Below are 53,705 nucleotides of genomic sequence, written 5' to 3'. Positions count from 1 at the left end.
CGGGGAGTCCTGCACGGCGCGATGCTAACAACATTGACGACGCGCGGGTGCCGGTCAGTTGATTCCTCTGGGCCTGATTCCTCTGTGCCTGATTCCTCTGGGCCGAAACACCCCGGCCCTATGCTGATGACCGAAACGCAGCTGTACCCGGCGGCGTCGCACCCACATCTTCGACCGGACGGGGTGGCCATGCCCGCAGACCGACCCGCCACGCACGGCAAGCGGGCCTTGTCGAGGTGCCTTGCCATCGCCACGGTCGTACTCGCGCTGACCGCGGCCTCGGCGTGCGGCGGTGCGGTCGACGAACCGCCGGCGGAGTCCGAGGTGCGGGCGACGCCGCAGCCGTCGACCGCAACCCAGACGCCCACGGTTCCGGCGCCGGGCCTGCCGGCGGTTGACGAGTTGATCAACGCCGCGATCGCCGCACACGAATTGCCCGGCGCGGTGGTCGCGGTCGGACACCGTGGCAAGCTCGTCGTTCACCATGCGTACGGCTCGCGCAAACTGGCGGGTGAACCCGGCCCCGACGGGACCCCGGCACCTGCCGAGCCGATGACCGAGGACACGATCTTCGACCTCGCGTCGTTGACCAAGAGCCTCGCCACGGCGACCGCCGTCATGCAGCTTTACGAACAGGACAAGGTCGGACTCGACGAACCACTGCAGAACTATCTGCCTGCCTTCAACAGTGCGCGCGATCCGCAGCGGTCACAGGTGACGCTGCGCATGTTGCTCACCCACACTTCCGGTATCGCGGGCGATATCGACCTGCGGGACCCGTGGGGTCTGGCAACCCCCGACAGCGAGGAAGGGATCCGTCGCGCGCTTGCCACGCCGCTGCAATTCGAGCCGGGCCAAGTGTTTCGTTACTCCGACATCAACTTCATTTTGCTGGGAGCGCTGATCGAAGAGATCACCGGCAAGCCCGAGGACGTCTACGTCGAGCAGAACGTGTTCACGCCCCTGGGCATGGCGGACACCCGCTACCTGCCCGCGGCCAAGGCATGCGGCCGGCACACGATCAGAGGAGCCGCGATCGCCTGGGCGTCCACGTGGGAGCCACACGCGCCGGCCACCTGTCCCGAAGATGGCTGGAACACAGACATTTTGCCCCGAGTCGCCCCGACAGCCCTCGACGAGGAAGGCAGAGCCCAGCCGGGCAGCAATCCTGACCTCGACTTCCCGCTGCGAGGCACGGTCCATGATCCGACAGCACGCCGCATGGGCGGCGTGGCCGGGCACGCCGGGGTGTTCTCGACCGCGCGTGACATCAGCATCTTCGCCCAAGCCCTGCTGGACCGACTGGCCGGCCGCCCCAGCACATTCCCGTTGGCGCAGGAGACCCTGCGGCTGATGACCACGCCCCAGCAGCCGGGGCACTCACCAGGTCAGGTCCAGGCGGCCAACGATGCCGTCCGAGAGGCCATCGCCGTGACGCCGAACTCGAATCCGCTGCTGGCCCCGAACTATCCGGTGATCGATGGTCAAAACCTGCGCGGGTTCGGTTGGGACATCGACACCGGCCACTCCAGGCCGCGCGGACTGCTCTTTCCCGTCGGCAGCTTCGGGCACACCGGTTTCACCGGGACCTCGATGTGGATAGATCCGGCTTCTGAGACGTATGTGATCCTGCTGACGAACGTCATACACATTCGCGGCAGCAGACCACTGTCGAACCTACAAGGAGAACTCGCCACGGTGACCGCCCGAACACTGGACCTCTACACCGACATGCAGCCGGCCCCGAAACCTCGCTGAACGAGCACGAGATGACCGAGTTGTACTACGCACAAAGACAATTCGAGGCGTACGGGCCGTCGCACTTGGTGGTGCTGGCCATCTTCGCGGTCGGGGCGGCACTGCTGATCTGGTGGGGGCGCCGGCAGACCGAGGCCCAGGCCCGGGTGTTCTCGCGCGTGTTCGCATTGCTGATCGTCGCCGCGTTCGTGGTGGCACTGGTCTACAAGGTGATCCGGCCCGACATTCAGACGTCCGTGCCGATCCAGCTGTGTGACATCGCCGAGCTCACGGCTGCCTATGCGTTGTGGTCGCAACGGCATTGGGCGTTCGCGCTGACGTACTACTGGTGTCTGCTCCTGAGCTCGCAGGCGCTGCTGACGCCCGATGTGGGAACACCTCGAGACGGTGCGCCGGACTTTCCGCATCATCTGTTTCTCACGTTCTTCGTGCTTCACGTTTTCGCGGTCTGGGCGGCCATCTATCTCACCTGGGGACGCGGGATGCGTCCGCGGTGGCGCAGTTACCGCTTCACCGTCGTCATAACCCTGATATGGGCGGCGGCGACCTACACCTTCAACGCGATCGTCGGCACGAACTACGGCTATCTGAACAGGAAGCCACCGACCGCGTCGTTGTTGGACGTGTTCGGACCGTGGCCGATGTATGTGGCCGTCGAAGTCGCGATCATCGTTGCCGCCTGGGCCCTCATGACGTGGCCATGGGAGCGGAAACGGCGAAACGTCAGGGTTGTTTGACTCGAACCGCCGGTGCTGCCCGGTCTAGCGTCCTATCGAGAGCCGGCGGCGGCGGGGCGGTCGCGAAGCAAGGCCAAGCCGGGCCAACGACTGGATCCCTCCGCGTCGCAGGACCACTCGGGTTCGGGCGGCAGCGCTGTGCCGCCCGACGACCGTCGCGCCGGCCAGGAATCCACAGAAGGCGCCGAGCACAAAGATGCGCCGCGTATGTCGCTTGTTCCGTCGCATGGCGGTCGATGCGACGAATCCGCCCATCGCGCTCAGGATCGCGACCACCACCAGCAGACCCACCCAATACGGCATGAGCGAACCCATAGGCACCCTTCCGGCCCGTCATCCGCGAGCGCCGGGATCCATGGAATCACCGTGACGGCGGCGCCGTCGGTCCCGTACGCGTTTCGTGACCGAAGCGAACGCGAAGCGTTGCAGGACGCCTACGTGATCGTCACGCCGCCATCGACCACGATGGTCTGACCGGTGACATAACCTCCCGCTTCGGACGCGAGCCAGACGACCGCGGCCGACAACTCGTGCGGCTCACCCAAGCGGTTGAACACGACGCGGCCGGCCAGGGTGCGGTCCAGATACCCGGGCTTGTACTCGTCGGTCATCTCGGACTTGAAGAATCCCGGCGCCAGGGCGTTGACGCGGATCCCCTTGCGCCCGCCCCACTGTTGGGCGAGGTCGCGGGTGAGGCCGACGATCGCGGCCTTGCTGGCGCTGTAGGCGGCCTGGGGCAGCGCCGCGGTGGTCAAACCCAACACGCTGGAGATGTTGATGATCGAACTGCCCGGCTGCATCACCCGACCACACGCTTGGGCGGTCCAGTACGAGCCGTTGAGGTTGACGTCGACGACCTTGCGGAACTCCTCGGGTGTTTCCCGAGTGGCGGGCACGGCGGTGCCGACTCCCGCGTTGTTCACCAGCACGTCGACGCGGCCGAACTCCTGCATCGCCGCGTCGACGAGCGCCGTGCACTGATCGGGGTCTGCGACGTCGGTTCGGACGTTGAGGGCACGCCTGCCGGCGGTCCTGACGAGTTCTGCTGTGGCCTCCAGCTTTTCGACACGTCGGGCAGCCAGCACCACGTCCGCACCGGCTTGCGCGACCGCCTCGGCGAACGACACTCCAAGCCCGGACGATGCGCCGGTGATGACGACGACCTTGTCGTCGAGTCTGAAGCGGTCCAGAATCGTCATCTCCGACGTTCTCCTGTCTATCGTGGTAGCTGTGCTCGACCAACCGTAATGCGTGGGGTTCGGGGCATCGGCCGGGCGGGGTGCCGACCCGGTCGAGGGTTCGAACCGGCCATTGCGGGCACCATTAGGGGGCAGTCGGTTCCGGTGAGGGATAGCGAGTAACGCATGGTGGTTCCCGGATGGGTGTGGGCGCTGACGGTCGTGGCCATCGTCGGGCTCCTGGCTTTCGACTTCTTCTTCCACGTACGGAAGGCCCACGTCCCGACCCTCAAAGAGGCGGCGATCTGGTCGGCGGCCTACGTGGGGATCGCGGTGCTGTTCGGGGTCGGCGTCCTGGTCTTCGGGGGCGTTGACCCTGGTGGCGAGTATTTCGCGGGGTATATCACCGAGAAGGCGCTGTCGGTCGACAACCTTTTCGTCTTCTTGATCATCATCAGCAGCTTCCGCGTACCTCGCGAGGACCAGCAGAAGGTGCTGCTGTTCGGCATCGTGTTCTCGTTGATCGCGCGTACCGGCTTCATCTTCCTCGGCGCAGCGCTGATCAACACGTTCGCCTGGGTCTTCTACGTGTTCGGATTGATCCTTCTGCTCACCGCGGGAAACATGCTGACACCCGACAGCAGCGACTCTGAAACCGCCGACAACTTCGTCATCCGGCTGGCGAGGAAGGTCTTTCACACCACCGACCACTACGACGGCGACAAGCTGTTCACGAAAGTGGACGGTAAGCGCGCCATGACGCCGATGCTGCTGGTGATGGTCGCCATCGGCGGCACCGACATCCTGTTCGCCCTGGACTCGATCCCGGCGATCTTCGGTCTGACCCAGAACGTCTACATCGTCTTCACCGCGACAGCGTTCTCGCTACTGGGCCTTCGGCAGCTGTACTTCCTGATCGACGGCCTGCTCGACCGGCTGATCTACCTTTCGTACGGTCTGGCGGTGATCCTGGCGTTCATCGGTGTGAAGCTGATTCTGCATGCGCTGCACGAGAACAACGTGCCGTTCATCAACGACGGAGAACCCGTCAACGTCGTGGAGGTCGGCACCGGCGTGTCGCTCTCGGTCATCATCGGAGTCCTCGTCGTCACCGTCGTCGCATCGCTGTTCAGCAAGAAGGGGTCGGCCCAGACCGCGATCGCCAACGCTCGCCGGCACGCTCGGGCCTATCTCGACTCCGAGTACACCAAGAGCGCCGAGGAACGCGAACGGATCTTCAAGTCGCTTCTTCGTGAACGCGATCAAATCCTCGCGCTCGGACCCAAGTACCGGCAGTTGGTTCGCGACGAAGATGCCCTCATCGAACTGCTCGATCGCGCAGCTGCCAAGCACGACGAGGCAGTCGAGCGGGGCGAGGCCGAACCGTTCACCCGGAAGGGGCTCACCGCGCGATAAGCGCGCGTGCACCGTCGCAAACGCGTGCCAGTTCAGCCCACGACGAGGATCGCCGACAGCAAGACAAAGATCGACATCCCGGTCGCGATGCCCACCCAAATCGCCGAGCTGATTCGGTCCGTAGACGCATACGGGTCATGGCTCATGGCACATCGGTGCCCAACGGGAGCCGGTGCAAACGTCGCCTTCGAGGATCGGAAAATATGCAGCCTCGGAAAAGCTCAGGAGGTGACCGCGCCGACGGGAGGATCCTGCTCACCGTTACGCTGCCCGTCGACGTTGGGTGAAACGAGAAAACGGGCGACGGCAGGGGATGGTCGAGATGGGCGTGTACGTGGTCACCGGGGCCGCCTCCGGCATGGGGCAGCAAGCCGCCACCAAGCTGAGGGCACAAGGGCACACCGTCATCGCCGTCGACGTCAAAGAAGGCGACATCGTGGCCGACCTGTCGACCGCCGAAGGACGACAGGCCGCCGCTGATCAGGTGCTGGCCCGGTCGGACCGACTCGACGGTGCCGTGTTGGCCGCTGGAATCGGGCCGACGCCCGGCAAGGACAGCGCCCGGCGGATATTCGAGGTCAACTATCGCGGCGTGGTCGACCTGCTGCCGGCATGGCGCCCTGCGTTGGCAGCCACTGACCGAGCCAAAGTTGTGGTGATCGGCAGCAATTCGACGACCACCACCCCGGCGGTGCCGCGACGCACAGTCCGCGCGCTCCTGGCCGGCGACACCGACAAGGCGGTGCGCTCCCTGAAGCTGTTCGGGCCCGCCGCGCCGTCGCTGGGGTATGCGGCCTCCAAAATCGCGGTCTCCCATTGGGTCCGGCGTACCGCAGTGAGCAGGCAGTGGGCCGGCGAGGGCATCCGGCTCAACGCCCTGGCGCCCGGTGCCATCATGACGCCGCTGCTGGAGAAGCAGCTCGCCACACCGCGCGAGGCCAAGGCGGTCAACGCTTTCCCGGTGCCCATCGGCGGTTTCGGAGACCCCGCTCAGCTGGCCGACTGGATGCTCTTCATGCTGTCGGACTCCGCCGATTTCCTCTGCGGCAGCATCATTTTCGTTGACGGTGGATCCGACGCCTACTTCCGCGCGCGAGACTGGCCGAAGTCTGTGCCGGCCCGGCGGTTGCCGTCCTATCTGTGGCGGTTCGGAAGGTTCGGTGCCACCAGGTAGTTCCCGCGTAGATCAGAACTTGGCTACGGCGCCGGCATCGACGGGCAACGCCGCTCCGGTGATGTACTGCGATTCGTCGGAGGCGAGGAACAACACGGCGTTGCTCACGGCGCGGGCCTCGATCACGGGTTTCGGCAGCAGATGGAAGTGTCCGATGACCTGCATGGCGTCCTCCATCGTCGGATCGGCGAGGTCGGGCCGGACCGTGCGACGGAAGTGATCGTTGTCGATCATCGGGGTCAGGATGTTGCCGGGGTGGATCGAGTTGACCCTGATCCATTGTGGCGCAAGTTCATTGGCCAGGGAGTTCATCAACCCGACGACAGCGTGCTTGGCTGAGGCGTAGTGGGCCATGTAGCCGCCACCACGAAGTCCCAACATCGAGCTGACCAGGACGATCGAACCGCCGCCGTTGGTCAGGTGCGGCAGTGCGGCTTTCACGGTGTGCCAGACGCCGGTCACGTTGATGTCGAGCATCGTCTGCCAGGCGGCTTCCCGGATCATCGCGGCCGGCGCCGGTTCGGCGCTGATGCCGGCGTTGGCGACGACGATGTCGAGCGGCCCCAGTTCAGCGACCCCACGCTCGAGAGCGGTCCGAAGGCTCGCGAGGTCCCGCACATCAGCCTTGGCGGTCACGATACGGCGGCCCGACTTCTCGACCAGGGTCGCCGTGTCGGCGAGGTCCGCCTCCGTGGGACCCGGGTATCCGGCGGCGTCGATGTCATCGCACACGTCGACGGCGACGATGTCGGCCCCCTCCTCGGCGAGTCGAACCGCGTGTTCGCGTCCCTGACCGCGTGCAGCGCCCGTGATGAACGCGACCTTGCCGGCAACCCGGCCTACCCTGTTCTCTGGCATTGCGGCCTTTCGCGTACGGAAGTGTGGCGGTCAGGGGGTAACCGCGGGAATCAGACCCGGGTGGTGGGGCGCTCGATCCGTTCGAGCTCGGCACGCGCCTTCCGCTCGACGAACAGCGGGATGAAGTCGCGGATCGGGCGGCCCTCGAAGCGGGCGTGGTGTTCGCGGACTAGGCCCGTCACCGCATCCGCCGGGACGCTTGGGTAGGAGACCGAAAGGCGGTCGGCGATCTGATCCAGGACCTGCTGTTCACTCAACTCGATCACCCGCGAAGCTTGCTCTTAGAAGGGCTAACCGGTCAAGGTGCGACCGGATGAAATCTCGACCCTAACTGTGCCGAATGACGAATTTCGCCACGGCCTCGGCGAAGGCGTCGTTGCGATCTCCGGCCACCATGTGTCCGGCGCCGCCGACATCGACGAATTCGACGTCGGGGAACCGGCCGAGGAAGTCGCGGGCGCATTCTTCGGTCACGAGGTCACTCATCTGCCCCCGCACCAGCAGCATCGGGATACCGTTGCGCAGAATCGTGTCGACCGCTGCGTGCATCCGGTCCACCTCGGTCACTTCGATCGGCGGCAGCGCGGCGGTGCCGTCGATGAACTTCGGGTCCCAGTGCCAGTACCAGCGACCGTCGCGCTGGCGCAGGTTCGTCTTTAAGCCGTTGAGGTCGGCCGGCCTCGACCGGTGGGGGTTGTACTGCTGGATCATGTCGGCGACCTCGTCGAGCGATGCGAAGCCCGACGTCATCTTCTCGGCCATGAAATCGTGAATACGCGACGCGCCGGACGGGTTCATGTCCGGCACGATGTCGACGAGCACGATCGCGCGCACCGCGCCGGGCGCGAGTTCCCCGGCAAGGAGCATCGCGGTGATACCACCAAGAGAGGCGCCGACGATGACGGGCTTGTCGGGAAGTTCCCGGAGCACTTCGAGCACGTCCGCGGCGAACGTGGTGACTCGGTAGTCGCCGTCGGCCGACCAGTCGGACTCGCCGTGACCGCGGAAGTCGACGGTGACGGCCTGCCATCCGCGTTCGGCAACCGCGGCCGCGGCCCCGCCCCATGACCGACGGGTCTGGCCGCCCCCGTGCAAGAACACCACCGCCGGTGCGGTCGGATCGCCGATCCGGTCTGCGACGATCGTCACGCCGCCGTCGCCGGACACGCGAAACACTTTGGGAGACATTGTCATCGGCATGCCCCGGCGATGACGGTCCGGGTGATCGCCTCGGCGCGGCTCCGGCGAAACGAGCGTCCTTCGGTGAGGATCGCGTAGACGATTCCGCCGACGATGGCGTCGGCCGCCGCTTGCGACATGGCGTCGTCTATTCCGTCGGCCGACAACCGCGCTCTCACGCCCTCGTGCAGTGGGGCGCTGAAGCCGGCCTGCATGCGCGCCTTGACGTCCTCATGCTCGATTCCCGCAACGGTGAGGATGCGCAACATCGCGTTGCCGCGCTCGCCCGTGAGCGTCGCCGCGAGGCTGGCCGACCATCGGCTCAAGTCCGCCAGGAGGTCATCGGTGTGCCCGACGGGCCGCAGGATCTTGTCGGCATCTTCGAGCAGCACATCGGCGACGAGGGCCGGGCGGCTCGGCCACCACCGGTAGATCGTCTGCTTGCCGACACCGGCGCGCGCCGCGACCGCTTCGATGCTCAGCCCGTCGAACCCGCGCTGCAGCAGCAGTTCCTTGGTGGCCGACATGATCGCCGTTCGGGACCGCTCGCTGCGGCGGCGGGGCGCTCTGGCCTCGGTGACCATCGGTTGACTCCGCATCTGACGGGGGTCGGCTTTACAGATGGTGACAGCACTGCATAATCTTTGGCAAGACGAGACGTTGCGTCTCGTCAGAGTGGAGAGGGACGCGATTGGCCGGCCACCGGTGACGCCCAAGCAACTCGTCATCGGCGCCAGCGGCTTCCTGGGTTCGCATGTCACCAAGCAGTTGGCCGCCCGCGGCGATGACGTGCGGGTGCTGATTCGCCCCACCAGTTCCACCCGCGGCATCGACGGTCTGCCCGTCGACATCCGGCGCGGCGACATCTTCGACGCCGACGGCGTGCGCTCCGCGATGCGGGGGTGCGATGTCGTGTACTACTGCGTCGTCGACGCCCGTCCGTGGCTGCTCGACCCCGCGCCGATGTGGCGCACCAACGTCGAGGGGCTGCGGGCCGTGCTCGACGTCGCCGTCGACGCGGGACTGCACCGCTTCGTGTTCACCAGTTCGGTCGCCACCATCGGCCGCTCCAGCGACGGCCCCGCCGACGAGACCACCGCCCACAACTGGCTCGACATCGGCGGCGACTACGTCCGCAGTCGGGTCCAGGCCGAGCAGATGGTGCTGCGCTACAGCGCCGAGAAGGGCCTTCCCGCCGTCGCGATGTGCGTCTCGAACACCTACGGGCCGGGGGATTGGCTGCCGACCCCGCACGGGGGGCTGCTGTCGGCGGCCGTACGGGGCAAGCTGCCGTTCTACATCGACGGTTTCGAGAGCGAGACCGTCGGCATCGAGGACGCCGCGCGAGCCATGGTCCTTGCGGGTGAGCGCGGCCGGGTCGGCGAGCGCTACATCGTCTCCGAGCGGTGGATGAGCGCGCGGGAGATCTTCGAAGTCGGTTGTGCGGCAGTAGGAGTCGCTCCGCCACGGCGCGGCGTCCCGATTGCGTTGATGGCCGCCGCCAGCTATCCGAGCAGCTGGATCGCCCGGATCCGCGGTCGTGACACCAAGTTGACACCGCTGAACATCCGGCTGATGAACATCATGTCTGAAATGGACCACTCGAAGGCGGTACGCGAGCTGGGCTGGGAGCCCTCGCCGACACCGGACGCGATCGCAGCGGCCGCGCAGTTCTTCCGAGCCTCACGGCGGTCCAGCAGGGAGTCCGCATGAGCCTGGCGCTGAGCCCTGAGCAACGCGAACTCAGCGAAGCGGTGGCACAGTTCGTCGCGCGGCGCGCCCCGGTGTCGAACACCCGCGAGTCCTTCGACCTGCTTGCGCAGGGCCATCTGCCGTCATGGTGGGAGGAGTTCGTCGCCAACGGCTTTCACGCCGTGCACCTGCCCGAGCGATACGGCGGCCAGGGTGGCGGCCTGCTCGACGCAGCCTGTGTGCTCGAGGCGGCGGGCAGGACATCGCTTCCCGGGCCGCTGCTGCCGACCGTGGCCACCGGCGCGGTCGCGCTGCTGGCCGAACCGACCCCGGCGGCCGAAGCGGTCCTGACCCGCCTCGCCGAGGGTGCGGCGGCCGCGGTGGCGTTGCCCGGCGACTCGGCGTTCACTGCTCGCGACGACGGGCAGTGGTGGGTGATCGACGGCGATTCGGATCTGCTCGCGGGAATCTGCACGGCGACAACCGCTTTGGTCTGCGCCGTCACTGAGGGCGGGGATCGGATCTGGTTTGTCGTCGATACGACTCACCACTCTGCGGCAGTCGAATCCGTGCGTGGCACCGACCTGCTGACCGACCTCGGCAGGTTGCGTCTGGCCGACTATCCGGTCGAGAAGACCGACGTTCTCGACGGTATCGACGCCGAACGGGCCGAGTACCTCACCACCGCGCTGACGGCGAGCATGGCCGCCGGTATCACGCAGTGGTGTGTGGAAGCCGCCACCGCCCATCTTCGCACACGCGAACAGTTCGGCAAGCTCATCGGCACGTTCCAAGCGTTACAGCACAGCGCCGCAATGCTTCTGGTCAACAGCGAGTTGGCAGGAGCGGCGACCTGGGATGCGGTGCGCGCGGCTTCCGAACCGATCGACCAACACGCGATGGCCGCGGCCGGTGCCGCGCTGATGGCCGTCGCGCCGTGCCCGGAGCTCGCCCTGGACACGCTGACGATGTTCGGCGCCATCGGCTTCACCTGGGAGCACGACCTGCACCTCTACTGGCGGCGGGCCACCAGCCTGTCCGCGGCGATCGGCGACACGAATCGCTGGGCCAAACGGCTGGGGGGACTGACCGCCGCTGGCGAACGCGACTTCTCGGTCGACCTCGGTGACGCGGAAGCCGGGTTCCGGGCCCGGATCGCCGAGACCCTCGACAAGGCCGCGGCGCTGCGCAACGACGGCCAGGGTCGTCAGGGCGACTACGAACACTTCGCCACGGGTGCCCAGCGAAGCGCCATCGCCGATGCGGGGTTGATCGCACCACATTGGCCGCCGCCCTGGGGGATCGACGCCAGCCCGCTGCAACAACTGATCATCGACGAGGAGTTCGGCAAGCGACCCGCCGTGGTACGGCCGTCGCTGGGGATCGCCGAATGGATACTGCCCTCGCTGATCAAAGCCGGCTCGGAAGAGCTGCAGCACAAACTCATCCCGTCCACCCAGCGTGGTGAGCTGGCATGGTGCCAGTTGTTCAGCGAGCCGGGCGCGGGCTCCGATCTCGCCGCGTTGGCCACGCGCGCGACCAAGGTCGACGGCGGATGGCGCATCCACGGACACAAGATCTGGACCTCGTCGGCGCACCGGGCCGACTATGGGGCGCTACTGGCCCGGACCGATCCGGCCGCCCCCAAACACCGTGGGATCGGTTACTTCATCATCGACATGCGCTCACCCGGAATCGAGATTCAGCCGATCAAGCAGGCCAGCGGGGAAGAGGAGTTCAACGAGGTCTTCCTCGACGACGTCTTCGTGCCCGACGAGATGCTGCTCGGTGAACCGACCGGAGGATGGGCCCTGGCGATCGCCACGATGGCGGAGGAGCGTTCGGCCATCAGCGGTTACGTGCAGTACGACAGGGCCGCGCCATTGCGTCGAATCGCCGCGGCGCCCGAGGGCGCATGCGATGACGCGCTGCGCGAACTCGGCGAACTCGATGCCTACGCCAACGCGATCAAGGCGCTCGGCGTGCGCGAGACCATCCGGTTGCTCGACGGGCAGGCCTCGGGCGCGGCCTCCAGCATCGCCAAGGTGGCGATGAACGTGCTTCTGCGACGCACATTCCCGGCGACGCTCGGCTCGGCGGGTCGATCGGCGATGGCCGCTGATTCCGACGTCGTCGTGCCGTATCTGCGAGTGCCCGCCGAGCTGATCGGTGGCGGCACCAAGGAGATTCAGCTCAACATCATCGCCCAGATGATCCTCGGGCTTCCGCGCAAGTAATCAACCGGGAAGGACACCCATGGGACTACGTGGTGAAGCCGCGATCGTCGGCTATGTCGAACTCCCGCCGGAGCGGATGAACAAGGCCACCCCGGCGCCGTTCACCCTCGAGCAGTGGGCGGAGTTGGCATCGGCTGCGCTGCAGGATGCCGGGCTGTCGGCGGAGCTCGTCAACGGCATCGTCACCTCGCACCTGGCCGAGTCGGAGATCTTCGTGCCGTCCACGATCGCCGAATACCTGGGCGTGCGAGCGAACTTCGCCGAACTCGTCGACCTCGGCGGGGCGAGCGCAGCGGCGATGGTGTGGCGGGCGGCCGCGGCGGTCGAGCTGGGCTTGTGCGACGTGGTGCTGTGCGCGTTGCCCGCGCGCTACATCACGCCGATGTCGGAGAAGAAGCCGAAGTCCTTGGTGGACGCCGTGTTCTTCGGTTCGTCGAGCAATCAGTACGGCTCGCCACAGGCGGAATTCGAGATCCCCTACGGCAACCTGGGGCAGAACGGGCCGTACGGTCAGGTGGCCACCCGTTACGGGGCGGTCTACGGCTACGACGAGCGGGCGATGGCCAAGATCGTCGTCGATCAGCGCGTCAACGCCAACCACACCGACGGCGCGATCTGGAAGGACAAACCACTCACCATCGACGACGTGCTGGACAGCCCGGTCATCGCCGACCCGCTGCACATGCTCGAGATCGTGATGCCGTGTGTGGGCGGCGCCGCGGTGGTCGTCGCGAACGCGGACCTCGCCAAGCGGGCGCGCAACAGGCCGGTGTGGATCAAAGGTTTCGGCGAGCACGTCCCGTTCAAGACGCCCACGTACGCGGCCGATCTCCTGCACACCCCGATGGCGGAGGCCGCCGCAACCGCGTTCGGCATGACCGATCTGACCCGCGCCGATATGGACATGGTCTCGATCTACGACTGCTACACGATCACCGTGCTGCTCTCGCTGGAGGACGCGGGGTTCTGTGAGAAGGGCAAGGGCATGCAGTTCGTCGCCGACCACGACCTCACGTTCAGCGGTGACTTCCCGCTCAACACCGCCGGGGGTCAACTCGGATTCGGCCAGGCCGGTCTCGCCGGCGGGATGCATCACGTCTGCGATGCGACCCGCCAGATCATGGGCAGGGCCGAGTCCGCACAGGTGCCCGACTGCAACCGTGCGTTTGTTTCCGGTAACGGCGGAATCCTGTCCGAGCAGACCGCCCTGATTCTCCAAGGAGACTGATCCGTGACCACCTTCGAGCGGCCCATGCCGGTGAAAACCCCGACCACCGCACCCTTTTGGGATGCACTGGCCCAGCACCGCATCATGATCCAGTACTCGCCGTCATCGAATGCGTACGTGTTCTATCCGAGGGTGCGGGCCCCGCGGACTCTCGCCGATGACCTCGAGTGGCGTGAGATCTCCGGGATGGGCACGCTGTACTCCTACACCGTGGCACGCCGACCCGTCGGGCCGCACTTCGCCGATGCGGTGCCGCAACTGCTGGCGATCGTCGAATGGGATGAGGGACCGCGGTTTTCCACCGAGCTGGTTGACGTCGAACCCGACGAGCTGAAAGTCGGGATGCGGGTCAAACCGGTCTTCTTCGATTATCCCGAGCACGACGTGACGATGCTGCGCTACACACCGGCCACCAAGTGACCACTGCCCTATCGTCGCGCCACGCAGTCGGCTAGTGGTGTCTTGGGCGGCTCCTACGGTCGAGATTGCACCCAGGGTCGTGGGTGGTCATCACAGCCCTGAGTGCAATCTCGTCCATGGCGGCGCAGCGGGGTCAGCAGCGCGTCAAGCCCGTAGGCGAACACCGCGTCGTAGTCGGTAGGTGACTGCAGCGCTTCGACGAGGGCACGGTCGGGCCAGTCGTCGGTCCACAGCGACGGGTCCTCCTCGTCGTGCTTCTCACCGCGCACGGCCGAAAACTGCATCACCGCAGACGAAATGACATGCACCTCCACCGCGCGCAGCACTAGGGCCGCATCCTGGCCCGTCACCCCGAGCTCTGCGAGTTGGGCCGCCAGCGCCTGTTGAACCGGCAGAAACAACCGGGGTGTCTGGTCGCGTTCGTGGGCGATCGCGAGCAGATGTTGTCTGTTGATGAGTGCGCGGCGTTGAGCATGCGCGAGTGACGCGATGCGGTCGACCGCGTTGTTGCCATCGGTGGGCAGATGTGCCATCTCGTCGAGCAGCCGGTCCACGAGGCTGTCGAACAGCTTGTCGCGGCCGCCGACGTGCCAGTAGATCGACGTCACCGCCACACCGAGCTGATCCGCCAGCCCGCGCATGGTGAAGCCGTCCACCCCGTGCAGTTCGATCATCCTGGCGGCGGCGTCGAGGATGACCTCTGCGCTGATGGCCTCCTGTGCCCTAGCGGCCCGCCGTGATGTCACCGGGCTCACCTCCGGTCATCCGTTGCGACTCGGGCAGGTCCAGGTAGCGCTCGAGGTTGCGGTGCATGTTGATCACGCGGCGCTCCTCGTTGGACAGCGTCAGGTGCGTCAAGCCCGGCTGATGCAGGCCCCGCTGCAACCCTGCCAACACCGAGATGTCCTGGGTGAGAACCAGTCCCGGGTGCGCCTCCTCGGCCTTCATGCGCACGTCGACGGGCGTGGCGCGTGGCGCGCCGGGCGTCATCCGTGTCCACAGCAGCATCACCAGTTCGCCGTGGTCTGGATCCGATCCCGGATGTGACGTCATCACCGTCAGATGGTCGGCGTTCATCAGCAGCGTCATGTTCGGGAAAACGTTGTACTGGTGCAGCTGCATGATCTGCTCGGTGTCGGCCCATTGCAGGTCGACGCCGCGGGAGGCGGCGAACGCGCGCGTGCGGGCGGCGATGACGTCGGCCACCGATGCGCCCGGTTCGCGGTCGTCGGGCAGCGGGGTGCCCTCGTCCACGCCCATCAACGCACCCTGCGTGCACACGTACGCATCCCACACCTCGTCGTCGCTGAGGGGCTGCTTCAGATGCGGACTCGGAATCCCGTACAGCTGTTCGGATTTACCCGTGTGACCCCAGATCTTCTGTGGGGCGTAGACATCGTCCATACACCGGTGCAGCTCGGGATGCAGGGTCTGGATGTGGTAGGTCTCGCTGTATCCGTCGGCGATCGTCTTCCAGTTGGCGTCGACGTCGATCGTCATCGTGGCATAGCACCGGAAGTCGGCGAGCCTGCACCACTTCACGTCGGCGGGCATCTCCTCGAGGTAGTCGAGCAGCGGCATCGCGTCGACATCCAGGTTGACGAAGACCAGCCGCTCCCAGGTGTCGACGGCGACCGGGAGAAGCGGGAGCTCGGACATCTGCAACGCGCCGAACCCTTTGCGGTTCGGCACCCGCCGCAGTGACCCGCCGAGGTCCCAGGTCCAGCCGTGATACCCGCACCGCAGTTCGCGCAGACCCGAGCCCGCGCCGGAGCACAGTGAGTTGCCGCGATGCCGGCAGACGTTCTGAAACGCCCGCAGAACACCGTCGTCCCCGCAGACGATCAGCACAGAGTATGGGCCGCACCGGTATTCGAAGTAGTCGCCGGATTCGGCGACGTGGTCGAGCGTGCAGGCCAGCTGCCACACCCTGGGCCACATGCGTTCGGTCTCGAGCGCAGCGAATCCAGCGGAGTAGTACCGCTCGGCGGGCACCAGCGTGGGCCGCGCGGGTGGGGCTCCGATCGCATCTTCGCGTCGGACTTGTCGCGCTGTGTGCGTCACGAACGGTCCTTTCCGAAGTCGCCGCGAAGCCTCTGTAACGGTGTTACAGTGCCCGACACTAGCGGCTGAAATCCGGATGCGGAGGGCTTATCGTGTTCGACCTGAAAATCACCGGCGGAACCGTCGTCGACGGCACGGGAGCGGACCGGTTCAGCGCGGACATCGGAATCAGGGACGGCAAGATCGTCGAAGTCCGTCGTCGCGGACCTGGCGACACCCCGCTCGAGGGCGAGGCCGCCGAGACGATCGACGCGACCGGGAAAGTCGTCGCGCCCGGCTTCGTCGACATCCACACGCACTACGACGGGCAGGTCAGCTGGGACAGCTTGCTCGAGCCCTCCAGCGGCCACGGGGTGACCACAGTGGTGACCGGCAACTGCGGGGTCGGGTTCGCACCGGTGCGGCCGGGCCACGAGGAATGGTTGATCGGGCTGATGGAGGGCGTCGAGGACATTCCGGGCACCGCGCTCACCGAGGGCATCTCGTGGGGGTGGGAGAGCTACCCCGAATACCTCGATGTCATCGAAAAGCAGGACTTCGCCATCGATGTGGGCAGCCAGATCGCCCACGGTGCGGTCCGCGCATATGCGATGGGGGAGCGCGGAGCCCGCAACGAGCCCGCGTCGCCGGAGGACATCGCGGCGATGGCCTGCCTCGTGCAGCAAGGCATCGAGGCCGGCGCGCTGGGTTTCTCGACATCGCGCACACTGGGGCACCGGGCCATCGACGGTGAACCGGTTCCGGGCACTTTCGCCGCCGAGGACGAACTGTTCGGCCTCGGCCGCGCGATGGCCGCGGGTGGGCGGGCGGTGTTCGAGCTGGCGCCGCAGGGGGTTGCCGGCGAGGACATCATCGCGCCCAAGAAGGAACTCGAATGGATGAAGCGTCTCGCCGCCGAGATCGACCGTCCGATCTCGTTCGGGATGATTCAGGTCGATGCGGCTCCGGACCTGTGGCGCGAACAGCTCGACATCTCGGCGCAGGCGCATGCGGCAGGTAGTGAGCTCTATCCGCAGATCGCCGCGCGTCCATTCGGGATGCTGTTCGGCTTTCCGGGCCACCACGCCTTCACACACCGGCCGACCTTCCGCAAACTCAAGGCCGAAAGCAGCCGCGAAGAGCTGGCCGCGCGCCTGGCGGATCCTGCGGTCAAGGCCGCGATCCTGGCCGAGGAAGACTTACCGCCGGACCCGAATGTGTTGTTCGACAACATGTTTGCCCTTGTGCAGTATTCGCTCGGCCGCATCTATTCGCTGGGCGATCCACCCGATTACGAACCGACCGTCGAACGCACCGTGGAGAAGATCGCCAGCGAACGTGGGGAGGATCCGCTGGCCACGTTGTACGACCTGATGCTGGAGGACGACGCAACGGCGATGCTGATGCTGCCGTTCTACAACTACTTCTACGGTAACCACGACGCGATTCGGGAGATGCTGCTGCATCCGGCGGGTGTGGTCGGACTGTCCGACGGCGGCGCGCATTGCGGAATGATCTGCGACGCGTCGTATCCCACCTTCTTGCTCACGCACTGGGCGCGCGACCGCCACCGCGGTGACAAACTTCCGCTGGAGTACGTGGTGCGCAAGCAATCCCACGACACCGCGCAGCTGTTCGGGCTGAGCGATCGCGGCGTCATCGAGGTGGGAAAGAAGGCCGACGTCAATGTCATCGACATGGACGCGCTGACTTTGCATCCCGCGCGGATGGCCTACGACCTGCCTGCCGGGGGTCAGCGGCTGGTGCAGGGCGCCTCCGGTTACACCGCGACGGTCGTCAGCGGCGTGGTGACGCGGCGCGACGGTACCGACACCGGCGCCCGGCCGGGCCGGCTTGTGCGAGGCGCTCGCTGACCTCGCAATCACCGCAGACGAGAGACGGCCCCCTCGTTGCCGAGGGGGCCGTCACCGTCGTACTTACTTAGTTGCTGCTGCCGGAGCCGGAACCGGTGCTGCCGGAAGCGGAGCCGGTGCTGCCGGAGCCGGAGCCGGTGCTGCCGGAGGCGGAACCGGTGCTGCTGCTCGAGTCGGCGCCACTGGTCGAGCCAGTGCTGACGGTCGTGCCGGTGCTGCTGCCCGTGTTGGAGCCGGTGCTGCTGCCCGTGCCGGAGCCACCGGTCGAACCGGTGCTGCCGGTCGTGCCGGAGCCGGTGCTGCCGGTGCTGCCGGTCGTGCCGGTGTTGCCGGTGTTGCCGGTCGAACCGGTGCTGCCGCCCGTGCCCTCACCCCGGCTGGTGCTGATGCCCGAGGTGTTGCTGCCGGTGTTGGTGCTGCCGCCCGTGCCGGTGCCTTCGCTCGGTGTCGCGTCGGTGCCTTCGCCCGACTCTTCGCCCGAAGTCTCACCCGACTCCTCGCCGGTGCCTTCGCCCGACTCTTCGCCAGCGCCTGCGTTGACGTCCTCGCCGACGCCTTCGCCCGACTCTTCGCCGGCGCCTGCGGTGACGTCCTCGCCGGTGCCTTCAGCGGCGCCTTCGCCGACACCTTCGCCAGCGGCCGAACCTTCGCCTTCGCCGGCGCCTTCGTCCTCACCCTCACCCTTGTCGGCGAGGCTGACCGGAACGAGGTCACCACCGAAGCGGAACTCACCCGGGCCGCCCAGGGCACTGAGGCTCGACGGGGCCGGAGGCGCGATCGCATTGGCAATCTGGTTGGGCAGCGTGACCGCGAGGTAGGTGAACAGACCACGGTCGAGCAGACCCTGCCACTCCGAGGGGGAGGTGGCCGGCGTGAACCCGTTGACCAGAGCGTTGAGCGCCAGCACCGGCAGGTTCACCAGGTTGGTGATGGCATCCGTGATGTTGCCCGCGGCCAATGCCTCGCGCGTGGCATCAAAGATCTCCGTCGACTGGACGATCGAGCCGATGATCGGTTCGAAAATCGCCTTGGTGACCCCGAACTCGGAGATCACATCGAGCAGCGCGGGCAACTTCTCCGCGCCGGGAAGGGCTCCCACAAAGTCGGCGGGGATGGAGAAGACGTCGATCAGCGGCCGTACGCCACCGAGCACCCGGAGCACGAACCAGCCATTGACCTTGGAGAACGCTTCGAAGAACTCGCCGTTCGACAGGTGGTTCAACGACTCGGTGATCACGCCGGGGAACTGCTCGGCCGCCAACCTCAGCCCCTCGAAGGTGCCCTCCAGGGCCGAGGTGATCACGGGTCCGAAGTTCGAGTTGAAATTGAGGACCTGATCGAGCAGAGGACCCGGGTTGAGGGTGTTGAGAATCAGGACATTCGCTGCCTCCCGGAAGATGTAGCCGGTGCTCAACTCCCGCAGAAGGTTGAGGTTCGCGTTGGTCGCGTCGCCGGTCAGCGTCTCCAGGCTTCCGAATGTGTTGGCGATGGCCTGCCCCCACACGAGGAGCGGATTGCTGGCCGCCGTGAGCTGGACCGCGGCGTGCGCCACGCGCTCCTGGACATCCTGAACGGTGGGCATCGGGGGGGCCACCGGGCTGACCGCGATCACACCCGCACTTGCCATCGCGACGCCAGCAACCAACAGCTTGGAGTTGCGTCGGCTCGACGGCGAGTAACTGGGTGGGAGGTCCTGAACCGGCGGACCGGCCTCAACTGCTAGTTGCACGTTTTCTCCTGTTGTGCCTGTGAATTTGCCAAATGGCAGCTGAAGATTAGCTGAGCCTAACCTAAGAGGCAAGTGATTCGTCCCACTAAATAGCGTGGGTTACGCTAGCCGGCTTGATAATGTCGCGAAGGCGTCATAACTCGGCATATCGCAGCTGAAGCACGGTACTTGCCGATTCACGCAACGATCTCAGAGAAACTTACACGAGAGGCACGCTTCGCCCAGGCCTACCTCATCTGGCGTGACGTGACGTGCGCCACGTCGTAGCTTCCGTCTGCTGATCACCGACCGCGGAGTTGCTGGGGCATCGCCGCGACGTCGCCGGAGTGTCTCGCGACCGCGGCGTGAAGACTTCGCCCGCGCAGCATCCTCACGCGCAAGTGTCCATATTGGGCAAAGTGAAGTCAGCAGCACGGGCCGGCAGCTCGCTCGATCGCGCGCCGAGCGACGACTTCACCTCCGCCGAGCCTCAAGACCAGCCTCGTGGCATCGCGGTCACACGAACCCGCTACGAGCTGCCCTTTACCGATTGACAGCAGATAATTCGACAGGCTAGATATACGACACGCACGGTGTACGGGGTCATGGGGACGCGGTCGGCGTGCGACACGCGCGCCATCGAAGGGTCATGGGATGAGCATGATTCGACCAGCCCGCACTCCGCACGGAACGCAGGCCGAACGTTCGCGCATTGCGCATGCCATCCGAGTGCTCTCGGTGCCGATCATCATCGGTTGGCTGGTGCTGACTGCGGCCACAAATGTGTTCGTCCCGTCGTTGGAGAAGGTCGGCGAGGCCAACACCGTCTCGATGAACGCCCACGACGCACCGGCTTTCATCGCGATGCAGCGCGTGGGCGCGAACTTCAAGGAGTTCGACTCCGACAGCAACGCGATGGTCATCTTGGAGGGCGACAAAGCGCTCGGCCCTGAGGCGCACCGCTACTACGACGACTTGATCTCCAGGCTCCGCGCCGACCCGGAACATGTCGAGCACGTCGCCGATTTCTGGAGCGACCCGCTGACCGCCGCGGGGGCGCAGAGCGCAGACGGCAAGTCCGCGTATGTGCAGATCTATCTGCGCGGGAACATGGGCGAGACGATCGCCAACGAATCGATCCAATCGGTTCGCGACATCATCGCGCAAACTCCTGCCCCGCAAGGGGTCACGGCATACGTGACCGGAGGAGCGGCGCTGAACGCCGACCAACGCGTCGCCGGCGACAAGGGAGCCGTCAAGGCGACCGTCGCCACGCTGATCGTCATCGCGGTGATGCTGCTGTTCGTCTACCGCTCGATCACCACCATGGTGCTGATCCTGTTCATCGTGTTCGTCGAACTCGGCGCCTCGCGCGGCATCGTCGCCTTCCTCGGCGACACCGGATTCATCGGGCTTTCGACGTTCGCCACCAGCCTGCTCACCCTGATCGCCATCGCCGCGGGCACCGACTACGCGATCTTCCTCATCGGCCGGTACCAAGAGGCCCGCCAGGCCGGTGAGGACCCCGAAACCGCGTACTACACCATGTTTCATGGCACGGCCCACGTCGTGCTGGCTTCGGGGCTCACCATCGCCGGAGCGCTACTGTGCCTGAAGTTCACGAGGCTGCCGTGGTTCCAGACCATGGCGGTGCCGTGTGCGGTGGGCGTACTCGTCGCGGTGATCGCCGCCTTGACACTCGGTCCGGCCGTCACCGTCGTCGGCGGTCGGTTCGGACTCTTCGAACCGAAGCGGCCCATCAACTCGCGCGCTTGGCGACGGGTCGGCATCGTGGTCGTGCGGTGGCCAGGACCGGTGCTCGTGGCGACCTGTGCGTTGTCACTGGTCGGGTTGCTCGCACTCACCGGATACAAGGTCGACTATGACGGGCGGCACTTCCTTCCCGCAGACACCCCGGCCAACATCGGATACGACGTCGCCGAACGACATTTCGACGCCGCCCGGATGAACCCCGAACTGCTGATGGTCGAAAGCGACCACGACTTGCGCAATTCCGCCGACTTCCTGGTGATCGACAAGATCGCCAAGGGGATCTTCCGCGTACCCGGCATCGCCCGCGTGCAGACCATCACCCGCCCGCAGGGTAAGCCTATCGAGCACACGACGATCCCGTTCCTGCTCAGCATGCAGGGCACCACGAACCAGCTCAACCAGAAGTATCTGCAGGACAGGATGGCCGACATGCTGGTCCAGGCCGACGAAATGCAGTCGACCATCGACCAGATGGAAAAGATGGCCAGCCTGATGCAGCAGATGGCCGACACCACCCACAGCATGGTCCAGAAGACCAAGAACACGACGATCCACATCGCCGAACTGCGGGACCACATCGCCGATTTCGACGACTTCTTCCGGCCTGTCCGCAACTACTTCTACTGGGAACCGCACTGCTACAACATCCCGATCTGCTGGTCGCTGCGTTCAATATTCGACACCCTCGACGGCATCGACACGCTGACCGATGACATCCAGCGCCTCGTGCCCGACCTCGAACGCCTCGACAGCCTGATGCCCCAGCTGATTCTGCTGCTGCCCCAGCAGATCGAGACGATGAAGACGATGAAGACCATGATGCTGACCATGCACTCCTCGCAGAAGGGGTTGCAGGATCAGATGGCCGCGATGCAGGAGAACTCGCATGCGATGGGTGACGCGTTCGACGCATCCATGAACGACGACTCGTTCTACCTGCCGCCAGAGGCGTTCGCGAACAAAGACTTTCAGCGCGGTATGGACAACTTCATCTCGCCCGACGGCAAGTCGGTGCGGTTCATCATCGAGCATGAGGGCGATCCGGCCACCCCCGAGGGCATCGACCACATCGATGCGATCAAGCTCGCGGCCAAGGAAGCCATCAAGGGCACACCGTTGGAGGGCTCCACCATTTACCTCGGAGGGACCGCCGCCACGTACAAGGACATGCGCGACGGCTCCAACTACGACTTGGTGATCGCCGGAATATCCGCTGCCGCACTGATTTTCATCATCATGCTGATCATCACGCGGGCGGTCGTGGCCGCCGCGGTGATCGTCGGAACGGTGCTGCTCTCGCTGGGCACGTCGTTCGGACTATCCGTGCTCGTGTGGCAGCACCTGCTCGGCATCCACCTGCACTGGATCGTGCTGGTGATGTCGGTGATCCTGCTGTTGGCGGTCGGCTCGGATTACAACCTGTTGCTGGTGTCCCGGTTCAAGGAGGAACTGCATCACGGGTTCAAGGTCGCGATCATCCGTGCGATGGCCGGCTCGGGCAAGGTGGTCACCTCGGCGGGTTTGGTGTTCGCCGCGACGATGGCCTCGTTCGTGGTCGGCGATCTGCGCAGCATCGCCCAGGTCGGCACCACGATCGCGTTGGGTCTGCTGTTCGACACCCTGATCGTGCGTGCGTTCATGACACCGTCCATCGCGGCGCTGCTGGGCCGGTGGTTCTGGTGGCCGCAAAGGGTACTCACCCCCGCGTCACAGCGCAGGATGGCCGCTGTGTTCCCTGACCGGGCAGCGGCACCGACCAGCGGTGGCCGCTGAGGCCGAACCGGAGTTACGGAGCTTTCCCAACGCGCTCCTTCTCGTGCGTCTGTGGTGCCATGATGGGCAGATGACGAACCCGGACGTCGCAGACAGCCCTCTGCCGTCCGCCTCGGACTGGGCGATCGCCGACCGCAACGTCGGCACGTTCCGGTTTTGGTTCGTCGGGCAGCGTTGGGAGTGGTCGGACGAAGTAGCGCGGATGCACGGTTACGAGCCCGGCGCCGTCGTGCCCACGACCGAGCTGCTGCTGTCGCACAAACATCCCGACGACCGACAGCACGTACAGGATCTGCTCGACCACGCCCTGCACCTGGGTGGTTCGTTCTCCAGCCGCCACCGGTTCATCGACACCGGAGGCAGGTTGCACACCGTCATCGTGATCGGCGACCGGATGCTCGACGACAAGGGTGCGGTGGTCGGCACCGAGGGCTACTACATCGACCTGACCGACACGTTTGCCCAGACCCGCCGGCAGGCGCTGAGCGAGTCGCTGCCCGAGCTGTTCGAGGCCCGAGCGGCGATCGAGCAAGCCAAGGGCGCCCTGATGCTCGTCTACTGCATCGACGCCGACGCCGCGTTCGAGTTGCTGATGTGGCGCTCACAGCACACCAACACGAAATTGCGCGCACTCGCCGCGCAGATCGTCGCCGAACTCGGCACGATCGATCCCCAGCGTGACGACCTGCGAAGGCAGTTCGACCATCTGCTGCTCACCGCGCACACCCGCGCCCAGTAGGTGATCGAGGGCCGTGGATGCGCGTCGTAACTGAAGTCGTCCCAGCCGGGGTATTCCGGGGGCATGACAAGACAGACGCGCACACCGCTTGGCCGCTGACGGGTGAGATGACGTGGCGCAGATAGAGGTGAGCCTGGACGTGCGCGACACCGCGGTGGTGGTGTCGGTAGCCGGCGAGATCGACTCGAACAGCGTCGGAGCTCTGCAACCCCATTTCGACCGCGCCGTCGAGGCCGCCGACGGGCATCCGGCCAAGTTGCTGATCGTCGAACTGTCCAGGGTGGGGTACTTCGGTAGTGCGGGACTGAACGCCGTACTCGAGTGCTACGAGAAAGGCTTGGCAGCCGGAGTTGCGGTGCGGTTGGTGGCCGCCAACCCCGAGGTGGTCCGTCCCATCGAGGTCACCAAGCTCGACACGGTTCTGCGACCGTACGGATCCGTGGCCGATGCGGTCGACGGATGAGTGATTCGAGCGGGCAGCAGAACCGACTGACCACGGTTTTCGATGCAGACAGCGAGGTCGGGCCCGATATGGCCGGAGTTCGGTGGGCCGCCACGCCGCTGGGGGCGCCGGACGGCTGGCCGCAGAGCCTGCGAACCGCGGTCAGCATCCTGCTGTCCTCGCGATTCCCGATGTGGATGGCATGGGGGCCCGATCTGACGTTCTTCTGCAACGCCGCATATCGGCGGGACACGTTGGGCCGCAAGTATCCCTGGGCGCTCGGCCGACCGGCACGCGAGGTGTGGGTCGAGATCTGGCCCGATATCGGCCCGCGAATCGACCATGTGCTTTCCACCGGAGCGGCGACTTGGGATTCGGCGCTGCTGCTCTTCCTCGAGCGCTCCGGCTATCAGGAGGAGACGTACCACACCTTCTCTTACAGCCCACTGCGTGACGACGACGGGCTGGTCGTGGGCATGCTGTGCGTGGTCAGCGAGGACACCCAGCAGGTGATCAGCGAGCGCCAGATGGCGACCTTGCGTGACCTCGGATCGGACCCGAGCGTCGTGCGCACCGAAGAAGAGATCATGGCGTTCGCCGAACGCCAGCTCGGTCAGAACCTGCGCGATCTCCCGTTCACGTTGACCTACCTGTTCGACGCCGACGGCGGTGCCCGCCTCGCCGGATCCACCGGCGGCATCGCCGAGCATCCGATCGCAGTGCCGCACGTGGGCGCCGGTCATGACGGCAGTTGGCCGCTGGAGGAACCCGCGCGCGGTGAGACGACGGTGGTCGCACTCGACGGCGACCGGTACGCGGACCTGCCGACCGGGGACTGGCGGGATCCACCGCAACACGCGCTGATCGTCCCGCTACAGCAGCAGGGCGGTTCCCCGATCGGCTTCCTGGTGGCCGCGCTCAACCGCTACCGCCCGCTCGACGACACCTATCGCGGCTTCGTGACGCTCGTGGCAGGGCACGTCGCCGCGGGCATCGGCAGTGCGCGCAACTACCAGGCTCAGCAGCAGCGCGCCGAGGAACTCGCCGAGCTGGACCGCGCGAAGACGGCGTTCTTCTCCAACATCAGCCACGAGTTCCGAACCCCGCTGACGTTGATCCTCGACCCGGTCGCCGAATTACGGGCCCGCGGCGCCGACTTCGACGAGCTGGCCCGCGACGAACTGGACATCGTGTGGCGCAACGGATTACGTCTCGCCAAGCTGGTCAACACGCTGCTCGACTTCTCGCGGATCGAGGCCGGCCGCATGCGGGCGAACTTCGCGCCGGTCGAGCTTGGCGGCGTGACCGCCGAACTCGCCAGCGTCTTCCGGTCGGCGATCGAGCGTGCCGGACTGACGTTCACCGTCGACTGTCCTTCCCTCGACGGCACCGTCTACATCGACCGCGACATGTGGGAGAAGGTGATCTTCAACCTGCTGTCGAACGCGCTGAAATTCACGTTCACCGGCGGAATCTCGGTCACCGTGTCCCGCGACGGCGACGAAGCCGTGGTGAGAGTCTCCGATACCGGGGCCGGGGTCGCCGCCGCCGAGATACCCCGCCTGTTCGAACGATTCCACCGGATCGAGAACGTGCGGGCGCGGTCGAACGAGGGCAGCGGAATCGGTCTGGCGTTGGTCAAGGAACTGGTCGAACTCCACAACGGCAGCATCACCGCAGAGAGCACCGAGGGCGTCGGTACCACCTTCACGATCCGCGTGCCGATCGGCGCCGCACACGTTCCGGCCGACGCGCTGGCCTCGGCCGCCGACGCCCGGACAACGGACTCGGGCGCCCAACCCTATCTTCAAGAGGCTCTGAGGTGGCTGCCGGCCGACGGTGAGGGCCCCACCTCCGATGTGGCGCCAGGGGTGGGCGGCTCAACCTCTTCGCCTCTCGTTGCCGGCCCCACGCCGCGAGTCCTCATCGCCGACGACAACGCCGACATGCGTGAGTACGTCGCCCGGATGCTGCGCAACGACGGATACCTTGTCGACGCGGTCACCGACGGCCAGCAAGCGCTCGACGCGGTCCGGGCCGAGCTGCCCGACGTGGTGATCAGCGACGTCATGATGCCGCTTCTGGACGGCCTCCAACTCGTCAGTGCATTGCGGTCAGACCCGCGCACCGCGGCCATACCGGTGCTGCTGCTGTCCGCCCGCGCCGGGCAGGAAGCCGCCATCGAGGGATTGCAGGCCGGCGCCGACGACTACCTCGTCAAGCCGTTCGCCGCCGCCGAACTGCTGGCGCGCGTGCGCGCGAACGTCAAACTCGCCAGGATCCGCAATCATCACGCCCGCTGGCGCACCGCGCTGATCGACTCACTGCAGGAAGCGTTCTTCGTGGCCGACGAGCGCGGCACGGTGATCGAGATCAACGCGGCGTTCACCGACATCCTGGGGTACGGCGTTGATGGCTTACCGTACGAGCCCGTGCAGCCCTGGTGGCCGACGGCGGAGTCGGATCCCGACGCGCACGGTCAGGCCAACGAGATGTTGTCGCAGATATTGCGTGAACCACATGGCCGACACACGGTTCCGGTCACACACCGCGATGGGCACCGGCTGTGGGTGACTCTGACGTACAACCGGATCGAAGAGATCGACACTGGCCGGCTCGTGATGGTCGGCACCTTCCGTGACGTCACCGCTGAGCACTACACAGTGCAGCGGGAGGCCGCCCTGGCCGCGCTCAATCAGCAACTGGCGCAGGCGGACACGCTCGACGACGCGGTGCGTACGACAGCCGACGTCCTGCGCCACGTGTGGCGGGCGCACCGCGTCCTGGCCGTCACGTTCCCGGTCGATGACGGCACCACGACGATCGAACCGACAGGCCTGGTCTGTTCCGGTGGCCCGGCCCAGTGGCACGACCTGCCTGCGGCCACGAAACTGGCCATCACTTCGCTGCGCTCCGCCGACTCGCTCGTCGCCGACGCGTCGGACACCGGATCCGCGCGCATCGCACTGCAGCATCCCCGCGGGGTTCTCGTCGTCTACGTCGAGTTACCCGAGCACCGACCGTTCACGCCCGAAGACAAGACGCTGCTGGAGGTCTTGGCCGGCCGGCTCGGCCAGGGGCTGCAGCGCGTACATCTACTGGACCAGCAGCGCGAAACCGCGCTCGCGCTACAGCACGCGATTCTGGGTCCCACGGTCTCGAGTGGCTTCGCCGTGCGGTACCAGCCGGCCACCCGCCCGCTGCAGGTCGGTGGTGACTGGTACGACGTCGTCGACCTCGACGACGGCCGTATCGCGTTGATCGTCGGCGATTGCGTCGGGCATGGATTGACCGCAGCCACGGTGATGGGACAGCTGCGAAGCGCCTGTCGGGCACTGCTTCTCGAACACCCCGGACCGGCCGCTGCGCTGACAGCCCTCGACCGGTTCGCCGCCAGGCTACCCGGCGCGCGCTGTACGACGGCGTTCTGCGCCGTGCTCAATCCGGACACCGGTGAGTTGCTGTACTCCAGTGCCGGCCACCCGCCTCCGGTCATCGTGCTTCCCGACGGCGCCAGCCGCTTGCTCGACGATGCCTCGGTCACCCCGCTCGGCTTGCCCTTCGATCACATCCGCCCCGAGGGCAGGCAGGTCATGCCGGCGCGCGCGACGCTGTTGCTCTACACCGACGGTCTGGTGGAGCGTCGGCGCGAGTCCTTGGACAAGGGAATCGGCCGGGCCGTCGACGTGCTCGAAAGCCACTCCGCGACAGGGCTCGACGACCTGGCAGACGAGATCATGACGCAGTTGGCACCCATCCACGGATACCAGGACGACGTCGCGCTCATGCTGTACCGCCAACCGGCGCCGCTGGAGATCGAATTCAGCGCCGACCCCGCTGAGTTGGCCGGCACACGCAGCGCGCTGCGGAAGTGGTTGGTGCGGGCGGGCGTGGATCCGAGCCAGACCCTCGACGTGCTGATCGCCACGGGGGAGGCGCTCGCCAACGCGATCGAGCACGGACACCGTGACCGTCCCGGGGGGACGGTACGTCTGCGCGCGACCGTGCTGGCGGACCGGCTTCACCTGACCATCGCCGACACCGGGGTGTGGAAAGTGCCCCAGGTCGATCCAGCGTCCCATCGCGGGCGCGGAATCGCGCTGATGCGGGCGTTGATGCACGACGTCACGATCGAGACAGGCGATTCCGGTACGACGATCGACCTGCACGCCAGGATCGCCTGATGCCCACACCGCTCACCGTGCGCACCGGCCGCCGGGACGACGGCACCGTCGTGTTGAGCGCAGCAGGCGAGCTCGACCTGAGCAACATCGACGCTTTCACCGACGCCATCGCCGCCGTGGGCAGGCGGAGCCAGGAGACGGCGCGACTGACCATCGATTTGTCCGCGGTCGAATACCTCGACAGCGGGGCGATCAACGCGCTGTTCGAGCACGCCCCGCAGATCCGCACGATCGTCGCCAACCCGATTTTGATGCCGGTACTGACGATCAGCGGGCTGACATCGGTTGCCCAAGTGCAAGCGGCAGAGGGTGACTGAACAGAGCCGCCGATCTCACGGCAGCACTGTGCGCATCAACATGACGTTGTAGGCCGACCACAGCGACAGGTTGAAGTACAGCTCTTTGCCGGTCGACCACGGATGCAGGAACGGCGCGTAGATACCGCCGGGGACATCCCAGGACCGCACCAACAACTGCTCGGGGCCATACGGTCCCTGGGGGGCCGGCGCCATCCTGGCCACCACGTCGTTGGCGCCGTTGCAGTACAGCACCACGTACTGCTTGAGGTAGGTGTTGTACTGGGCCGACATTTCGCCGACCGGGCCGGGGATCACCACTGTTGCCGCTCCCGGATCCCTTGGCACCCAGGAGTTCTGACCGGCGTTCCAGTACTCGTAGCGGTTGAGATCGGGCACCGCGCCCTGCGGGATGCGCGCGATGTACGCCGCGCCCCCTCTGCCCGCCGGCGTCCCGAACGTGTACAGGTACGGATCGCCAGGGCCCGGCTTCAGAAACGCACCCTGCTGGAAGTTCTCGTTGCCGCGCACGTACCGCGCATCCGGGACGTCACCTTCGCGTGCGGCGCGCACCGTGCCGGGGTAGACGCCCCAGTGCTCACCGTTGTCGGGGGAGACCGCGATCGCCGAGAAGTTCGTCGTCCACCGCCCGTCGGCGTCCCAGCTCTTGATCGACATGAAGTTCACGAACTGATTGCCGCCCACGGCGACACCGGCGGTGGGAATGATGCCTTTCTCGTTCGGCGCCCACTTGGTGCTGTTGATGATCTGCTTGGACAGTCCGGGCGCCCACAGCGGGGAACCGGAGTAACGGTTGGCGAGGGCGCCGTCGGGCACGGCGACCGTCTTCGACAGCGCTCCGTCCTGCGTGCGCAACAGCGCGTTGTAGCGCCACTGCTTTCCGCGCACGCTGCAGTAGCCGTACGTGTCGCCGAACGCCATCAGAACCTGGCGATTGCCGGGATCGCCGTTGTCCCACATGATCCCGAGATCGGTGCCGGTGATCGCGAACCGCCCGATGGTGTTGTTCGGGCTCTCGGGCCCGGTGACCCACCCGACCAACGTCGTGCCCGGCGGCGCGGGTGGGGGAGGCGGCTCGGGAACCTGTTGTGCGACAGGCTGGTCCGCTGGGGGTTGAGGTGGCGTGGGGCGTACGGCGGCCTGGTGGTCCACGGTCGCCGACTGCGGCGTAAGCGACTCGAGGATCTCGGCGGGCAGTCGGCCGAGGGGCGGCAGCGGCGCCTCGTCATTGGTGTTGCGCGGCCGGTGGCCGACCGGTGGGCCACCCGGCAGTGCCGGCGTCGCTTCGGTGTTCGGCGCGGCGGGCGGTTGTGCGGCCGCCGCGGCGCCGGTGCACGGTTCGGCCCAGGCCGCTGGGGTGACGCCGAGTACGGCGCTCAGTGCGATCACGGTTGCGGACGCCACCGACAACGAGGCGATTCGCGGAGGCGACATGTCACACCTTTCGGAGCGGGACGCCCGGCGAGACGTCAGCGATGGCGGATGTGACGCTAGTGACGAAAGTGACTCGTGTGATCTTGATGCACGGATAGGTATTCACCTGTGACCGTGTCGCAACCTCGTCAACCCTCTGACTTGTGAGTGATTTCGTTCGCCAGCCGATCGCTTTCACGCACAGATCGCAGTGTGCAGATTTACGGAGCCGGGTATCAGGACCGGCATGACGTCCCCGGCCACAGCGCAAACCGGCGAGCCCGACGAGACGGCGGGCGGCAAGCTCAAACGCAAGATCACCGGGCCGCTGCTGTTCCTGTTCATCCTCGGCGACGTGCTCGGCGCAGGGATCTACGCGCTGATGGGTGTGCTCGCCGGCGACGTGGGCGGTGTGCTGTGGGCGCCGCTGTTGCTGGCTCTGCTGCTGGCGCTGCTGACCGCCGGCTCCTACGCCGAACTGGTGACCAAGTATCCGAAGGCGGGCGGCGCGGCGGTGTTCGCCGAGCGGGCGTTCGGTCGACCCGTGGTGTCATTCCTGGTGGGTTTCTGCATGCTCGCCGCGGGGGTGACCAGCGCGGCGGGTCTGTCTCTCGCCTTCGCCGGCGACTATCTCACGACGTTCATCGATGTCCCGGCCGTACCGGCGGCCATCGTTTTCCTGGCCCTGATCGGGTGCCTCAACGCGCGGGGCATCAGCGAGTCGGTCAAGAGCAATGTCGTGATGACGGTGATCGAGCTGACCGGTCTGCTGATCGTGGTCATCGCGGTGTCGCTGATGGTCGGTCGCGGCCGCGGCGATCTCGGCCGCGTCACCGAATTCCCCGAGGGCGCCACGCCCGCGCTGGCCATCCTGAGCGCAGCGATCGTCGCGTACTACTCGTTCGTGGGCTTCGAGACATCGGCGAACGTGGCCGAGGAGATCCGCAATCCGAGCAAGGTGTATCCCACGGCGCTGTTCGGCGCCCTCATCACCGCGGGCGTGCTCTACGCGCTGGTCGGTCTGGCGAGCGCAATCGCCCTGCCCGCCGAGGACCTCGCGAAGTCTTCCGGTCCGTTGCTCGACGTGGTTGCGGCGGCCGACGTCGGGGTCCCCGACCGGGTCTTCAGCGCGATCGCGCTCGTCGCCGTGGCCAACGGCGCCCTGCTGACGATGATCATGGCCAGCAGGCTCACGTACGGCATGGCCGAGCACGGCCTGCTGCCCAGCGTGCTCGGCCGCGTACTTCCGAACCGGCGCACGCCGTGGACGGCGATCATCGCGACCACCGCGGTCGCCATGGTGCTGAGCCTGCTCGGCGACCTGTCGACGCTCGCCGAAACCGTGGTGCTGCTGCTGTTGGTCGTGTTCATCTCAACGAACATCGCGGTGCTGGTGCTGCGCCGCGACCCGGTCGATCACCCGCATTTCCGAGTCTGGACGGCCGTGCCGGTCCTGGGGGTGGCGTCCTGCGTGTTGTTGCTGACCCAGCAGACCGCGAAGGTCTGGCTCTTCGCCGCGATACTGATCGCGGTGGGCGCGGTGCTGTATCTGGCGGCCTGGGCAGCGACGCGTCGCTGACGTCTGGCTTGTGCACGGTGTCCGGCAGGAATTGGATTTCGGCGCTTTGGGTTTCGTCGAATGAGGATGGTGTCGGCCTCGGCCGCCTGCGCGGTCCACTCCGACCGCTGGGCCGCGAGCGAGCCCAATCGTCGATAGGCATCGGTGGAGAAGGTTCCGCACGAGATACCCGGCGCCTTTGCGGTCGGATGCATGAATACGGCCGACCCGGGATAAAAGGTGAACGCGGCATGCGACGGTGGTTTACGTTCGCGCCGGTGATTGCAGTTCGAAAGGGGGGACGAACAATGGTCGGGCTATCGGCTCATCTGAGAGACGCTCGCCGCACGCGGCCCGCGGCCAAAGCGTCGGTCGTACTGGCGGCGGTCTGTGTGCTGTTCGGCTTCGGCGGGGGACAGGCTGCGGCATTCCCGGGAGGCGATGCGGCGGGCGCCTTGACGATCGGCGGGCTGAACCGCACCTACACGGTGCATTCTCCGCCCGGCCTCGATCGCCCCGCCGGGCTCGTCCTCAACCTGCACGGCGCCGGGATGACCGGACCGGCGCAGGCCGGAGCAACCAACTACAACGCGATCGCCGATCAGTACGGGTTCGTCGTCGCGTATCCCGACGGGGTCGATATGAGCTGGGCCGACGGCCGCGGCGCCTCACTGCCGGACCGCCAGCGCGTCGACGACGTCGGGTTCCTGGTCGCGCTCGCCGAGCGGCTGCGCGAGGAGTACGGCGTGGACCCCGGCCACGTCTTCGTTACCGGGACATCGGCGGGCGGTTTCATGGCCTCGCGGCTCGCGTGCGAACGCGCCGACATCTTCGCCGCCGCGGCACCCGTCGCGGGCACGCTCGCCTCGGGTTTCCCCTGCGCACCGTCGCAGCCGGTGTCGGTGTTGGCGGTGCACGGAACGGCCGATCCGGTGGTGCCGTTCGCCGGTGGCCCGATGGTGGGCCGCGGCGGGCCCAGCGACATCGTCGCGCCCGCGGCGATGGCGCAGCGCTGGCGTGAGCTCGACGGCTGCCCGGCACCGGTCGAGCAGGTGCAGGGCACCGTCCACCGGTTCGTCGCCGCCGGGTGTGCCGGCGGAACCGAGGTGGTGTTCGTCCAGATCGACGGCGGAGGCCACGTCTGGCCCGGTGGTTTGTTCGCCCCGTTCGACGCGTCCCAGTCCAGTGGGCAGTTCTTCGCGACCCACGGCAGGTGAGCCGGCGGCTCTGCCTACGGTTGGTTTGACGGCACACCGGTGCCGGCGCGAAACGAACAGGAGATCGGAATGAGCGACGACGTCCCGGGTATCACCGGCATCCACCACATCTCCATCACGGTGACCGATCTCGAGGCCAGCCTTGCCTGGTATCAACGGTTGCTCGGGGCGGACCGGTTACCGATGAAGTTCCCGCACTACGAACGGGAGGACACCGGATACGGTGAGCTGCTGATCGAGCCGCGCTCCGGTGTCGTGATCGGACTGCACACCAACACCGGCAACGACGGGAACCGATTCGACGAAGCCCGAACCGGTTTGGACCACGTGGCGTTGAACGTGGCGTCACGAGACGAGTTGGACGCGTGGACACGACGGCTCGACGAACTCGGCATCGAACACTCCGGTATCCGCGCGGCCGAGGAGCCGTTTCCCTTTGCGACCGTGGTGTTCCGCGACCCCGACAACATTCAGCTCGAGCTGTTCACCCTCGGCTGAGCAGGCTCGGCTGAGCACGATCGGCCGGCAGAACCGGCTCGCCGCACACGATTGCGGCCTAGGCTGCGGCCATGTCCTACGACCGCGCCGCGCTCGTCGCGGGCAGCATCCGATTCGCGTCCGGTGTGTCGTTTCTGATCGACCCCGTTCGGGCCAACCGGCTGTGGGGAGATCCGGATGAGCCGGCGCCGACGACGCAGCTGCTGCTGCGCTCGATGGGGTACCGCGACGCACTCATCGGCGGGCTGCTGCTGTCAACGGCACTGCGGGGCCGCGACACCCGAGGCTGGTTTCTGGCCTCGGGCGGCGCCGACGCCGCCGATCTGCTGGGCGGCTCGAGTGTGCACCACGAGATGAGACGCTCGCAGCGGGTCATCGGACTCGGCGGCGCGGTCATCGGCATCGGCGTCGGGCTGTGGGGCGCACTGCGCCGGCCCCGGCGTGCGGAGGACTGACCTCAGCGGGTCAACAGCAGGCAGCCGGCGATCGGCCCGCCGCCTGCCGCGGCGACCGCCACCTCGGGTCGGCGGGACACCTGCCGGTCACCGGCCTGCCCGCGCAGCTGAAGACAGGCTTCGTGCAGCAGCCAGTAGCCGTGCATCCGCCCCGCCGACAACTGTCCTCCGTAGGTGTTGAGTGGCAGCTCGCCGTCGAGCGCGATGCGCGTCGCGCCTTCGACGAACGGACCCGCCTCGCCGTCCGCGCAGAAACCCAGCGCCTCCAGCCATGCGAACGTCAGAAAGGTGAAGCCGTCGTAGAGCTCGGCGAGGTCGACGTCGGATGGCGTCAGATCGGTGCGCGACCACATCTCGGCGGCCGCGTCGGTCGACGCCATCTTCGGAAAATCGTCGCGGTGGAACCAGCCTCCCGAACCATAGGCACCGCCAACGGCTTCCACCGCCACAGGTGGTTGGGGGCAGTCTCGTGCGTACTCGGCGTGCGAGATCACGAACGCGACCGAGCCATCGATCGGCACGTCGCAGTCATACAGCCCGAACGGCGTGGACACCGGCCGCGCCGCCAAGTAGTCCGCCATGGTCATCGGATCGCGGTAGGCGGCAAGGGGATTCAGCCCGGCATTGCGTCTGCTGTTGATCGCCAGCCAGCCCAGCTGTTCCTTGGTCGTTCCGTACAGCTCCATATGCCGACGGCAGTGCATGGCAAGCCAGTTGGCCGCGGAGTAGGCGTGCGCGGCCAGCAGTTCGTCGATGTCGCCGAACGGCGCGAGCTTGCGCCGGGACCCGGGGGCGAGAGGTTCGATCGGCGGATTAGCCAGCGGGTTGGGCCCGGAGGTGGGTGGTGCCTGCGTCATAGTTCCGCCGAGCATCTGCACGGTCCGGTACACCAGTACGTGCCGCGCGCGCCGCTCGGAGACCGCCACCATCGCCGACATCGCCGGGGTCAACACGCCGCCGGTCGGGAAACCGTAGCCCTGGTCGACAGCCGGACCATCCAGTGCGGCAACGACTTCGGCCAGCGGCGTGTCCCCGAAGGTGACGATGCCGTCGATGTCATCCGGCGTGAGCCCGGCATCGGCGACCGCGGCGCGCACCGCCTCCATCGTCAGATCGATCCCGGGGATCCCGGTGCGGCGCCCGATGCGCGAGATGCCGAGCCCGCTGATGACCGCGTCCTTCTCGAACGTGCTCAACCCGGCCACCGCCTCGCCTTCGTGTCCCTCGGGCCCCCTCATCCGGAGGCTTGTGTGATGATGCCCGCTGCAGACTGTACTTTCCTAGACGTGTCCGACGACGTGTCACCTGCCTCCGCGGCCAGAATGGTGCCGGCTCTCGACGAGCACAACCGGGCCTTCTGGACCGGGGGCCGAGATGGCCAGCTGCTGATCACCCGTTGTGAGCGTTGCCATTTGTGGGTGTCACCGCCGGCCGGGGACTGTCCCGAATGCGGCGGACGACTTCGCCCACAACCGGTATCCGGACTCGGCACGGTGTTCACCTACACGGTCAACCACCAGCCGTTCAACCCCGCTGTCGCGGTGCCGTACGTCATCGCGATCGTCGAGCTCGATGAGCAACCCGGCCTGCGCATCGCGGCCAATATCGTGGACTGTCAACCTGATTCGGTGCACGTCGGTCTTCCGGTCGCGGTGCGTTTCGAACGTCAGGAGCTCAACGGCGAGACCGTGTTCGCACCCGTCTTCGCGCCGCGCTGACGCTTCTCAGGCGCCACGCTTGAGGTGACGCGCCGTAGTGGGCGGGACAGGTGAACGGCGTCGCCGACGCGGTGCGCGCACCTCGGACCCCACGTCGCCGACGCCCGGTTCAAGCACCTGCTCGCGGAGCCTGCGAAGGGCCTGTGCGAGCAGACGCGACACGTGCATCTGCGAATAACCCATCCGTTCGGCGATCTGGGTCTGGGTCATGCTCTCGAAGAACCGCAGGAGCAACACGGTCTTCTCGCGTTCGGGAAGCGCGGCGATCAGCGGTCGCACCGTCTCGAGGTCGACCACCTTGTCGATGTTCGGGTCGACGTCGCCGAGGGTCTCGCCGACCGAGCGGAATTCCTCGTCGGCCGAGGCCTGAACGTCGGTGGACAGCGTCGAGTAGTTGCTGCTGGCGATCGTCGCTTCCATCACTGCTTCGCGCTCGATACCGAGATGGCCGGCGACTTCGGATGGTGTCGGCGCACGCCCGATCTGCTGCGACAACTCCGCGCGCGCCTTCACCAGCTGCCCCTGGAGGTCTTTGAGCCGGCGCGGAACCTTGACCGCCCAGCCGTAGTCCCGGAAGTGGCGGCGGACCTCGCCCATGATGGTCGGGATCGCAAAGGACAGGAAGTCGGCGCCGTTGTCGGGGTCGAAGCGGTTGACCGCGTTGACCAGGCCGACCCGCGCCGCCTGCACCAGGTCGTCGATCGGCTCACCGCGGTTGCGGTAGCGGCGAGCGACATGGTCGGCCAGTGGCAATGTTCGGTCGACGATCGCCTCGCGCTGGCGCCGGTAGGGAAGTGATCCTTCGTCCAGCGCCTTGAGGCGGCGGAACATCTCCGTTAGATCTGCGTATTCAGAATTCGCCTCGGACACCACACAGGCTCCTAACTCCCGACCCTGCCGTATGGATCACACGGCTCGGATCTGAACCTGTGGCTGCTGGGGTTTACCCTTTCGGACGTTCTGTCGAAACATCGCCCGTCGGGACCCGTATCCCAGGGTAGCCGTCGACGGGCGCTGCCGTGGTCAACCGGCGAACTCGCGCGTTTTCCTGGGTGAGCCGACGGGCATGGCGTGTTTGCCATAGGGGCGCTGCTGCCTGCCGAGCCTCGCCGGTGCCGATACCAACGGGCTGTCCCAGATCGCGCCCGTGAACACCGCGGCGCCCAGCGCCGTCAAACCTGCCATCGCCACCAACGTGTCGGGGTCCATGGCTTCGTGGTTACCCACCGACGGCCGTTACCACGCCCGCCGCCGCAGAAAAAGTTTGCTCGCGCGTCAGCGGGCTCGGCGGGCGAGCAGTTCGGTCTGGTGGATGACGAGGCTCTTACCGCAGACCGTGATCCAGCCGCGCTGGACGAAATCCGACAACACCTTGTTGACCGATTCCCGTGACGCGCCGACCAATTGGGCGATCTCGGCTTGGGTGAGGCCGTGGTCGAGGCGCAGATGCCGATCTTGTCGGACACCGAAACGCTGCGCGAGGTGGAGAAGCTGTTTGGCGATCCGGCCGGGAACGTCGGTGAAGTTGAGATCGGTGATCAGGTCTTCGGCGCGTTGGAGGTTGCGCGCCAACAGGCGCATCAGCTGCTCGGTGATGTGCGGGTTGCCGTCGATGCAATCGTGCAACGCATCACGGTCGATGACCGCGACCAGCACCGCGGTGAGCGCGGTGGCCGAACCGGTCCGGGGTCCGCAGTCGAACAGCGACTCGGCGCCGAAGATCTCCGAGGGGCCGAGGACGGCGAGCAGTTTCTCGGGGAACTCCGCCGCCCGCCAGCCGATCTTGACCTTGCCGTCGACGACGATGTAGAGGCGGTGATCGGTTTGGCCTTCGGGGTAGATGCACTCGCCGGGCCCGAAGCGGGCGAAGGCGACTCGATTGATCAGGGCTGTCCTGTCCGCGGGCGCCAACCCCCGCATGATGGCCGAGCGGGCCAGCACGGCTTCACGGTGACGACTCACGCCCGTATCGGCCGTGGCGCCGGCGACCATCAGCATGCCCACTCCCAACCCTGTCGGGTGCGGGGCTACCCGGGCGTGACCGGGGTAAACGCCAACTGCGTGAGCGATACCGGACCTCACATCCCCGGGTGACCGCGGGCCATGCACGTGGCCAAGCGCGGCCGGCACCCACGGTTACCGGCGCGCAGAGTTCTCGACGATGATCTCGCGGGCCGTCTCGTAAAACGCGCTGATCAGCGTGGAGAAGGACAACTCGAACGGATAGATCATGTGCACGTCGAGGGACTCGAGTCGCCATTCGGGTAACACCGGAACGAGGGTGCCCTCGCGCAGCTCGTTGGTGCAGATGATCTGGGTGGGCATCGCACCGATCCCGAGGCCCTGCATGATGTACTGCTTGCACACCTGAAAGTTGTTGGCGCGCGCCCGGACTGGTGGCGTCAGCTCATGCTGGCGGGCCTTCGCGGTGACCGTCAGCTTACGGGGTCCTCCGAAGCCGAAGTCGATGAACGGAATCGTGTTCAACTGTGCGGGGTCGCGGACCGGTTCGGGCAGTCGGGCGAGGAGATCCGGTGACGCGCACAAGAACAGGTCGAGGTCGAACACCTTGCGCGCGATCAGCGTGGAGTCCTGTAGCGGTCCGGTGGAAAACACCACATCGAACCCGTCCCGCACCGGGTCGACCACCCGGTCGACCAGTCGGATGTCCAGCGCTGAATTCGGATAGTGCTGCAGGAACGCCGCGCCGACGCGGGAGGCGTAATCGATGCCGACGAAGACCGGGATCGCCACCCGCAGTTCGCCCTGAGGCTCCTGCCTGCTGCCCTCGACGAGCGCGCGGACACCGTTGGCTTCGGCCAGGATGTTGACCGCGTGGGCGTACACCTGCTCGCCGAGGGCGGTGACGGTGAGCTGGTGGGTGTTCTTGCGCAGCAGTTTAATGCCCAGGTCGGACTCCAGTCGGGTCAGCTTGCGGCTGACGGTCGACTTCGGCATTCCGAGCAGTGCCGCGGCCTTCGACAAGCTGCAGTTCTCCACCACCTTGCCGAAGATCAGCAGGGCGTCGACGTCGAAGGGCAGGTTCTGTTCCATTGCTTTCGAGCACCTTCCTCAGTCGCCGACCGCGTTCCAAATATGCAACAGGGTGTTGCGCTCGCGGGTCTGTTTCGGCCATATCTGCGGCGGTACCTTCGGCCTACCGTCTTCAGCCCGACGGAGGAGAGACCGTTGAGTCCCGACAGCCTGGTGACCAAACCCGCGAGCGGACACTGGACCGACGCCTACCCCGAACTGGGTCGTGGCCCCGTGTCGCTTCAGGACTGCGTTTCCGAGGAGTTCTACGAGAAGGAACGCGAGCACGTCTTCAAGAAGACATGGCTTTACATGGGGCGTATCGAGCGCGTGCCCAAGTCCGGCAGCTACTTCACCCGCGAGCTGGCGTTCCTCAACACGTCGGTGATCATCGTGCGAGGCAAGGACTCGGTCGTCCGCGCCTTCCACAACATCTGCCCGCACCGGGGCAACAAGATGCTGTGGGAGGACGACCCCTTCGCGGAGGTCGAGGGCCGCGCACCGCTGCTCTACTGCCGCTTCCACGGCTGGCGCTACAAGCTGGACGGTTCACTGCACTCGGCGACCCGCAAGGATCTGTTGCTCGACTTCGACGCGGACAGCTGTCGGGTGCCCGCCATCCAGTGCGAGGTGTGGGAGGGCTTCATCTTCATCAACCTCAACCCGCACAACACCGAGCCACTGCGCGATTTCCTCGGCGAACTCGCACACGAGATCGAGGGATATCCGTTCGCCGGCCCCCATCAGGTGTACAGGCTCAAGGCCGAACTGCAATGCAACTGGAAGATCTTCCTCGACGGGTTCGCCGAGAGCTACCACGGGCCGTACCTGCACGCATCATCCTTCGGCGCGCTCACCGCCGAGGCCAGGGACGCGTTCGACCAACCGAATCCGTTCACCGACGCGCTGGCCTACCGGCTCAAAGGTCCGCACCGGATGTTCTCGTTCTCCGGTGAACCGTCGCGCAAGACGCCGTACTCCAAGCCGATCGAGTGCGTCTTCGAGGCCAGCGCCGCCGGCCCGTGGAACAAGAAGGCCGACCGCGGGCCGATGCCCACCGGTATCAACCCGACGCGGTCGGAGAAGTACGGTTTCGACTCGTTCCAGTTCTTCCCGAACTTCGTGCTGATCTTCGGCGCGTCCGGATTCACCGTCCACACGCACTGGCCCACCGGACCGCACTCGCACATCTTCGAGACGGAGGCTTACTACCAGCCGCCGACGACCCACAAGGAGCGCCTGGGTCAGGAGCTCACGGTCACGTTCCTCAACGACATCATCCTCGAGGACGCCAGCCCGTCGGAGGGTCTGCAGGCCATGCTGAACAGCGGCGCGCTCACCCACTTCACCTTCAACGACGAGGAGATCCTGCTGCGCCACTTCCACAAGGTCGTCGGTGACTACGTAGAGAATGGAGTAAAGGTCGGCGAAGAACAGAAGGCAACGCGATGAATCCAGTTCTGCCACCGGAATTCTCCCACCTCGAACACCTCGTGCCCGAATGGGCCATCGAGGACGGCCACGCGCGCTATGTGAAGCGGGTCAACAGTTCCATGGAACAGATTCGGGCCTTCTACGACGAAATCTTCCCGTACGCCGAGGAAGCTCTTGCCTACGTCGACAAGTTCGACTACGCCGAGCCGCTGCCCGAGGACGTCGCCAACCTGCGCAACCTGCTCTACTCACTGATCACCGTCTCGCTCGCGGTCGAGCTGTGGAACCAACCGCGAGTCAAACATTCGGCCAATACGATTCTGACGAGGGTGAGCTGAGCCACCGTGAGCCTGACCTCCGCACAACTCGACATCGTCGACCGGACTCCCCGGATCGGCAGCGAGATCAGAACCGACCTGGATACGCTGTTGAGCGGCCGCGCCGCCGAGAAGATCAGGGACACATTGGAACAACGCGGCGTGGTGTTCTTCCGCGGGTTGCAGATCAGCGACGAGCAGCAAGTCGCGATCGCCGCAACGTTGGGCACCGTTGTCGCCAATGAGGGCGAGGACGGGATCTACAAGATCTCCCTCGACGAGAACGTCAACCAGCGCGCGAAATACCTGAAGGGCTCGTTGTTCTGGCACTTCGACGGCTCCCTGCAGCCGTATCCGAACCTGGCCACGCTGCTGCGAGCCGTGAAACTCTCTGACACCGGGGGCGATACGGAGTTCTGCAACACCTACGCCGCGTACGACGATCTGCCGCAGTCCGACAAGGACCTCATCGCCGATCTTCGAGTCGTGCACAGCGCCGAGCGGTCTCAGTACTATGTGACACCCGAGATGAGTTACGACGAGATCGCGTTCTGGCAGAAGTCGCCGACCAAGGCGTGCCCCATCGTGTGGACGCACCAGTCCGGCCGCAAGTCGCTGCTGCTCGGTGCGACCGCCGACTACGTGGTCGGCATGCCCGTCGAAGAGAGCCGCGCTCTGCTTGCGCGGCTTCGTGATTGGGCCACCCAGCCGCAATACGTCTATCGGCACGAGTGGGCGGTCGGCGACCTGCTGATCTGGGACAACACGGGCACCATGCACCGCGCCCTGCCCTACGCCGCCGACAGCGGTCGGCTCATGCACCGGACCATCCTGGCGGGCGAAGAGCCACTGAATTGAAGCTCGGCATTGCGACACCGGTCGTCACCAACGTCGCCGGGGCGGCATTGACGTGGGAGCGCGACGCAGGAGTCGAGGACATCGGCCGCGTCGCAGAAGCCGCCGACAGGCTCGGCTATCACCACCTGACGTGCAGCGAGCACATCGGTATCCCGGCATCGGAGGCCGGGCGCCGCGGCGCAAGGTACTGGGATCCGCTGGCCACCCTCGGTTACGTGGCGGCCCGCACCGAACGGATCCGGCTCGTCACCATGACGCTGGTGCTCGGATACCACCATCCGCTGGCCATTGTGAAGCGTTACGGGACACTGGATCACGTCAGCGGTGGCCGTCTCATCCTCGGGGTTGGCGTCGGCTCGCTCAAGGAGGAGTTCGACCTCCTCGGCGCGCCGTTCGAGGATCGCGGTCCGCGCGCCGACGACGCGCTGCGCGCCTTGCGTGCCGCGCTGGCGAGCAACGAGCCCTCCTACGACGGCGAGTACTACTCGTTCGGCGGCCTGATCGTCGACCCGTGCGCACTGCAGCCCCATATGCCGATCTGGGTGGGCGGCCGGACCAAGCGGTCGCTGCGGCGCGCACTCACGCTCGCCGAAGGTTGGGCGCCGTTCGGTATCTCGGTCGCGACCGCGGGGGAGTGGCTCAAGGCGCGCGAGGTGCCGCCCGACTTCGAGGTCGTGCTGGCCGCCGACCGTCCGCTCGACCCTGTCGACAACCCCGAGGCGACGCGGGAAGCCCTGCGCGCGATGGCATCCGCGGGCACGACCACCGTGTCCGCACGATTCGTCCACCGGTCGCTCGAGCACTACCTCGAACAGATCCACGCACTCGCGGAACTGCATCCACCCGAAGGGCGATCATGACCGAAACAGGACCGATTCTGACGCCGCCGAGTGCGCAGGAGTGGGGACCGGACGAGTACGCCGCCGTCGGTGCGCTGTTCGGTATATCGGCAGACGACGTGCCCCGCGCCGGTTCGGGTGACCCTAGGGACCCGCTGAACTTCGACATCCTTGGAGTGTTGGCGCGCCATCCCAAGATGGCACGAGAGTTCTTGACCTACAACGCGTTCCTACTGCAACGCGGTGAGTTGCCGGTTCGGCTGCGAGAGCTGGCGGTCTTGCGGCTCGCCCATGCGCGACGCTCGTCGTTCTTCTGGGGCGAGCATCACCGGATCGCCATGGCGGGCGGCCTGTCCGACGACGAGATCGCCCGGATCGCCCGCGGTAACGACGGATTCGACGGTCAGGACCTCACCGTCCTGGAGACGACCGACGAGTTGCTCACCCGCGGCCGAGCCACACCCGACGCGTGGCGTCGTCTCGTCGACGAACTCGGCACCCACCAGGCGATGGAGCTGATCTTCGTCGTCGGCACCTACGCGATGCTCGCGATGGCCTGCGACACTTGGCAGCTCGCCCCGCCGCCCGGCAGCGCGGCGCTTCCGGACTAGGACTCCTCCGCTTCGGGTGCCGGTTCGCTGTCAGCGCCCCGGGCCCGCCGCCAGCTGCGCACACCCCGGTGCGCGGCGAACGCACCCACGATCCCGGTGGCACACCACACCGCGATCGCGACATAGGTCAGCGGCGAATTCAGATCCGAAATCGACGCCCCCAGCGCCGTGTACACGAACGCGCGGGGAACAGATCCGATGAATGCGCCGACGGCCATCTGCCACAACGGGACTCCGAACGCACCGAAGGCGTAGGACGCGAGCGCATCGGAGATGCCGGGAACGAAACGCTGGCCGACGACGGCCCACAGCCCGCCCCGCGCGATGAGAGCGTCGAGACGCGTCGCACGCTCCTCACCCAGGAGTGCCCGCGCGCTGTCGCGTCCGGCCCGCCTGCCGAGCAGGCTGGTGACGCACGCGGTGGTGACCGTCGCGCCGAGGGTGGCGAACGTGCCGACGACCGGACCGAACAGCACCCCGCTGGCGGCGGCGAGGATCGGTCCGGGCACGAACACCGCGCCGAGCAGTCCCGACACCACGACATAGACCAGCGGTGCGACGGGGCCGGTGGAGGCCACGGTGCGGCGGACGTGGTCGACGTCGATCACACCGGTGACGGCGACCAGGTAGAACAACCCGAGCAGGAACGCCGCGAACAGCACGAGTCGGAGGATGTGCCACCGGCGGGTGACGGGGCGGTCGCTGAAGGTCATGTCCAGGCAATCTTGCCGTACTCGCCGGACGCCCCTTCCCAGACCGGCGTCGTTGATGTACCGTTTGGTACATGATTACCGAGTGTGGTGCCGAGATCGACGCACCCGCCGCCGCCGTGTGGGACGTGTTCAGCGATGTCGAGCGCTGGCCGGAGTGGACCGCCTCGGTGACCCGGCTCGTGGCGCTGGACAGCCGAGAGTTGGCTGTGGGCAACCGGTTCGAGATCAAGCAACCGCGGATGCCGAAGCTGGTCTGGGAGGTCACCGAGGTGACGCCACCCACGTCGTGGACGTGGGTGCAGCGCTCACCCGGCGGGCTCACGGTGGCTCGCCACGACGTCAGCTCCGTGCGCGCCTCGCCGCCGCGGACCCGGATCCACCAACGGCTCGAACAACGCGGCCCGGTCGGGGCCGCGGTCGGGCTCCTGATGCGCTCGATGACCAGGCGCTATCTCGAACTCGAGGCCGAGGGTTTGAAGGCGCGCTGCGAGCAGTTGCATCGGCTCGATGGCCCGGCCTCCTGATCTTCAGCGTCGCCAGGAACTGCTCGACGGGCTCGTCGCGGAGGTCGCGCGCAACGGCATCGGCGACCGGTCGTTGCGCGATCTCGCGGCGGCGGTCGGCACCAGCCATCGCATGCTGCTGCACCACTTCGGGTCGCGTGACGAGCTGCTGCTGGCGATCGTCGGCGAGGTCGAGCGACGCCAGATGGCGCTGACCCATGACCTGCCCGCCGATCCCGCCGAAGCCATCACGGCGATGTGGGCGAATTTGCGGCGGCCCGACCTGCGACCGTTCGAGCGGCTGTTCTTCGAGTGCTACGCCCGCGGAGTGCAGGGTGAGCAACCGTTCGCCCGGATGCTGCCCGCCGCGGTCGAGGACTGGCTGGCGCACGATCCGAGCGGCACGGCCGACCCGGCGATGATGCGGCTCGGCCTGGCCGTGGCGCGCGGCCTGCTGCTGGACCTCGTCGCCACCGAGGATCTCGGCGGTGTCGACGCCGCCGCCGCGGCGTTCGCCGACCTGATACGCCGTCGGTGAAGTTCAGTCTTGACTGCTTCGGCGCTCACCGATGAACGCGAGCAGCCGGGGGTCCTCGGAGGTGAACACGTCGACCTCTTCGCCGCCGTCGCAGCTCAGCAGCGCGACGGTCACGCTGCCTTCGCGTCGCATCCGGACCTCCCAGACGGCGCCCGAATCCTGCCATCGCTGCAGATCCGCCACCCGGTCCTCCGCCATGCCCCTACCATCTCACCGCATGGGTGGCCGGCCAAGCGTCGAGGTGGCACGGGTCTATGACCCGCCCGGTGACGACGACGGCACCCGGGTTCTGGTGGACCGGCTGTGGCCGCGGGGATTCCGCAAGGACGATCCGCGGGCCGGTCGGTGGCTGCGGGCGGTGGCGCCGTCGACCGAACTGTGGCGCTGGTATTCGCATCGGCTGGAACGGTTCGACGAGTTCGTCGCCCGCTACACGGCCGAACTGGAAACCGGGGAGGGTGCCCAGGCGCTGGATGAACTCCGCAGGCTGCTCGCCGAAGGGCCGGTGGTGCTGGTGACCGCCACCCGCGACGTGGCCGCCAGCCACGCCGCGGTCCTTCGCGACCTGCTGACCCGAGCGGCGTGAGACGATCGGCGCATGCCGTCGAAACAGCCGCGATGACCGTCGTTCTCGCCATCCGTTGCGCCGACGGCGTCGCGATGGCCTCCGATTCGCAGATCACCGACCCCGAGCGCGGCCTGAGCTATCCGGCCCAGAAACTGCATCCGCTCGGTAAGCACGCCGCATGGGGTGGTAGCGGGTCGCGCGCCGTGCTCTACGACCTCGAGCAGATCTTCACCAACGAACCGGACGCGATCGTCGAAGCCCCCGACATCGGCCACGCCCTTCAGGGCCGCGTGCTGCCCGTGCTCGAGCACCACTACAAGAACTTCATCGAAGACGTGCCTGCGGGTAAGCCCGGCGCGACCCCGGCGACCTACGTTCTGGCGGCCGGCTACGCGAACGGCGAGCCGTTCATCGTCGACATCGATCCGCACGGGCTGATCGGCCACTACGAGGAGATCGGCTTCCACGCGGTGGGCAGCGGGTCTCCGATGGCCCAACAGGCCCATGCGCTTCTGGCGCACTTCGAGATGGGCGAACGCAGCGTCGACTACGGTGTGGTGGCCGCACTGCGGGTGCTCGACGCGCTGGATGCGTCGTCGCCCAGCGTCGGTGGGCCCATGGACATCTGCCGAATCACGCCCGACGGCGCCCAGCATCTCGACGAAGAAGCGGTCGCCGAGGTACGACGCACTGTGCGCCGGTGGACCGAACTCGAACAGGGGGCCCTCGACGACCTGTTCGGCTGAATACCGCAGGCAGAGGAAGGTAAGTCTTGCCTTAGTCAGTCCGGTAGGCTCGGCGGGCGATGACCGAGATCGACGATGCACCCTCGCCCGTACTTCCGCGGGAGTTGACCGACATTTCCGATGCGGTACGTCAGGTCGCGGCGCCGCCCACGCCGGTGCTCGCCGAGCCGTACCTCATTCGGCTGGCCGATCCGGACGCGGACGCGGAGATGATCTCGGAGTGGATGAACCGCCCGCACCTGGTGGAGGCGTGGGAATACGACTGGCCGCCGCAGCGGTGGCACCGGTATCTGACCGCACAGTTGGCGGGCGAATACTCCAGGCCGTTCGTCGGGTTTTTCCGGGGGCAACCGTTCGTCTACATCGAGTTGTACCGGGCCGCCAAGGATTCGATCGCACCGCGCTATGACGCCGACCCCCATGACATCGGGATGCACGCGGCGATCGCGGAGTTGCGCTTCGTCAACCGCGGTATCGCGCCGATCCTGTTGCCGCGGTTGACGGCCAACATCTTCGAGCTCGACCCGCGGTGCCGTCGCATCATGTTCGACCCGGACCACCGGAACAAGGGCGCGCGCGACGTCTGCGAACACGCCGGCTGCGAGTTCCTGGGGGAGCACGACATGTCGAACCGGCGTATGGCGCTGTACGCACTGCCGCGCACACCCGCCGACGCGCCGTAGCCCAGCGCTATCAGGGCAGCTGGTTGAACTCCGCGTAACCGTCGTGGTCGGGCTTCATCCCGGCCGCGACCAGCTCCCACAGCACCTCGTCGGTGCCCCCGCCGACCCGGGCCAGTTTCATGTCGCGCCACCATCTTCCGAGCGGGGTCTCCTCGACGAGATAGCCGGACCCGCCGAAGAGGTGCATGCACTCGTTCATCACCTCTTCACCGAGGCGCGCGGCGTTGACCTTCATCGCGGCGGCGGTGCGAAGGTCGAGCTTTCCGGTCGCGGCGATCCCGTCGAGCGCGAAGCGCAGCATGTCCACGCGTGCCTGCAGATCGGCCATCCGCAGCCGCAGCGCCTGATGCTCCCACAGGCTGCTACCGAACTGCTTGCGAACCATCATGCGCGCCTGGGTGATTCCGATGACCCGCTGCGCCGACGTCGACACCAGGCCGGCCACCGACATCCGCTCCTGAGCCAACCCACAGGAGATGGCGGCCAGCCCGATGCCCGCGCGCGCGACCAGAGCCTCGGCGGGCACCCAGGTGTCGATGTGCACGGCGGCGGTGTCGAGGGGGCCTGCGCCGACCTTGCGGTACGGCGTCTGGATCTCACACTGCGCGAGCGGGACGGCGATCACCACGACGCTGCCGTGCTTGCTGTCCGGATCATGGTCGACGTTGCGGGCCACGCACATGACGTGGTCGGCGATGGGGGACAGCGAGACGAACTTCTTGATGCCCTTGACTTCGAATCCGTCTCGCACAGAATGCACTTCGGTACCCACGATCTGCAGGTCGGATCCACCGGACTGCTCGGAGGCCCCGATACACAGCACGGTCTCACCCCGGATCGCCTGCTCGGCGATCTCCTTCAGGTAATCCGACTTGCCGAAGCGGCGCAGGATCGCGATCGCCGAATCGTGCAGTCCCACGCCGACCCCGATACCGGCCGAGCCCAGCCCACCCAGCTTGCGAGCGAGCTCGATGACCTTCGCGACGTCGGGATGCTGTTGTCCCGGTGGCCACTTGCCGGCGAACACCCCGGACTCGCCGAGGTACTCGATGAGTTTGCGCGGGAATCGTTCCATCTCTTCGGCTTCGGCCGTCCACGCGGTGACGCGGTCGTCGAAGACCCGCTCGAGCAGGTCGCGGTAGTCCTCGAGCGGCGGTGCGTCCGGCGCTTCGGCAGTGGCCGTCATCGGCTTGCTCCCTCCAATGTGCGCTTGACTTCGAGCCGGCGCAGCTTGCCCGACGAGGTGCGGGGCAGCGCACCGGGTTTGAGGAACACCACGTCGGCGGGCACCACGCCGCAGTGCGATGCGACACGGGCGACGATCTGACTCCGGGCGTTGGGTTCGTCGTCACCCTTGAACTCCGCGGCGATCACCAACCCCGGCCGCGCCGAGGACTCGCCGGTTCCGACGGCCACCACACAACCGTCACGGACACCGTCGATCTCACCTGCGATGCGCTCGATCTCATTGGGGAACACGTTGCGACCCGCCACCGTGATGAGTTCCTTGGCCCGGCCGCAGACGACCAGTCCGTCGTCGGTGAGATAGCCGAGATCGCCGGTGGGCAACCATGCGTTCCGGTCGATCGGGGCCTCGCCGACGTATCCGGTCATCAGCGACGTGCCCCGGACCTCGACCTCACCGACCTCGCGACCGGTCACCTCGGTGGTGTGCTCGGCGTCGGTGTTGATCCGGATTTCCATACCCTGGATGGCATGTCCGAGCACGGCAAAGCGGCGGTTGGTCTCGCTACCGTCGGTGATCACGTGGACATCGTCGACGCGAAGCCCGGTGAAGGGCACGGGAACGCTGACCGCACAAGTGGATTCGGCCAACCCGTAGGACGGGGCCAGCGAGTTCGGGTTGAACCCGAACCGGGCCATCCCGTCGGCGAAGCGCTGGTAGCCGGCGCAGTCCACCGGTTCTCCGCCGTTGAGCGTGAAACCGAGATTGCTGAGGTCGAGGTCCTTGAGGTGGCCCGCGTACTTGCCGATCAGGTTGAAGGCCATGTTCGGCGCGGCGGTCATCGTGGCTTTGCTCTCCATCAGCCACTGAAGCCAGTTGAACGGGGAAGCGGCGAATGCCGAAGTGGGCGCCTGCCACAGGTCGGCTTGGCCCAGCGTAGCGGTCAGGAGGAAGGCCAATCCCATGTCGTGGTAGATCGGCAGCCAACTGTGCAGTCGGGACCGGTCGTTGACGTTGACCCGCTCGATGAGCCCCCGCAGATTCGCCAGCGACGCGGCGGGCGAGATCTGGGCCGTGCGAGGCGTTCCCGTCGACCCCGCGGTGCCCTGCAGAATCGCGACGTCGGCGGTGTCGGGGCCGCGGAAGGTTGTGGAGCGGCGCGAGTGGCCGACCTCGAGGAGGTCGTGTACGGCGGTCGCGTCGGAGTGCTTGCGCAACAGCGAAAGTTCGGCGCCGTGGCTGAACACGGTCGTCACGCCGATGGAGCGGAACCGGTCCAGCGTGCTCTGCGCCCACTGATCGGGATCGGCGCGGCGGATGGGTCCGGGCAGGATCGACAACCCGGCGCCGGCGAAGAACGCAGCCGGAATGGCAGCGATGAACTCAACTGTCGGATCGCCGATCAGGCCGACGGCTTTTGCCTCGTCGTCGGTGATCCGCTCGGCCACGTTTTCGGCCCGCGCGTGGACCTCGGGCCACGGGTGATGTACCCAGTGGCCGGTTTCCGTGCCGAGGACGGCCAACTTGGTCGGGGCCCCCGACATCGCCGCCGACAGGGCTGCGGCCAGTTCGGTCACGAGTTCGCGGATGTGGCAGCCGATTTGGCCAGGATGGCCGCTTCCAGGTCGCCGACCGTGTCGCAGCTGAGCAGGTCCTCTTCGCTCAGCGCCACGCCCAGCCGATCCTCGATGGCCACCATCCCCACCGCGAACGCGACCGAGTCAAGGCCGACGTCGTCGATCAGGCGGGAGTCGCGGGTGACTCGTCGGACATCGACGTTCATGTCGTCGCGCAGGATCTCGGCCAGCGCGACGCTGACGGCTTCTGGAGTAGACGGATTCACGGCACGCGACGGTACTACGTTGGATCAGGTAAGGCTAGGCTTACCCCCGCTGCTCGCGGGCAAGCTCACAGCCGTGTTCCGATCCACCATCCGAACGCGGCGGCCGCAATTCCGAGGGCCAGGCTGACGACGATGTTCGCGATCGCGAGTCCGACCCGGCGGTCTGCGCCGAGTTCGAGCGTCTGCAGCATCCACGTCGAGAACGTCGTGTACGCGCCGAGGAGCGCGACACCGGCAAGCAGCGCGGTGGTGGGACCCAGTTCGAGGCCGGCGAGCAGGCCGAGCACCAGTGCGCCGGAGATGTTGACCACGAAGATGCCCGACGGGAACGCCCCGCTCAGCCGGTGTGACACCGTGCGGTCGACGAGGAAGCGCAGCACCGCCCCGACTCCGCCGAGGACCGCGACACCCAGCCACACCGCGACCGTCATCTCCGTGCCCATTCCGATGCCAGCCACGCGGCGGCGAGGCCGACGACGATGCTGGCCGACGCGTATCCGGCCGCCAGCGCGAAATGCTCGCGTTCGATCATCCTGAGGATCTCGACCTGCATCGTCGAGAAGGTCGTCAGCCCACCGCAGAACCCCGTGCCGAGCAGGGGCCGACGGTAGCTGTCGTCGGGGAGTCGCGTGGCGACGTATCCCAAGACGAACGCGCCGACGATGTTCACCGCGAACGTCGGCCACGGCCAGTGCCCGGGTTCGGGTGCGACCAGTGTCTCGATCGCGGCGCGGGCGAGGGTGCCCAGCGCACCGCCGACGAACACGGCAAGCAGCTCGCGGCCGTCGTAACCAAGCACGAAGGTCAGTATGGCCCGGGTGGCTCATGAGACGCCGCATGACGGCAAGGAGCAGAATCGGGTTCATGGCGCCCAACCCCCGAGCCGGTCAGCCGGCGCAGCCCGAGGATCTCATCGACATCGCTTCGGTGGTGACGGCGTACTACACCCGTGAGCCCGACCCCGACAACGTCGATCAGCAGGTGGTGTTCGGCACCTCGGGGCATCGCGGTTCCAGCCTCGACGCGGCGTTCAACGAGGCGCACATCGTGGCCACGACGCAGGCGATCGTCGAGTACCGCGCCGCTCAGGGCATCACCGGTCCACTGTTCATCGGTCGCGACACCCATGCGCTCTCCGAGCCGGCCTGGGTGTCGGCGTTGGAGGTGCTGGCGGCCAATGACGTTGTCGCGATGATTGATTCGGCTGACCGGTATACGCCGACGCCTGCGATCAGTCACGCGATCCTGACGTTCAACCGGGGTCGGGAGGGCGATCTGGCCGACGGGATCGTCGTCACGCCGTCGCACAACCCGCCGCGGGACGGCGGGTTCAAGTACAACCCGCCCAACGGGGGGCCCGCGGACACCGACGCCACGGGTGCGATCGCCAAACGGGCCAACGAACTGTTGCGCGACGGGCTCAAAGGGGTCAAGCGGGTGCCGCTGGCCCGGGCGCGCCAGACCGCGCAGCGCCACGACTACCTCGACGCCTATGTCGCCGATCTACCCAACGTCGTCGACCTGCACGCGATCAGCGCCGAGAAGATCCGCATCGGCGCCGACCCGCTCGGCGGCGCCAGCGTCGACTACTGGGGCGCGATCGCCGAACGCCACAACCTCGATCTCACCGTGGTCAACCCGCTCGTCGACGCGACGTGGCGGTTCATGACGCTGGACACCGACGGCAAGATCCGGATGGACTGCAGCTCGCCGAACGCAATGGCCGGCCTGCTTCGGACGATGAGCGCCAACCCCGACGCTTATCAGATCGCCACCGGAAACGACGCGGACTCCGACCGGCACGGGATCGTCACCCCCGACGGCGGGCTGCTCAACCCAAACCACTACCTGGCCGTTGCGATCGACTACTTGTTCTCGCACCGGCCGTCGTGGCCGGCGTCGACCGCGGTCGGCAAGACGGTGGTCAGTTCGTCGATCATCGACCGGGTGGTCGCCGGGCTGGGCCGCGAGCTGGTTGAGGTGCCGGTCGGGTTCAAGTGGTTCGTTGACGGATTACTCAGCGGGACAATCGGTTTCGGCGGTGAGGAAAGCGCGGGTGCGTCGTTCCTGCGCCAAGATGGGTCGGTGTGGACGACCGACAAGGACGGCATCATCCTGGCGCTGCTGGCCTCGGAGATCTTGGCGGTGACGGGTGAGACGCCGTCGCAGCGCTATGCCAAGTTGGCCGAGAAGTACGGCGCCCCAACGTATGCCCGCGTCGATGCGCCCGCAGGCCGCGAGCAGAAGGCGCGGCTGGCCAAGCTGTCGGCGGAGGAGGTCTCGGCGACCGAGCTGGCGGGCGAGCCGATCACGGCGAAGCTGACGACCGCACCGGGCAACGGCGCACCGCTGGGCGGGTTGAAGGTGACGACGGAGAACGCGTGGTTCGCGGCGCGGCCGTCGGGCACCGAGGACGTGTACAAGATCTATGCCGAGTCGTTCAAGGGGCCCGAGCACCTGGGCGAGGTGCAGGAGGCGGCGCGCGAGGTGGTCAATAGGGTCATCGGGTGAGTTCTGAACCGGAGGGCGACAGTTCGACGGGGCCCGATGCGGCGGCGGCCGACCGGGCGGAAACCAAGCCGAAGCTCCCGCGCGAGGTCTGGCTGCTCGTCGGCGCCAACGTCGTGGTGGCGCTCGGCTACGGCGTGGTGGCGCCCGTTTTGCCGCAGTACGCGCGTCACTTCGGGGTGAGCATCAGCGCGGCGACGTTCGTCATCACGGCGTTCGCGTTGATGCGGTTGATCGCCGCGCCGCCCGCCGGGCTGCTGGTACAGCGGCTGGGGGAGCGTCGCGTCTACATCAGCGGGCTGATCATCGTCGCGCTGTCGACGGCGGCGTGCGCGTTCGCGCAGACGTACTGGCAGCTGCTGGCGTTCCGCTCGCTCGGCGGGCTGGGCTCGGCGATGTTCACGGTGTCGTCGCTGGGCCTGATGATCCGGATCTCCCCGGAGAACGCGCGCGGCCGGGTGGCGGGCCTGTTCTCGACCGGCTTCCTGGTCGGTTCAGTGGGGGGCCCGGTGTTGGGAAGCCTCACCGCGGGTTTCGGGTTGGCGGCGCCGTTCGTGATCTACGGGGCGGCGCTGCTGGTCGCGGCCGGCGTGGTGTTCGTAAGCCTGCGCGGCAGCACGCTCGCGGCTCCCGAAGAGACCGAGGGCGCGGCGGTTTCGGTGCGTCAGGTGCTGCGCCACCGGGCCTACCGGGCGGCGTTGTTCTCGAACTTCAGCACGGGCTGGGCGGCGTTCGGGTTGCGGATCGCTCTGGTGCCGCTGTTCGTGGTCGAGGGGCTCGGCTACGGGGCGGGTGCCGCGGGCCTGGCGCTGGCGACATTCGCGATCGGCAACGTCTCGGTGGTGATCCCGAGCGGTTATCTGTCCGACCGGATCGGGCGGCGCAAGCTGCTGATCGTCGGGCTGACGGTGTCCGCGGTGGCGACGATTCTCGTCGGCTTCACGACGTCGCTGCCGATCTTCCTGGTCGCGGCGTACGTCACGGGCGCGGCGACGGGGATCTTCGTGTCGCCGCAGCAGGCCGCGGTGGCCGACGTCGTCGGGAACAAGGCGCGCGGCGGCACCGCGGTCGCGATCTTCCAGATGATGGCCGATCTGGGTTCGATCATCGGGTCGCTGGTGGTGGGCCAGATCGCCGAGCGCACGTCCTACGCCTGGGCGTTCGTGGTCAGTGGGGCGGTCCTGGGGGTGGCGGCGCTCGGATGGGTGTTCGCGCCGGAGACGCGGGGCCGACCCGCCGCGCACACGCCGGCGCGCGCGATCGGGCCGGAAGCCGGCGGCGAAGTCCCGTAACCAGCGATTTTGAGCGCTTCCGGCAGGTGGTGTAACTTCGATGGGCACGACTTCAGGGGCTATGGCGCAGCTGGTAGCGCACCACACTGGCAGTGTGGGGGTCAGGGGTTCGAGTCCCCTTAGCTCCACTCGATCGAAAGCCCGCGTCGACCATCGGTTGGGGCGGCTTTCGTCGTTTCTTGGCGCTCAATGCAGGCACGCTGTTTACGCACCCCGCTGATCATCGGAGGAGCATGCCGCACTTTCTCGCGCCGGCCGTCAGGCCGCCCGACCTCCGGGGGGCGCCGGCCCGCCGGGTTCACTTGCGCCGTCGATGGGTGGCGCGGCGCTCGATTGGGTCTCGCCGGGCTGGCTGTCGTCAGCAGCATCGGACGGTGCAGCGGTGTCGTTGTCGACTGTTCGGCTGTCGTCATCGGGTTCAGGCGACGTAGCGATATCGTCTAC

The 53,705-nt window shown here is 66.8% G+C and carries 53 protein-coding genes, 1 tRNA gene and 1 pseudogene; 32 read left to right on the top strand and 23 right to left on the bottom strand.

Annotated elements, in window-relative coordinates; all coding sequences use genetic code 11:
• Positions 1-189 precede the first annotated feature (189 nt).
• Together AU198_RS15275 and AU198_RS15270 are read left to right on the top strand one after the other, a co-directional pair.
• The gene (locus tag AU198_RS15275) at positions 190-1,758 is read left to right on the top strand and encodes a serine hydrolase domain-containing protein (RefSeq protein ID WP_064349003.1); all 1,569 of its coding nucleotides are present in this window, start codon (positions 190-192) and stop codon (positions 1,756-1,758) included.
• Positions 1,759-1,769: 11 nt separating this feature from the next.
• The gene (locus AU198_RS15270; protein ID WP_064348994.1) at positions 1,770-2,495 is read left to right on the top strand and encodes a YwaF family protein; all 726 of its coding nucleotides are present in this window, start codon (positions 1,770-1,772) and stop codon (positions 2,493-2,495) included.
• Between the two features lie 24 nt (positions 2,496-2,519).
• Here AU198_RS15270 and AU198_RS15265 read toward each other — a convergent pair whose 3' ends face one another.
• On the bottom strand, positions 2,520-2,810 hold the full coding sequence (locus tag AU198_RS15265; RefSeq protein WP_064348993.1) for a hypothetical protein: 291 nt from the start codon (positions 2,808-2,810) through the stop codon (positions 2,520-2,522).
• Positions 2,811-2,929: 119 nt separating this feature from the next.
• On the bottom strand, positions 2,930-3,694 hold the full coding sequence (locus AU198_RS15260; protein ID WP_064348992.1) for an SDR family NAD(P)-dependent oxidoreductase: 765 nt from the start codon (positions 3,692-3,694) through the stop codon (positions 2,930-2,932).
• Between the two features lie 165 nt (positions 3,695-3,859).
• Between AU198_RS15260 and AU198_RS15255 the strand changes: the two genes are divergently transcribed.
• On the top strand, positions 3,860-5,089 hold the full coding sequence (locus AU198_RS15255) for a TerC family protein (protein WP_064348991.1): 1,230 nt from the start codon (positions 3,860-3,862) through the stop codon (positions 5,087-5,089).
• 322 nt (positions 5,090-5,411) lie between these two features.
• Complete coding sequence (locus AU198_RS15250; RefSeq protein ID WP_064349002.1) at positions 5,412-6,263, top strand: SDR family oxidoreductase; 852 nt, start codon at positions 5,412-5,414, stop codon at positions 6,261-6,263.
• A gap of 12 nt (positions 6,264-6,275) precedes the next feature.
• Here the strand turns inward: AU198_RS15250 and AU198_RS15245 are convergent, their stop codons facing one another.
• The 4 genes from AU198_RS15245 to AU198_RS15230 all read right to left on the bottom strand — a co-directional run bounded on the left by AU198_RS15245 (position 6,276) and on the right by AU198_RS15230 (position 8,884).
• Positions 6,276-7,121, bottom strand: a complete 846-nt coding sequence (locus tag AU198_RS15245; protein WP_064348990.1) for a mycofactocin-coupled SDR family oxidoreductase — start codon at positions 7,119-7,121, stop codon at positions 6,276-6,278.
• Positions 7,122-7,171: 50 nt separating this feature from the next.
• Positions 7,172-7,387, bottom strand: a complete 216-nt coding sequence (locus AU198_RS15240; RefSeq protein WP_064348989.1) for a three-helix bundle dimerization domain-containing protein — start codon at positions 7,385-7,387, stop codon at positions 7,172-7,174.
• Between the two features lie 61 nt (positions 7,388-7,448).
• Positions 7,449-8,309, bottom strand: coding sequence for an alpha/beta fold hydrolase (locus AU198_RS15235; RefSeq protein ID WP_197416121.1), 861 nt, complete (start codon positions 8,307-8,309; stop codon positions 7,449-7,451).
• A 2-nt stretch (positions 8,310-8,311) separates the two neighbouring features.
• Positions 8,312-8,884, bottom strand: a complete 573-nt coding sequence (locus AU198_RS15230) for a TetR/AcrR family transcriptional regulator (protein WP_064348987.1) — start codon at positions 8,882-8,884, stop codon at positions 8,312-8,314.
• A 121-nt stretch (positions 8,885-9,005) separates the two neighbouring features.
• Here AU198_RS15230 and AU198_RS15225 point away from each other — a divergent pair, with 121 nt between their 5' ends.
• Genes AU198_RS15225 through AU198_RS15210 form a run of 4 tightly spaced genes read left to right on the top strand, consistent with a single transcriptional unit; the run spans position 9,006 to position 13,877 of the window.
• Positions 9,006-10,013: an NAD-dependent epimerase/dehydratase family protein gene (locus AU198_RS15225; protein WP_064348986.1), complete on the top strand. Its 1,008-nt coding sequence runs from the start codon at positions 9,006-9,008 to the stop codon at positions 10,011-10,013.
• Positions 10,010-12,229: an acyl-CoA dehydrogenase family protein gene (locus AU198_RS15220; protein ID WP_064348985.1), complete on the top strand. Its 2,220-nt coding sequence runs from the start codon at positions 10,010-10,012 to the stop codon at positions 12,227-12,229. Before AU198_RS15225 ends, AU198_RS15220 begins: the two co-directional genes overlap by 4 nt.
• A gap of 19 nt (positions 12,230-12,248) precedes the next feature.
• Positions 12,249-13,457, top strand: a complete 1,209-nt coding sequence (locus AU198_RS15215; RefSeq protein WP_064348984.1) for a thiolase family protein — start codon at positions 12,249-12,251, stop codon at positions 13,455-13,457.
• Positions 13,458-13,460: 3 nt separating this feature from the next.
• Positions 13,461-13,877 (top strand): Zn-ribbon domain-containing OB-fold protein, encoded by a 417-nt coding sequence (locus tag AU198_RS15210; protein ID WP_064348983.1) that lies wholly within the window; start codon positions 13,461-13,463, stop codon positions 13,875-13,877.
• A 53-nt stretch (positions 13,878-13,930) separates the two neighbouring features.
• Here AU198_RS15210 and AU198_RS15205 read toward each other — a convergent pair whose 3' ends face one another.
• Together AU198_RS15205 and AU198_RS15200 are read right to left on the bottom strand one after the other, a co-directional pair.
• On the bottom strand, positions 13,931-14,623 hold the full coding sequence (locus AU198_RS15205; protein ID WP_231744677.1) for a TetR/AcrR family transcriptional regulator: 693 nt from the start codon (positions 14,621-14,623) through the stop codon (positions 13,931-13,933).
• Positions 14,601-15,941 carry an aromatic ring-hydroxylating oxygenase subunit alpha gene (locus AU198_RS15200; RefSeq protein WP_064348982.1) on the bottom strand — a complete coding sequence of 447 codons (1,341 nt, stop codon included), beginning with the start codon at positions 15,939-15,941 and terminating at the stop codon, positions 14,601-14,603. Before AU198_RS15200 ends, AU198_RS15205 begins: the two co-directional genes overlap by 23 nt.
• Positions 15,942-16,033: 92 nt before the next feature.
• Between AU198_RS15200 and AU198_RS15195 the strand changes: the two genes are divergently transcribed.
• Complete coding sequence (locus tag AU198_RS15195) at positions 16,034-17,794, top strand: N-acyl-D-amino-acid deacylase family protein (protein ID WP_064348981.1); 1,761 nt, start codon at positions 16,034-16,036, stop codon at positions 17,792-17,794.
• A 67-nt stretch (positions 17,795-17,861) separates the two neighbouring features.
• Here the strand turns inward: AU198_RS15195 and AU198_RS15190 are convergent, their stop codons facing one another.
• On the bottom strand, positions 17,862-19,523 hold the full coding sequence (locus AU198_RS15190; RefSeq protein WP_156431620.1) for a hypothetical protein: 1,662 nt from the start codon (positions 19,521-19,523) through the stop codon (positions 17,862-17,864).
• 639 nt (positions 19,524-20,162) lie between these two features.
• Between AU198_RS15190 and AU198_RS15185 the strand changes: the two genes are divergently transcribed.
• From AU198_RS15185 to AU198_RS15165, 5 genes are all read left to right on the top strand, one after another.
• Positions 20,163-23,048 carry an MMPL/RND family transporter gene (locus AU198_RS15185; RefSeq protein WP_156431622.1) on the top strand — a complete coding sequence of 962 codons (2,886 nt, stop codon included), beginning with the start codon at positions 20,163-20,165 and terminating at the stop codon, positions 23,046-23,048.
• Positions 23,049-23,118: 70 nt separating this feature from the next.
• Positions 23,119-23,787 (top strand): PAS and ANTAR domain-containing protein, encoded by a 669-nt coding sequence (locus tag AU198_RS15180; protein WP_082691044.1) that lies wholly within the window; start codon positions 23,119-23,121, stop codon positions 23,785-23,787.
• A 112-nt stretch (positions 23,788-23,899) separates the two neighbouring features.
• On the top strand, positions 23,900-24,250 hold the full coding sequence (locus AU198_RS15175; protein ID WP_064348978.1) for an STAS domain-containing protein: 351 nt from the start codon (positions 23,900-23,902) through the stop codon (positions 24,248-24,250).
• Positions 24,247-28,413 (top strand): SpoIIE family protein phosphatase, encoded by a 4,167-nt coding sequence (locus AU198_RS15170; RefSeq protein ID WP_064348977.1) that lies wholly within the window; start codon positions 24,247-24,249, stop codon positions 28,411-28,413. The genes AU198_RS15175 and AU198_RS15170 overlap by 4 nt, the downstream gene beginning before the upstream one ends.
• On the top strand, positions 28,413-28,730 hold the full coding sequence (locus AU198_RS15165) for an STAS domain-containing protein (RefSeq protein WP_064348976.1): 318 nt from the start codon (positions 28,413-28,415) through the stop codon (positions 28,728-28,730). Before AU198_RS15170 ends, AU198_RS15165 begins: the two co-directional genes overlap by 1 nt.
• Before the next feature lie 15 nt (positions 28,731-28,745).
• Here AU198_RS15165 and AU198_RS15160 read toward each other — a convergent pair whose 3' ends face one another.
• Positions 28,746-30,164: a glycoside hydrolase family 183 protein gene (locus AU198_RS15160; RefSeq protein ID WP_156431619.1), complete on the bottom strand. Its 1,419-nt coding sequence runs from the start codon at positions 30,162-30,164 to the stop codon at positions 28,746-28,748.
• 226 nt (positions 30,165-30,390) lie between these two features.
• Between AU198_RS15160 and AU198_RS15155 the strand changes: the two genes are divergently transcribed.
• The 4 genes from AU198_RS15155 (at position 30,391) to AU198_RS15140 (ending at position 33,871) form a co-directional block, all read left to right on the top strand.
• Entirely contained in the window at positions 30,391-31,722 is a 1,332-nt protein-coding gene (locus AU198_RS15155) for an APC family permease (protein ID WP_064348975.1), read from the top strand.
• A gap of 287 nt (positions 31,723-32,009) precedes the next feature.
• Positions 32,010-32,918 carry an extracellular catalytic domain type 1 short-chain-length polyhydroxyalkanoate depolymerase gene (locus tag AU198_RS15150; protein ID WP_064348974.1) on the top strand — a complete coding sequence of 303 codons (909 nt, stop codon included), beginning with the start codon at positions 32,010-32,012 and terminating at the stop codon, positions 32,916-32,918.
• A 69-nt stretch (positions 32,919-32,987) separates the two neighbouring features.
• Positions 32,988-33,416 carry a VOC family protein gene (locus AU198_RS15145; protein ID WP_064348999.1) on the top strand — a complete coding sequence of 143 codons (429 nt, stop codon included), beginning with the start codon at positions 32,988-32,990 and terminating at the stop codon, positions 33,414-33,416.
• 71 nt (positions 33,417-33,487) lie between these two features.
• Complete coding sequence (locus AU198_RS15140; RefSeq protein WP_064348973.1) at positions 33,488-33,871, top strand: DUF4267 domain-containing protein; 384 nt, start codon at positions 33,488-33,490, stop codon at positions 33,869-33,871.
• Between the two features lie 2 nt (positions 33,872-33,873).
• Here the strand turns inward: AU198_RS15140 and AU198_RS15135 are convergent, their stop codons facing one another.
• Positions 33,874-35,067: a thiolase family protein gene (locus tag AU198_RS15135; RefSeq protein ID WP_156431621.1), complete on the bottom strand. Its 1,194-nt coding sequence runs from the start codon at positions 35,065-35,067 to the stop codon at positions 33,874-33,876.
• Between the two features lie 126 nt (positions 35,068-35,193).
• Between AU198_RS15135 and AU198_RS15130 the strand changes: the two genes are divergently transcribed.
• A complete protein-coding gene (locus tag AU198_RS15130) occupies positions 35,194-35,589 on the top strand; it encodes a Zn-ribbon domain-containing OB-fold protein (protein ID WP_197416120.1) in 396 nt (131 codons plus the stop codon).
• Positions 35,590-35,595: 6 nt separating this feature from the next.
• Here AU198_RS15130 and AU198_RS15125 read toward each other — a convergent pair whose 3' ends face one another.
• The 4 genes from AU198_RS15125 to AU198_RS15110 form a co-directional block, all read right to left on the bottom strand.
• Positions 35,596-36,459 (bottom strand): SigB/SigF/SigG family RNA polymerase sigma factor, encoded by an 864-nt coding sequence (locus AU198_RS15125; protein WP_082691043.1) that lies wholly within the window; start codon positions 36,457-36,459, stop codon positions 35,596-35,598.
• Between the two features lie 153 nt (positions 36,460-36,612).
• On the bottom strand, positions 36,613-36,816 hold the full coding sequence (locus tag AU198_RS15120; protein ID WP_156431618.1) for a hypothetical protein: 204 nt from the start codon (positions 36,814-36,816) through the stop codon (positions 36,613-36,615).
• Between the two features lie 48 nt (positions 36,817-36,864).
• Positions 36,865-37,581 carry a Crp/Fnr family transcriptional regulator gene (locus AU198_RS15115; protein ID WP_064348998.1) on the bottom strand — a complete coding sequence of 239 codons (717 nt, stop codon included), beginning with the start codon at positions 37,579-37,581 and terminating at the stop codon, positions 36,865-36,867.
• Positions 37,582-37,725: 144 nt separating this feature from the next.
• On the bottom strand, positions 37,726-38,643 hold the full coding sequence (locus AU198_RS15110; protein ID WP_064348969.1) for a LysR family transcriptional regulator: 918 nt from the start codon (positions 38,641-38,643) through the stop codon (positions 37,726-37,728).
• A 135-nt stretch (positions 38,644-38,778) separates the two neighbouring features.
• Between AU198_RS15110 and AU198_RS15105 the strand changes: the two genes are divergently transcribed.
• From AU198_RS15105 to AU198_RS15085, 5 genes are read left to right on the top strand one after another with little or no spacing between them, the layout of a single operon-like run.
• Complete coding sequence (locus AU198_RS15105; protein ID WP_064348997.1) at positions 38,779-40,074, top strand: aromatic ring-hydroxylating oxygenase subunit alpha; 1,296 nt, start codon at positions 38,779-38,781, stop codon at positions 40,072-40,074.
• Positions 40,071-40,394 carry a hypothetical protein gene (locus tag AU198_RS15100; RefSeq protein WP_064348968.1) on the top strand — a complete coding sequence of 108 codons (324 nt, stop codon included), beginning with the start codon at positions 40,071-40,073 and terminating at the stop codon, positions 40,392-40,394. Before AU198_RS15105 ends, AU198_RS15100 begins: the two co-directional genes overlap by 4 nt.
• A 6-nt stretch (positions 40,395-40,400) precedes the next feature.
• Positions 40,401-41,231 carry a TauD/TfdA dioxygenase family protein gene (locus AU198_RS15095; protein ID WP_064348967.1) on the top strand — a complete coding sequence of 277 codons (831 nt, stop codon included), beginning with the start codon at positions 40,401-40,403 and terminating at the stop codon, positions 41,229-41,231.
• Complete coding sequence (locus tag AU198_RS15090) at positions 41,228-42,091, top strand: TIGR03619 family F420-dependent LLM class oxidoreductase (protein ID WP_064348966.1); 864 nt, start codon at positions 41,228-41,230, stop codon at positions 42,089-42,091. Before AU198_RS15095 ends, AU198_RS15090 begins: the two co-directional genes overlap by 4 nt.
• Complete coding sequence (locus tag AU198_RS15085; RefSeq protein WP_064348965.1) at positions 42,088-42,681, top strand: carboxymuconolactone decarboxylase family protein; 594 nt, start codon at positions 42,088-42,090, stop codon at positions 42,679-42,681. Before AU198_RS15090 ends, AU198_RS15085 begins: the two co-directional genes overlap by 4 nt.
• On the opposite strand, the gene AU198_RS15080 is transcribed toward AU198_RS15085, so the two are convergent.
• A complete protein-coding gene (locus AU198_RS15080; RefSeq protein ID WP_064348964.1) occupies positions 42,678-43,394 on the bottom strand; it encodes a TVP38/TMEM64 family protein in 717 nt (238 codons plus the stop codon). The genes AU198_RS15085 and AU198_RS15080 overlap by 4 nt on opposite strands.
• A gap of 71 nt (positions 43,395-43,465) precedes the next feature.
• Here AU198_RS15080 and AU198_RS15075 point away from each other — a divergent pair, with 71 nt between their 5' ends.
• Both AU198_RS15075 and AU198_RS15070 read left to right on the top strand, forming a co-directional pair.
• A complete protein-coding gene (locus AU198_RS15075) occupies positions 43,466-43,918 on the top strand; it encodes an SRPBCC family protein (protein WP_064348963.1) in 453 nt (150 codons plus the stop codon).
• Positions 43,902-44,435: a TetR/AcrR family transcriptional regulator gene (locus AU198_RS15070; protein WP_064348962.1), complete on the top strand. Its 534-nt coding sequence runs from the start codon at positions 43,902-43,904 to the stop codon at positions 44,433-44,435. The genes AU198_RS15075 and AU198_RS15070 overlap by 17 nt, the downstream gene beginning before the upstream one ends.
• A gap of 3 nt (positions 44,436-44,438) precedes the next feature.
• On the opposite strand, the gene AU198_RS15065 is transcribed toward AU198_RS15070, so the two are convergent.
• Positions 44,439-44,633: a hypothetical protein gene (locus AU198_RS15065; RefSeq protein ID WP_064348961.1), complete on the bottom strand. Its 195-nt coding sequence runs from the start codon at positions 44,631-44,633 to the stop codon at positions 44,439-44,441.
• Between the two features lie 19 nt (positions 44,634-44,652).
• Between AU198_RS15065 and AU198_RS15060 the strand changes: the two genes are divergently transcribed.
• From AU198_RS15060 to AU198_RS15050, 3 genes are read left to right on the top strand one after another with little or no spacing between them, the layout of a single operon-like run.
• Positions 44,653-45,021 (top strand): DUF488 domain-containing protein, encoded by a 369-nt coding sequence (locus tag AU198_RS15060; RefSeq protein ID WP_064348960.1) that lies wholly within the window; start codon positions 44,653-44,655, stop codon positions 45,019-45,021.
• 32 nt (positions 45,022-45,053) lie between these two features.
• Positions 45,054-45,749: a hypothetical protein gene (locus tag AU198_RS15055; protein WP_064348959.1), complete on the top strand. Its 696-nt coding sequence runs from the start codon at positions 45,054-45,056 to the stop codon at positions 45,747-45,749.
• A 59-nt stretch (positions 45,750-45,808) separates the two neighbouring features.
• Entirely contained in the window at positions 45,809-46,432 is a 624-nt protein-coding gene (locus AU198_RS15050; protein WP_064348958.1) for a GNAT family N-acetyltransferase, read from the top strand.
• Between the two features lie 10 nt (positions 46,433-46,442).
• On the opposite strand, the gene mbtN is transcribed toward AU198_RS15050, so the two are convergent.
• From mbtN to crcB (AU198_RS15025), 5 genes are all read right to left on the bottom strand, one after another.
• Complete coding sequence (mbtN, locus tag AU198_RS15045) at positions 46,443-47,618, bottom strand: mycobactin biosynthesis acyl-ACP dehydrogenase MbtN (RefSeq protein ID WP_064348957.1); 1,176 nt, start codon at positions 47,616-47,618, stop codon at positions 46,443-46,445.
• Complete coding sequence (gene mbtM / locus AU198_RS15040) at positions 47,615-49,186, bottom strand: long-chain-fatty acid--ACP ligase MbtM (protein WP_082691042.1); 1,572 nt, start codon at positions 49,184-49,186, stop codon at positions 47,615-47,617. The genes mbtN and mbtM overlap by 4 nt, the downstream gene beginning before the upstream one ends.
• Before the next feature lie 5 nt (positions 49,187-49,191).
• Positions 49,192-49,461, bottom strand: coding sequence for a mycobactin biosynthesis acyl carrier protein MbtL (mbtL, locus tag AU198_RS15035; protein ID WP_082691038.1), 270 nt, complete (start codon positions 49,459-49,461; stop codon positions 49,192-49,194).
• A 65-nt stretch (positions 49,462-49,526) separates the two neighbouring features.
• Positions 49,527-49,904, bottom strand: a complete 378-nt coding sequence (gene crcB, locus AU198_RS15030; RefSeq protein WP_064348956.1) for a fluoride efflux transporter CrcB — start codon at positions 49,902-49,904, stop codon at positions 49,527-49,529.
• On the bottom strand, positions 49,889-50,260 hold the full coding sequence (crcB, locus tag AU198_RS15025; protein WP_064348955.1) for a fluoride efflux transporter CrcB: 372 nt from the start codon (positions 50,258-50,260) through the stop codon (positions 49,889-49,891). The genes crcB (AU198_RS15030) and crcB (AU198_RS15025) overlap by 16 nt, the downstream gene beginning before the upstream one ends.
• Positions 50,261-50,325: 65 nt before the next feature.
• Here crcB (AU198_RS15025) and pgm point away from each other — a divergent pair, with 65 nt between their 5' ends.
• From pgm to AU198_RS15010, 3 genes are all read left to right on the top strand, one after another.
• Positions 50,326-51,972, top strand: a complete 1,647-nt coding sequence (gene pgm / locus AU198_RS15020) for a phosphoglucomutase (alpha-D-glucose-1,6-bisphosphate-dependent) (protein ID WP_064348954.1) — start codon at positions 50,326-50,328, stop codon at positions 51,970-51,972.
• Positions 51,969-53,261, top strand: a complete 1,293-nt coding sequence (locus tag AU198_RS15015) for an MFS transporter (protein ID WP_064348953.1) — start codon at positions 51,969-51,971, stop codon at positions 53,259-53,261. The genes pgm and AU198_RS15015 overlap by 4 nt, the downstream gene beginning before the upstream one ends.
• A gap of 55 nt (positions 53,262-53,316) precedes the next feature.
• Positions 53,317-53,389, top strand: a tRNA-Ala gene (locus AU198_RS15010).
• Positions 53,390-53,519: 130 nt separating this feature from the next.
• Here AU198_RS15010 and AU198_RS26665 read toward each other — a convergent pair.
• Positions 53,520-53,705, bottom strand: a pseudogene (locus AU198_RS26665) (hypothetical protein); the annotation flags it as partial.

This window comes from Mycobacterium sp. GA-1199, assembly GCF_001500045.1.
GTDB lineage: Bacteria > Actinomycetota > Actinomycetes > Mycobacteriales > Mycobacteriaceae > Mycobacterium.
The sequence above is the reverse complement of the archived record's forward strand: the minus strand, read 5'-3'. Positions and strand labels throughout refer to the sequence as shown.

What these genes read in the sequence shown, in the direction of transcription:
- AU198_RS15275 (WP_064349003.1), top strand. Translation starts at nt 190, where the DNA reads ATGCCCGCAGACCGACCCGCCACGCACGGCAAGCGGGCCTTGTCGAGG.
- AU198_RS15270 (WP_064348994.1), top strand. Translation starts at nt 1,770, where the DNA reads ATGACCGAGTTGTACTACGCACAAAGACAATTCGAGGCGTACGGGCCG.
- AU198_RS15265 (WP_064348993.1), bottom strand. Translation starts at nt 2,810, where the DNA reads ATGGGTTCGCTCATGCCGTATTGGGTGGGTCTGCTGGTGGTGGTCGCG.
- AU198_RS15260 (WP_064348992.1), bottom strand. Translation starts at nt 3,694, where the DNA reads ATGACGATTCTGGACCGCTTCAGACTCGACGACAAGGTCGTCGTCATC.
- AU198_RS15255 (WP_064348991.1), top strand. Translation starts at nt 3,860, where the DNA reads ATGGTGGTTCCCGGATGGGTGTGGGCGCTGACGGTCGTGGCCATCGTC.
- AU198_RS15250 (WP_064349002.1), top strand. Translation starts at nt 5,412, where the DNA reads ATGGGCGTGTACGTGGTCACCGGGGCCGCCTCCGGCATGGGGCAGCAA.
- AU198_RS15245 (WP_064348990.1), bottom strand. Translation starts at nt 7,121, where the DNA reads ATGCCAGAGAACAGGGTAGGCCGGGTTGCCGGCAAGGTCGCGTTCATC.
- AU198_RS15235 (WP_197416121.1), bottom strand. Translation starts at nt 8,309, where the DNA reads ATGTCTCCCAAAGTGTTTCGCGTGTCCGGCGACGGCGGCGTGACGATC.
- AU198_RS15230 (WP_064348987.1), bottom strand. Translation starts at nt 8,884, where the DNA reads ATGGTCACCGAGGCCAGAGCGCCCCGCCGCCGCAGCGAGCGGTCCCGA.
- AU198_RS15220 (WP_064348985.1), top strand. Translation starts at nt 10,010, where the DNA reads ATGAGCCTGGCGCTGAGCCCTGAGCAACGCGAACTCAGCGAAGCGGTG.
- AU198_RS15215 (WP_064348984.1), top strand. Translation starts at nt 12,249, where the DNA reads ATGGGACTACGTGGTGAAGCCGCGATCGTCGGCTATGTCGAACTCCCG.
- AU198_RS15185 (WP_156431622.1), top strand. Translation starts at nt 20,163, where the DNA reads ATGATTCGACCAGCCCGCACTCCGCACGGAACGCAGGCCGAACGTTCG.
- AU198_RS15180 (WP_082691044.1), top strand. Translation starts at nt 23,119, where the DNA reads ATGACGAACCCGGACGTCGCAGACAGCCCTCTGCCGTCCGCCTCGGAC.
- AU198_RS15170 (WP_064348977.1), top strand. Translation starts at nt 24,247, where the DNA reads ATGAGTGATTCGAGCGGGCAGCAGAACCGACTGACCACGGTTTTCGAT.
- AU198_RS15165 (WP_064348976.1), top strand. Translation starts at nt 28,413, where the DNA reads ATGCCCACACCGCTCACCGTGCGCACCGGCCGCCGGGACGACGGCACC.
- AU198_RS15160 (WP_156431619.1), bottom strand. Translation starts at nt 30,164, where the DNA reads ATGTCGCCTCCGCGAATCGCCTCGTTGTCGGTGGCGTCCGCAACCGTG.
- AU198_RS15155 (WP_064348975.1), top strand. Translation starts at nt 30,391, where the DNA reads ATGACGTCCCCGGCCACAGCGCAAACCGGCGAGCCCGACGAGACGGCG.
- AU198_RS15150 (WP_064348974.1), top strand. Translation starts at nt 32,010, where the DNA reads ATGGTCGGGCTATCGGCTCATCTGAGAGACGCTCGCCGCACGCGGCCC.
- AU198_RS15145 (WP_064348999.1), top strand. Translation starts at nt 32,988, where the DNA reads ATGAGCGACGACGTCCCGGGTATCACCGGCATCCACCACATCTCCATC.
- AU198_RS15140 (WP_064348973.1), top strand. Translation starts at nt 33,488, where the DNA reads ATGTCCTACGACCGCGCCGCGCTCGTCGCGGGCAGCATCCGATTCGCG.
- AU198_RS15130 (WP_197416120.1), top strand. Translation starts at nt 35,194, where the DNA reads ATGGTGCCGGCTCTCGACGAGCACAACCGGGCCTTCTGGACCGGGGGC.
- AU198_RS15115 (WP_064348998.1), bottom strand. Translation starts at nt 37,581, where the DNA reads ATGGTCGCCGGCGCCACGGCCGATACGGGCGTGAGTCGTCACCGTGAA.
- AU198_RS15110 (WP_064348969.1), bottom strand. Translation starts at nt 38,643, where the DNA reads ATGGAACAGAACCTGCCCTTCGACGTCGACGCCCTGCTGATCTTCGGC.
- AU198_RS15100 (WP_064348968.1), top strand. Translation starts at nt 40,071, where the DNA reads ATGAATCCAGTTCTGCCACCGGAATTCTCCCACCTCGAACACCTCGTG.
- AU198_RS15085 (WP_064348965.1), top strand. Translation starts at nt 42,088, where the DNA reads ATGACCGAAACAGGACCGATTCTGACGCCGCCGAGTGCGCAGGAGTGG.
- AU198_RS15080 (WP_064348964.1), bottom strand. Translation starts at nt 43,394, where the DNA reads ATGACCTTCAGCGACCGCCCCGTCACCCGCCGGTGGCACATCCTCCGA.
- AU198_RS15075 (WP_064348963.1), top strand. Translation starts at nt 43,466, where the DNA reads ATGATTACCGAGTGTGGTGCCGAGATCGACGCACCCGCCGCCGCCGTG.
- AU198_RS15070 (WP_064348962.1), top strand. Translation starts at nt 43,902, where the DNA reads ATGGCCCGGCCTCCTGATCTTCAGCGTCGCCAGGAACTGCTCGACGGG.
- AU198_RS15065 (WP_064348961.1), bottom strand. Translation starts at nt 44,633, where the DNA reads ATGGCGGAGGACCGGGTGGCGGATCTGCAGCGATGGCAGGATTCGGGC.
- AU198_RS15060 (WP_064348960.1), top strand. Translation starts at nt 44,653, where the DNA reads ATGGGTGGCCGGCCAAGCGTCGAGGTGGCACGGGTCTATGACCCGCCC.
- AU198_RS15055 (WP_064348959.1), top strand. Translation starts at nt 45,054, where the DNA reads ATGACCGTCGTTCTCGCCATCCGTTGCGCCGACGGCGTCGCGATGGCC.
- AU198_RS15050 (WP_064348958.1), top strand. Translation starts at nt 45,809, where the DNA reads ATGACCGAGATCGACGATGCACCCTCGCCCGTACTTCCGCGGGAGTTG.
- mbtN (WP_064348957.1), bottom strand. Translation starts at nt 47,618, where the DNA reads ATGACGGCCACTGCCGAAGCGCCGGACGCACCGCCGCTCGAGGACTAC.
- crcB (WP_064348956.1), bottom strand. Translation starts at nt 49,904, where the DNA reads ATGGGCACGGAGATGACGGTCGCGGTGTGGCTGGGTGTCGCGGTCCTC.
- pgm (WP_064348954.1), top strand. Translation starts at nt 50,326, where the DNA reads ATGGCGCCCAACCCCCGAGCCGGTCAGCCGGCGCAGCCCGAGGATCTC.